The sequence below is a fragment of the Clostridium intestinale DSM 6191 genome (genome assembly GCF_900130055.1).
Taxonomy (GTDB): domain Bacteria; phylum Bacillota; class Clostridia; order Clostridiales; family Clostridiaceae; genus Clostridium_T; species Clostridium_T intestinale.
The window spans coordinates 262,641-320,311 of record NZ_FQXU01000003.1; the positions used below are offsets into that span (position 1 = coordinate 262,641).

53 protein-coding genes (2 of these 53 cut by a window edge) are annotated in these 57,671 nt (G+C 29.9%); 36 read left to right on the plus strand and 17 right to left on the minus strand.

What is annotated here, in order from left to right:
- The 28 genes from BUA92_RS01475 to BUA92_RS01610 form a co-directional block, all read left to right on the plus strand.
- Nucleotides 1-1,119, plus strand: the 3' portion of a protein-coding gene (locus BUA92_RS01475) for a 1-deoxy-D-xylulose-5-phosphate reductoisomerase (protein ID WP_073015979.1). The gene continues 36 nt to the left of window position 1, outside the view; only the last 1,119 of its 1,155 coding nucleotides appear in the window; the start codon falls outside the window, past its left edge; it ends in the stop codon at nucleotides 1,117-1,119.
- Nucleotides 1,120-1,132: 13 nt separating this feature from the next.
- Complete coding sequence (gene rseP / locus BUA92_RS01480) at nucleotides 1,133-2,143, plus strand: RIP metalloprotease RseP (RefSeq protein ID WP_073015980.1); 1,011 nt, start codon at nucleotides 1,133-1,135, stop codon at nucleotides 2,141-2,143.
- 11 nt (nucleotides 2,144-2,154) lie between these two features.
- Nucleotides 2,155-3,207: a flavodoxin-dependent (E)-4-hydroxy-3-methylbut-2-enyl-diphosphate synthase gene (gene ispG, locus BUA92_RS01485; RefSeq protein ID WP_073015981.1), complete on the plus strand. Its 1,053-nt coding sequence runs from the start codon at nucleotides 2,155-2,157 to the stop codon at nucleotides 3,205-3,207.
- Between the two features lie 107 nt (nucleotides 3,208-3,314).
- Nucleotides 3,315-7,637, plus strand: coding sequence for a PolC-type DNA polymerase III (locus BUA92_RS01490; RefSeq protein WP_073015982.1), 4,323 nt, complete (start codon nucleotides 3,315-3,317; stop codon nucleotides 7,635-7,637).
- 218 nt (nucleotides 7,638-7,855) lie between these two features.
- Nucleotides 7,856-8,317 carry a ribosome maturation factor RimP gene (gene rimP / locus BUA92_RS01495; RefSeq protein ID WP_073015983.1) on the plus strand — a complete coding sequence of 154 codons (462 nt, stop codon included), beginning with the start codon at nucleotides 7,856-7,858 and terminating at the stop codon, nucleotides 8,315-8,317.
- Nucleotides 8,318-8,335: 18 nt separating this feature from the next.
- Nucleotides 8,336-9,388 carry a transcription termination factor NusA gene (gene nusA / locus BUA92_RS01500; protein WP_073015984.1) on the plus strand — a complete coding sequence of 351 codons (1,053 nt, stop codon included), beginning with the start codon at nucleotides 8,336-8,338 and terminating at the stop codon, nucleotides 9,386-9,388.
- Between the two features lie 13 nt (nucleotides 9,389-9,401).
- Nucleotides 9,402-9,668, plus strand: coding sequence for an RNase P modulator RnpM (rnpM, locus tag BUA92_RS01505; protein ID WP_021802104.1), 267 nt, complete (start codon nucleotides 9,402-9,404; stop codon nucleotides 9,666-9,668).
- Nucleotides 9,664-9,981: a ribosomal L7Ae/L30e/S12e/Gadd45 family protein gene (locus tag BUA92_RS01510; protein WP_034856827.1), complete on the plus strand. Its 318-nt coding sequence runs from the start codon at nucleotides 9,664-9,666 to the stop codon at nucleotides 9,979-9,981. Before rnpM ends, BUA92_RS01510 begins: the two co-directional genes overlap by 5 nt.
- A 20-nt stretch (nucleotides 9,982-10,001) precedes the next feature.
- Complete coding sequence (infB, locus tag BUA92_RS01515; protein WP_073015985.1) at nucleotides 10,002-12,062, plus strand: translation initiation factor IF-2; 2,061 nt, start codon at nucleotides 10,002-10,004, stop codon at nucleotides 12,060-12,062.
- A 12-nt stretch (nucleotides 12,063-12,074) separates the two neighbouring features.
- The gene (gene rbfA, locus BUA92_RS01520) at nucleotides 12,075-12,425 is read left to right on the plus strand and encodes a 30S ribosome-binding factor RbfA (RefSeq protein ID WP_021802101.1); all 351 of its coding nucleotides are present in this window, start codon (nucleotides 12,075-12,077) and stop codon (nucleotides 12,423-12,425) included.
- The gene (locus tag BUA92_RS01525; protein ID WP_139259263.1) at nucleotides 12,422-13,378 is read left to right on the plus strand and encodes a DHH family phosphoesterase; all 957 of its coding nucleotides are present in this window, start codon (nucleotides 12,422-12,424) and stop codon (nucleotides 13,376-13,378) included. Before rbfA ends, BUA92_RS01525 begins: the two co-directional genes overlap by 4 nt.
- The gene (gene truB / locus BUA92_RS01530; RefSeq protein WP_073015988.1) at nucleotides 13,378-14,253 is read left to right on the plus strand and encodes a tRNA pseudouridine(55) synthase TruB; all 876 of its coding nucleotides are present in this window, start codon (nucleotides 13,378-13,380) and stop codon (nucleotides 14,251-14,253) included. Before BUA92_RS01525 ends, truB begins: the two co-directional genes overlap by 1 nt.
- Before the next feature lie 20 nt (nucleotides 14,254-14,273).
- Nucleotides 14,274-15,206: a bifunctional riboflavin kinase/FAD synthetase gene (locus BUA92_RS01535; RefSeq protein ID WP_073015990.1), complete on the plus strand. Its 933-nt coding sequence runs from the start codon at nucleotides 14,274-14,276 to the stop codon at nucleotides 15,204-15,206.
- Nucleotides 15,207-15,325: 119 nt separating this feature from the next.
- Nucleotides 15,326-15,589 (plus strand): 30S ribosomal protein S15, encoded by a 264-nt coding sequence (gene rpsO / locus BUA92_RS01540; RefSeq protein WP_021802097.1) that lies wholly within the window; start codon nucleotides 15,326-15,328, stop codon nucleotides 15,587-15,589.
- 89 nt (nucleotides 15,590-15,678) lie between these two features.
- On the plus strand, nucleotides 15,679-17,784 hold the full coding sequence (locus tag BUA92_RS01545; protein WP_073015992.1) for a polyribonucleotide nucleotidyltransferase: 2,106 nt from the start codon (nucleotides 15,679-15,681) through the stop codon (nucleotides 17,782-17,784).
- A gap of 43 nt (nucleotides 17,785-17,827) precedes the next feature.
- Entirely contained in the window at nucleotides 17,828-19,108 is a 1,281-nt protein-coding gene (locus tag BUA92_RS01550) for a M16 family metallopeptidase (RefSeq protein WP_073015994.1), read from the plus strand.
- Between the two features lie 68 nt (nucleotides 19,109-19,176).
- Nucleotides 19,177-19,455 (plus strand): YlmC/YmxH family sporulation protein, encoded by a 279-nt coding sequence (locus tag BUA92_RS01555; RefSeq protein ID WP_073015996.1) that lies wholly within the window; start codon nucleotides 19,177-19,179, stop codon nucleotides 19,453-19,455.
- Nucleotides 19,456-19,475: 20 nt separating this feature from the next.
- A complete protein-coding gene (gene dapG, locus BUA92_RS01560; RefSeq protein WP_073015998.1) occupies nucleotides 19,476-20,675 on the plus strand; it encodes an aspartate kinase in 1,200 nt (399 codons plus the stop codon).
- A 50-nt stretch (nucleotides 20,676-20,725) separates the two neighbouring features.
- On the plus strand, nucleotides 20,726-21,469 hold the full coding sequence (locus BUA92_RS01565; protein WP_073016000.1) for a ClpP family protease: 744 nt from the start codon (nucleotides 20,726-20,728) through the stop codon (nucleotides 21,467-21,469).
- Between the two features lie 92 nt (nucleotides 21,470-21,561).
- Nucleotides 21,562-23,853 (plus strand): DNA translocase FtsK, encoded by a 2,292-nt coding sequence (locus BUA92_RS01570; RefSeq protein ID WP_073016003.1) that lies wholly within the window; start codon nucleotides 21,562-21,564, stop codon nucleotides 23,851-23,853.
- A gap of 78 nt (nucleotides 23,854-23,931) precedes the next feature.
- On the plus strand, nucleotides 23,932-25,266 hold the full coding sequence (rimO, locus tag BUA92_RS01575) for a 30S ribosomal protein S12 methylthiotransferase RimO (RefSeq protein ID WP_073016005.1): 1,335 nt from the start codon (nucleotides 23,932-23,934) through the stop codon (nucleotides 25,264-25,266).
- The gene (gene pgsA, locus BUA92_RS01580; protein WP_073016007.1) at nucleotides 25,253-25,840 is read left to right on the plus strand and encodes a CDP-diacylglycerol--glycerol-3-phosphate 3-phosphatidyltransferase; all 588 of its coding nucleotides are present in this window, start codon (nucleotides 25,253-25,255) and stop codon (nucleotides 25,838-25,840) included. Before rimO ends, pgsA begins: the two co-directional genes overlap by 14 nt.
- A 141-nt stretch (nucleotides 25,841-25,981) precedes the next feature.
- Nucleotides 25,982-27,046, plus strand: a complete 1,065-nt coding sequence (gene recA / locus BUA92_RS01585; protein WP_073016010.1) for a recombinase RecA — start codon at nucleotides 25,982-25,984, stop codon at nucleotides 27,044-27,046.
- Nucleotides 27,047-27,295: 249 nt separating this feature from the next.
- Nucleotides 27,296-28,831, plus strand: a complete 1,536-nt coding sequence (rny, locus tag BUA92_RS01590; protein WP_175550840.1) for a ribonuclease Y — start codon at nucleotides 27,296-27,298, stop codon at nucleotides 28,829-28,831.
- 169 nt (nucleotides 28,832-29,000) lie between these two features.
- On the plus strand, nucleotides 29,001-29,261 hold the full coding sequence (locus BUA92_RS01595; protein ID WP_073016013.1) for a stage V sporulation protein S: 261 nt from the start codon (nucleotides 29,001-29,003) through the stop codon (nucleotides 29,259-29,261).
- A 118-nt stretch (nucleotides 29,262-29,379) separates the two neighbouring features.
- Nucleotides 29,380-30,222, plus strand: a complete 843-nt coding sequence (locus BUA92_RS01600) for a PHP domain-containing protein (RefSeq protein ID WP_073016015.1) — start codon at nucleotides 29,380-29,382, stop codon at nucleotides 30,220-30,222.
- On the plus strand, nucleotides 30,219-31,412 hold the full coding sequence (locus BUA92_RS01605; protein ID WP_073016018.1) for a pyridoxal phosphate-dependent aminotransferase: 1,194 nt from the start codon (nucleotides 30,219-30,221) through the stop codon (nucleotides 31,410-31,412). Before BUA92_RS01600 ends, BUA92_RS01605 begins: the two co-directional genes overlap by 4 nt.
- 101 nt (nucleotides 31,413-31,513) lie before the next feature.
- Entirely contained in the window at nucleotides 31,514-31,774 is a 261-nt protein-coding gene (locus tag BUA92_RS01610; protein WP_021802084.1) for an HPr family phosphocarrier protein, read from the plus strand.
- Between the two features lie 27 nt (nucleotides 31,775-31,801).
- On the opposite strand, the gene BUA92_RS01615 is transcribed toward BUA92_RS01610, so the two are convergent.
- Nucleotides 31,802-32,023, minus strand: a complete 222-nt coding sequence (locus BUA92_RS01615; RefSeq protein WP_021802083.1) for a DUF378 domain-containing protein — start codon at nucleotides 32,021-32,023, stop codon at nucleotides 31,802-31,804.
- Nucleotides 32,024-32,166: 143 nt separating this feature from the next.
- On the opposite strand from BUA92_RS01615, the gene purB reads away from it, so the two are divergent.
- The gene (gene purB / locus BUA92_RS01620; RefSeq protein WP_073016020.1) at nucleotides 32,167-33,603 is read left to right on the plus strand and encodes an adenylosuccinate lyase; all 1,437 of its coding nucleotides are present in this window, start codon (nucleotides 32,167-32,169) and stop codon (nucleotides 33,601-33,603) included.
- Between the two features lie 27 nt (nucleotides 33,604-33,630).
- On the opposite strand, the gene BUA92_RS01625 is transcribed toward purB, so the two are convergent.
- On the minus strand, nucleotides 33,631-34,524 hold the full coding sequence (locus BUA92_RS01625) for a coiled-coil domain-containing protein (RefSeq protein WP_073016022.1): 894 nt from the start codon (nucleotides 34,522-34,524) through the stop codon (nucleotides 33,631-33,633).
- Between the two features lie 243 nt (nucleotides 34,525-34,767).
- Between BUA92_RS01625 and BUA92_RS01630 the strand changes: the two genes are divergently transcribed.
- The gene (locus tag BUA92_RS01630) at nucleotides 34,768-35,757 is read left to right on the plus strand and encodes a tyrosine recombinase XerC (protein WP_073016025.1); all 990 of its coding nucleotides are present in this window, start codon (nucleotides 34,768-34,770) and stop codon (nucleotides 35,755-35,757) included.
- 181 nt (nucleotides 35,758-35,938) lie between these two features.
- On the opposite strand, the gene BUA92_RS01635 is transcribed toward BUA92_RS01630, so the two are convergent.
- Nucleotides 35,939-36,331, minus strand: a complete 393-nt coding sequence (locus BUA92_RS01635; protein WP_073016028.1) for a hypothetical protein — start codon at nucleotides 36,329-36,331, stop codon at nucleotides 35,939-35,941.
- A gap of 138 nt (nucleotides 36,332-36,469) precedes the next feature.
- Here BUA92_RS01635 and lexA point away from each other — a divergent pair, with 138 nt between their 5' ends.
- Nucleotides 36,470-37,069: a transcriptional repressor LexA gene (lexA, locus tag BUA92_RS01640; protein WP_073016030.1), complete on the plus strand. Its 600-nt coding sequence runs from the start codon at nucleotides 36,470-36,472 to the stop codon at nucleotides 37,067-37,069.
- Between the two features lie 45 nt (nucleotides 37,070-37,114).
- Here the strand turns inward: lexA and BUA92_RS01645 are convergent, their stop codons facing one another.
- The 6 genes from BUA92_RS01645 to miaB form a co-directional block, all read right to left on the minus strand.
- Nucleotides 37,115-38,404, minus strand: a complete 1,290-nt coding sequence (locus BUA92_RS01645) for a methionine gamma-lyase family protein (protein ID WP_073016033.1) — start codon at nucleotides 38,402-38,404, stop codon at nucleotides 37,115-37,117.
- A 68-nt stretch (nucleotides 38,405-38,472) separates the two neighbouring features.
- On the minus strand, nucleotides 38,473-38,706 hold the full coding sequence (hfq, locus tag BUA92_RS01650) for an RNA chaperone Hfq (protein WP_021802076.1): 234 nt from the start codon (nucleotides 38,704-38,706) through the stop codon (nucleotides 38,473-38,475).
- Nucleotides 38,707-38,754: 48 nt separating this feature from the next.
- Complete coding sequence (miaA, locus tag BUA92_RS01655; protein WP_073016035.1) at nucleotides 38,755-39,699, minus strand: tRNA (adenosine(37)-N6)-dimethylallyltransferase MiaA; 945 nt, start codon at nucleotides 39,697-39,699, stop codon at nucleotides 38,755-38,757.
- Nucleotide 39,700: 1 nt separating this feature from the next.
- Nucleotides 39,701-41,569 (minus strand): DNA mismatch repair endonuclease MutL, encoded by a 1,869-nt coding sequence (mutL, locus tag BUA92_RS01660; RefSeq protein WP_073016037.1) that lies wholly within the window; start codon nucleotides 41,567-41,569, stop codon nucleotides 39,701-39,703.
- A 17-nt stretch (nucleotides 41,570-41,586) separates the two neighbouring features.
- Nucleotides 41,587-44,196 carry a DNA mismatch repair protein MutS gene (gene mutS, locus BUA92_RS01665; RefSeq protein WP_073016039.1) on the minus strand — a complete coding sequence of 870 codons (2,610 nt, stop codon included), beginning with the start codon at nucleotides 44,194-44,196 and terminating at the stop codon, nucleotides 41,587-41,589.
- A 45-nt stretch (nucleotides 44,197-44,241) separates the two neighbouring features.
- Nucleotides 44,242-45,621, minus strand: a complete 1,380-nt coding sequence (miaB, locus tag BUA92_RS01670; protein ID WP_073016041.1) for a tRNA (N6-isopentenyl adenosine(37)-C2)-methylthiotransferase MiaB — start codon at nucleotides 45,619-45,621, stop codon at nucleotides 44,242-44,244.
- A gap of 111 nt (nucleotides 45,622-45,732) precedes the next feature.
- Between miaB and BUA92_RS23115 the strand changes: the two genes are divergently transcribed.
- Nucleotides 45,733-45,906, plus strand: a complete 174-nt coding sequence (locus BUA92_RS23115; protein ID WP_175550819.1) for a hypothetical protein — start codon at nucleotides 45,733-45,735, stop codon at nucleotides 45,904-45,906.
- Between the two features lie 33 nt (nucleotides 45,907-45,939).
- Here the strand turns inward: BUA92_RS23115 and BUA92_RS01675 are convergent, their stop codons facing one another.
- The 8 genes from BUA92_RS01675 to BUA92_RS01710 all read right to left on the minus strand — a co-directional run bounded on the left by BUA92_RS01675 (nucleotide 45,940) and on the right by BUA92_RS01710 (nucleotide 54,339).
- Entirely contained in the window at nucleotides 45,940-46,773 is an 834-nt protein-coding gene (locus tag BUA92_RS01675) for a GNAT family N-acetyltransferase (protein WP_073016043.1), read from the minus strand.
- A 242-nt stretch (nucleotides 46,774-47,015) separates the two neighbouring features.
- Complete coding sequence (locus BUA92_RS01680; protein ID WP_073016045.1) at nucleotides 47,016-48,008, minus strand: protein kinase family protein; 993 nt, start codon at nucleotides 48,006-48,008, stop codon at nucleotides 47,016-47,018.
- A gap of 103 nt (nucleotides 48,009-48,111) precedes the next feature.
- On the minus strand, nucleotides 48,112-50,007 hold the full coding sequence (locus BUA92_RS01685) for a bifunctional 4-hydroxy-3-methylbut-2-enyl diphosphate reductase/30S ribosomal protein S1 (protein ID WP_073016048.1): 1,896 nt from the start codon (nucleotides 50,005-50,007) through the stop codon (nucleotides 48,112-48,114).
- A gap of 16 nt (nucleotides 50,008-50,023) precedes the next feature.
- On the minus strand, nucleotides 50,024-50,680 hold the full coding sequence (gene cmk, locus BUA92_RS01690) for a (d)CMP kinase (protein WP_073016050.1): 657 nt from the start codon (nucleotides 50,678-50,680) through the stop codon (nucleotides 50,024-50,026).
- A gap of 73 nt (nucleotides 50,681-50,753) precedes the next feature.
- The gene (locus BUA92_RS01695; RefSeq protein ID WP_139259265.1) at nucleotides 50,754-51,968 is read right to left on the minus strand and encodes a BaiN/RdsA family NAD(P)/FAD-dependent oxidoreductase; all 1,215 of its coding nucleotides are present in this window, start codon (nucleotides 51,966-51,968) and stop codon (nucleotides 50,754-50,756) included.
- Between the two features lie 105 nt (nucleotides 51,969-52,073).
- Nucleotides 52,074-52,976 (minus strand): MurR/RpiR family transcriptional regulator, encoded by a 903-nt coding sequence (locus BUA92_RS01700; RefSeq protein WP_021802066.1) that lies wholly within the window; start codon nucleotides 52,974-52,976, stop codon nucleotides 52,074-52,076.
- Nucleotides 52,977-53,068: 92 nt separating this feature from the next.
- Entirely contained in the window at nucleotides 53,069-53,611 is a 543-nt protein-coding gene (gene mnmM, locus BUA92_RS01705) for a tRNA 5-(aminomethyl)-2-thiouridylate-methyltransferase MnmM (protein ID WP_073016054.1), read from the minus strand.
- A 17-nt stretch (nucleotides 53,612-53,628) separates the two neighbouring features.
- A complete protein-coding gene (locus BUA92_RS01710; protein WP_073016056.1) occupies nucleotides 53,629-54,339 on the minus strand; it encodes a pseudouridine synthase in 711 nt (236 codons plus the stop codon).
- 160 nt (nucleotides 54,340-54,499) lie between these two features.
- Here BUA92_RS01710 and BUA92_RS01715 point away from each other — a divergent pair, with 160 nt between their 5' ends.
- The 4 genes from BUA92_RS01715 to plsY all read left to right on the plus strand — a co-directional run.
- The gene (locus BUA92_RS01715; RefSeq protein ID WP_073016058.1) at nucleotides 54,500-55,315 is read left to right on the plus strand and encodes a TIM barrel protein; all 816 of its coding nucleotides are present in this window, start codon (nucleotides 54,500-54,502) and stop codon (nucleotides 55,313-55,315) included.
- A 418-nt stretch (nucleotides 55,316-55,733) separates the two neighbouring features.
- Nucleotides 55,734-56,117 carry a PadR family transcriptional regulator gene (locus tag BUA92_RS01720; RefSeq protein WP_073016059.1) on the plus strand — a complete coding sequence of 128 codons (384 nt, stop codon included), beginning with the start codon at nucleotides 55,734-55,736 and terminating at the stop codon, nucleotides 56,115-56,117.
- Between the two features lie 101 nt (nucleotides 56,118-56,218).
- Complete coding sequence (locus BUA92_RS01725) at nucleotides 56,219-57,241, plus strand: branched-chain amino acid aminotransferase (RefSeq protein ID WP_073016060.1); 1,023 nt, start codon at nucleotides 56,219-56,221, stop codon at nucleotides 57,239-57,241.
- Nucleotides 57,242-57,374: 133 nt separating this feature from the next.
- Nucleotides 57,375-57,671, plus strand: partial view of a glycerol-3-phosphate 1-O-acyltransferase PlsY gene (gene plsY / locus BUA92_RS01730; RefSeq protein WP_175550842.1) — the beginning only. The gene runs 300 nt beyond the window's last position; only the first 297 of its 597 coding nucleotides appear in the window; its start codon is at nucleotides 57,375-57,377; the stop codon falls past the right edge of the window.

Sequence of the window (57,671 nt, forward strand, 5' to 3'; positions counted from 1 at the left end):
GTAGGAACGCAAGCTTTAGACGTAATTAGATTTCATAGAGAAACTATGGAACTTGTAGCTGCATCTGCATTTAAAAACTTTGAAAAAATGATAGAAATATTAGAGGAATTTAAACCTAAATATATTGTATTAGAAGAAGATGATGCTTACAACAAATTCGAAAATTATATTAAAGATAACAATAAAGAAGTTATACTTTTAAAGGGAATAGATGGACTTAAAAAAATAGCATCTTTAAGTGAAATTGATGTTGTTTTGACATCTGTAGTTGGTATGATAGGTCTTGAACCTACATTAGAAGCTATACGAGCTGGTAAGGATATAGCTTTAGCAAATAAAGAAACTTTAGTTGTAGCCGGAGCTATTGTTATGGAGGAAGCAAAAAAATATGGTGTAAAAATATTGCCTGTAGATTCAGAGCATGGGGCTATATTCCAATGTCTAAATGGAGAAAAGTATGAAGATATTAACAAAATTCTTCTCACCGCATCTGGGGGCCCTTTTAGAGGGAAAGTTTCTAAAGAACTAGAAGATGTAACTTTTAGAGAGGCTTTAAAACACCCTAATTGGAGTATGGGGAGAAAGATATCTATAGATTCTGCTACGTTAATGAATAAGGGGTTAGAGGTTATAGAAGCTCATTGGCTATTTAATGTACCGTTTGAAAAGATACAAGTTGTTGTTCACCCTCAAAGTTTAGTACATTCTATGGTAGAATTTAAAGATGCAAGCGTAATTGCTCAAATAAGTTCTACAGATATGAAATTACCTATACAGTATGCATTAAACTATCCTAATAGGGAAAGTAATATATGTGAAGAGTTAGATTTTTGGAATTTAGCTAATTTAAGCTTTGAAAAACCTGATTTTGATACATTTAAATGCCTTAAACTAGCTTTTGATGCAGGGAAAATTGGTGGTATAATGCCGACAATTTTAAATGGTGCTAATGAGGTTTTAGTTGAATTATTTTTAGAAGAAAAAGTAAAGTTTCTAGAAATTCCAGAAATAATAGAAGAGTGTATGAATAGATTTTATGTAGATGAATATTTAACTATAGAGGGTATTTTATCTACTGACAAATTAGTTAGAAGCTATATTTATGAAAAATATAGTTAGAAGGAGGAAATAGATGTATATAGTAGCAGCTATATTAGCATTTTCTGTGCTAATAATTGTTCATGAATTAGGTCACTTTATAATGGCAAAGGTAAATGGGGTAAAAGTTGAGGAGTTTTCTATAGGTTTTGGACCTAGGGTTATAGGTGTTAAAGTTGGTGAGACGGATTATTGCTTAAGGATTCTCCCTCTAGGTGGAAGAGTTGCTATGCTTGGGGAGGAAGAAGAGGTTAATGATAAAAGAAGCCTTACAAGCAAATCCCCACTAAGAAGGATAAGTATTATAGTAGCTGGTGTTGTTATGAATTATCTTTTAGCAATAGTTATTTTTATTACCATGGGTATGAATTTAGGTTTTAGTACTCCAGAGGTTAAGGATATAGTTGATAATTCCCCAGCGAAAGAGGTTGGTCTTAAAGCTGGAGATAAGTTCACTAAAATAAATGATATGAAAATACTAACAGCTGAAGATGTATCTGTAGCTGTAGCATTAGCTAAAGGAAATCCATTGGATGTTGAGATTAATCGTAATAATGAAACAAGAAAATTTAATATAACACCTAAGTTGACCGAGGAAGGAACCTATCAAATCGGATTCTACTTTGGCAGAGTTGATAATCCTTCATTTACTCAATCAATTAAATATGGTGCTAATCAAACAGTTTCATTAGTTAAGCAGACATTTTTAGGATTTAAGATGTTATTTTCAGGTAAAGCTAATCTGAAAACAGATATTGGCGGACCTGTAACAATAGTAAGAATGAGTGGAGAAGCTGCAAAGGCAGGGATTTGGAGTCTTCTATATTTTACTGCATTTATTTCAGTAAATTTAGCTGTATTTAACTTATTACCTTTCCCAGCATTAGATGGTGGTTGGGCATTCTTTATATTAATTGAATTAATTACAGGCAAAAAAATACCTGATAGAATATTAAATTACGTTAATAGTGTGGCATTAACCCTTTTATTAGGAATAATGATTTTAGTAACAATTAAGGATATACTTTTCCCAGTTCAATTTTAGAGGTGTAGAATATGTTTAGAAAAGAAACAAGAAAGATTAAGATTGGTAATAAAACATTTATAGGTGGAGATAGTAGAATAACAGTCCAATCTATGACCAATACAGATACTAGAGATGTTAAAAGTACAGTAAATCAAATAAGAAACCTAGAAATTGCTGGTTGTGATATTATAAGATGTGCAGTTCCAGATATGGAGGCGGCAAAAGCTATAGGAGAAATTGCTAAACAAATAAGTATTCCTCTAGTTGCAGATATTCATTTTGATTATAAACTAGCTTTAGAATCTATAAAAAATGGTGTTTCAGCCTTAAGGATTAATCCAGGCAATATTGGTTCAATTGAACGAGTAAAAATGGTTGCTGAAGCATGTAATGATAAAAACATACCTATAAGAATAGGTGTTAACTCAGGTTCATTAGAAAAAGAACTTCTAGCTAAGTATGGAAAGCCATGTCCTGAAGCATTAGTTGAAAGTGCTTTAAAAAGTGCAGATATATTAGAAAAGATGAACTTTAGAGATATTGTTATATCTATAAAGTCTTCTGATGTTCAAACTATGATAAATAGTTATAGACTTATGAGTGAAAAATCAGATTATCCTCTTCATTTAGGGGTTACAGAGTCTGGAACTCCTTGGAGAGGAACAATAAAGTCTTCTGTTGGAATAGGAACTTTACTTGCTGAGGGGATTGGAGACACAATAAGAGTATCTTTAACTGGTGATCCTGTTGAGGAAATTAAAGTTGGGAATGAAATTCTAAAAGCTTTAGGAATTAAAAAAGGTGGTATAGAATTTGTTTCTTGTCCAACATGCGGAAGAACTCAGATTGATCTTATAGGAATAGCTAAAGAGATTGAAGATAAACTTTCAAGCTGCAAAAAAGATATAAAGGTAGCTATTATGGGGTGTGTTGTTAACGGCCCAGGAGAAGCTAGGGAAGCTGATATAGGGATTGCAGGAGGAAAAGGTGAAGGTATAATCTTCAAAAAGGGTGAAATATTAAAAAAAGTTAAAGAGGAAGATTTAGTTCAAGAATTAATGAAAGAAATTGATAAACTTTAGATAACAAGTTAAAATAGAAAAAGTATAGTTGAAATTCAGCACGCTGGATTTCTTCTTTTGCTTTTGGTATTCAAAATTATTTTTAATTATGCTAGGAGGAATTTTCCTTGGGTAAGGAATTTATAGAGTCAATAAATAAAGAAATTTATAAACTTGAAGATATTGAGGAAAAAGCTCTTAGAATTTCAGGTTTTCAATATATGAAAAAAAGTAATAAATTAAAGGTTATCTTAAGAAGCAAAGAAGCCTTAAGCAGTAAGGAAGAATTAAGTGTTAGAGAGATAATTACAAAAAAGTTGAATTTGAATGTTGACATAGATATTTTATGTATTATAGATATATCCAATATAAGCTTAAAAGAGATTGTAGATAAACACTGGAACGAATTGATTGAAGAAATAATTAAAAAGCATCCATTAACTAAAAATATTTTATTGTCCGGAGAAAAAGAAGTTATAGATAACTCTTTAATAATTTCTTATGGCTCAGAGATACTAATAAATTTTGCAAAAAAACAGAAGATGCAAGACTTATTAAGAAAATATATTAATTCTATATTTGGATTTAAAGCAGTAGTTAGTTTAAAATTTGATAGTGAAATTGATATAAAGATAAGTGAAGAATATAAAGTTTATAAAAAGCAAGAGACAGAAAAAATAATAAAAGAAATAAAAAGCAATGTCCAGGTTGAAAGACCAAAAATGCCAGTAAAGGCAGCAGAAGTACAGAAGAAAGATTATAGTAATAAAGATGTAAAAATAGATAATGAAAATATAATTATGGGAAGAGCTATTGTAGAAGAATCTATTCCTATAAAGAGTGTAAATGAGGAATTAGGGATAGTAGCTTTAACAGGAGAGATATTTAAAGTTGAAACAAGAGAAACTAAAAGTGGAAAGATACTTCTAACCTTCTTTATTACAGATAATACATCATCTATTGTTGTAAAAGCCTTCTTGAATTCTAAAGTTCAAGAGAGAGTTTTGGAGAATGTTAAAAAAGGATTATACTGCAAGATTAGGGGAGAGGCAAGATACGATAATTACTCAAGAGAAATAACCTTTAGTGTTAGAGATATAGTAAAGATGCAGAAAATTGTAAAACAGGATTTGGCTTCTGAAAAAAGAGTTGAGCTTCATTGTCATACTACAATGAGTACAATGGACGCTGTCACATCACCTTCAAAACTTATAGAAAGGGCGGCTAAGTGGGGTCATCCGGCAATTGCAATAACTGATCATGGTGTAGTTCAGGCCTATCCTGAAGCTATGGATGCTGCTAAAAAACATGGAATAAAAGTTATATATGGACTAGAGGGATATTTAGTTGATAATGGGGTTCCTATAGTTCTAAATTCTAAAAATCAAAGTATTAAAGATACTTACGTAGTTTTTGATATAGAGACAACAGGGTTTTCACCTAAAAATGATAAAATAATAGAAATAGGGGCAGTTAAAGTATGTGATGGTAAAGTAATAGATAGATTTTCAAGTTTTGTTAATCCAGAGAGACCAATTCCCTTTAATATTACTGAACTAACATCAATAGAAGATAGTATGGTAACGGACGCTCCTACTATTGATAAGGTGTTGCCAGAATTTTTAGCTTTTTGTAAAGGTTCAGTTTTGGTTGCTCATAATGCAGGATTTGACTGCTCTTTTATTAAAACCAATTGTAACAATTTATCACTAGAATTTTCTTTTAGTATTTTAGATACTGTTCCTTTAGCGAGATTTTTATATCCAGACTTAAAAAGAGTGAAACTTAATATAATAGCAAAACATTTAGGTATTTCTTTAGAAAATCATCACAGAGCAGTAGATGATGCAAAGGCAACAGCTGAGATTTTATTAAAATGCTTTGAGAAATTAGTAGAAGATTTTAATATAGATAACCTAGATAAGCTAAATGAAGAATTTTTAAATAATGTTGATATTGGTAAGCTACCTATGTACCATGTAATAATACTTGCTAAAAATCAAGTGGGGATTAAAAATTTATATCAACTAGTTAGTAAAGCACATTTAGATAATTTCTATAGAAAACCTAGATTACCCAAAACACTTGTATCTGAGTTTAGAGAGGGGTTAATAATTGGGTCTGCATGTGAGGCTGGTCAAGTATATAGAGCTATTTTAGATGGTAAATCTCAAAATGAAATAGAAGAGATTGCAAGTTTTTATGATTATCTAGAGATACAACCTATAGACAATAATATGTTTTTAATTGAAAAGGGAAATGTAAAAGATAGAGAAGAATTAAAAACAATAAATAGAAATATATATGATCTTGGACAAAAACTAGGAAAAGTAACTGTAGCCACTTGTGATGTGCATTTTATGGATCCAGAAGATGAAGTTTATAGAAAAATAATATTAGCGGGACAAGGTTTTAGCGATGCTGACAGTCAGCCACCATTATATCTAAGAACAACTGATGAGATGTTAAAGGAATTTGATTATTTAGGTGAAGATAAGGCTTATGAGGTTGTTATTAAAAATACTAATTTTATAGCAAATCAAATAGAAGGCTGTAAGCCAATACCAGATGAAACCTATCCACCTAAAATTGATGGGGCAGAGGATGATATTAAAAATATGACTTTAAATAAGGTTCATAGTATTTATGGAGATAATTTACCAGAAGTGGTTCAAAAGAGGTTGGATAAAGAACTTAATTCAATTATATCAAATGGGTATGCAGTGCTTTATTTAATTGCTCAAAAATTAGTTGCCAAATCAATTTCTGATGGATATTTAGTTGGTTCAAGAGGATCTGTTGGTTCTTCATTTGTAGCAACTATGTCTGATATTACAGAAGTTAATGGGCTACCACCCCATTATGTATGTCCAAATTGCAAAAAATCGCAATTCTTTTTAGATGGATCTATAAGTTCTGGAGCTGATTTACCTGACAAAAATTGTCCTGATTGCGGAACCTTATATAAAAAAGATGGTCATGACATTCCATTTGAAACCTTCTTAGGTTTTGAGGGAGATAAAGAACCAGATATAGATTTAAACTTTTCTGGAGATAACCAAGGTGTAATTCACAAATATACTGAGGTTTTATTCGGAAAGGGGTTTGTATTTAAAGCAGGAACTATTGGAACTGTAGCAGAAAAAACTGCATATGGATATGTTAGAAAATATTTAGATGAAAGAAATATAATAGCATCATCGGCGGAAATAGAGAGATTGACACTAGGATGTACAGGTATAAAACGAACTACAGGCCAGCATCCAGGCGGTATAATGGTTGTACCTAGAGATAATGATATTCATAATTTTTGTCCAATACAACATCCAGCAGATGATCGTGATTCTGATGTAGTTACAACGCACTTTGATTATCATTCAATAAGTGGTAGACTATTAAAATTAGATATATTAGGTCACGACGATCCAACAGTTTTAAGAATGCTTCAAGACTTAACAGGTATAGATCCCAAAACAATTCCTCTTCATGATGAAAAAGTATTAAGTTTATTTACAAGTCCTGATGCACTTGGGATAACAAAAGAAGAGCTTGAATGTGAGGTGGGAACCTATGGACTTCCTGAGTTTGGAACTAAATTTGTTCGACAAATGCTTTTGGATACTAAGCCAAAAACTTTTGCAGATTTAGTTAGAATATCGGGACTATCACATGGTACTGATGTATGGCTTAATAATGCTCAGTATTACATTAAAGAAGGATATACTACATTAAGTGAATGTATTTCTACAAGAGATGATATTATGGTTTACTTAATTTACAAAGGGGTTCCTCCTAAGACGGCATTTAATATAATGGAAAAAGTGAGAAAAGGAAAAGGTGTATCCGAGGAGTATGAACAGATAATGAAGGAGAATAGTGTTCCAGAATGGTACATAGAATCCTGTAAAAAGATAAAATACATGTTCCCAAAAGGGCATGCTGTTGCTTATGTTATGATGGCAGTAAGAATAGCATATTTTAAGGTTTATTATCCATTAGCTTACTATGCAACTTACTTTACAGTTAGAGCAGATGATTTTGATGCTGAACTTATATGTAAAGGGGAGGGTGCTATTAAAAATAAGCTACAAGAGATATATCAGATGGGTAATAATGTAACCCAAAAAGATAAAGGATTAATGACTATATTAGAAATAGCTTTTGAAATGATTAAGAGGGGATTTAAGTTCTTAAAAGTTGATCTCTACGAATCAGATTCTGTAAAATTTAAAATAGAAAATGGTATGATAAGACCGCCTATTAATTCTCTTCAAGGTGTTGGAGATAATGCAGCAAAAAGTATAGTAGAGGTAAGAAAAGATGGAGAATTTATATCAAAAGAAGATTTAAGAATAAGAGCTAAAATATCAAAAACAGTTATAGAAACTTTAACGATTCATGGATGTCTAGAGGGTCTTGGTGAAACAAACCAAATTTCGTTATTTGGATAGAAAAAGATAATTTCAAATAAAGGTTGTAATCCAATTATTACTATGTTATTATAAAAATAGAAAGTTTATTTAAATAGAAGCGTAGAAGGGAGTGGACAATTTGTCCGCTCTTTCTATTTGTAAAACGCAACTATAAATGTTGCGTTTTTATATAGCTTATATTAATAAGCTAACTATTGGCTATACTAAACGGTAAGGCTAGTAAAGGAGGTTAAAAGATGAAAAAGATTGAATTGGAAGATAAGCTTAAAGAACTTATAAAACCTTTGGTAGATGAACAAGGATATGAGTTCTATCATGTTGAATATGTAAAAGAAAATAATGAGTATTATTTAAGGGTATATATTGATTCAGATAATGGTATATCCTTAAGTGATTGTGAAAAAATCAGTAGATTAGTAAGCAATTTAATGGATGAATCAGATCCTATAGAAGGTCAATATTATCTAGAAGTATCTTCACCAGGCATTGATAGACAGCTATTTACTAATGAACATATGATTAAAAGTATAGGTTCTAAAGTAGTTGCAAGACTTTTAAAGGCTGTTAATGGTGAAAAAGTTATTAAAGGGACGTTATCCGAAATAAAAGAGGATGAAATTGTTATTTTAAGGGATAATAATAGTATTATAATTCCAAAAGATAAAATCAAGTCCATAAATATTGAAGGGGAGATATAGATTAAGGAGGGTATATCAATGAATGAGGAATTCATTAGTGCATTAAAAGAAATCATTAGAGATAAGGGAATAAGTGAAGAGTTACTATTTGCAACTATAGAAGATGCTTTGATTAACGCTTATAAAAAGAACTATTCTTTTGGAAGTGACAGAGGGGCTCAAAATGTTAGAGTAAGTATAAATACAGAAACTGGAGAGCTACATGTTTACTCACAAAGAGAAGTTGTTGAAGACGTTTATGATGCTTTAACTGAAATAGAGCTGCCAGATGCAAAAGAAATAGATCCAAGATATGAACTTGGTGATATTGTTGAAATAGAAGTAACTCCAAGAAATTTTGGAAGAATAGCTGCTATGCAAGCAAAACAAGTTGTGCTTCAAAGAATAAAAGAAGCTGAAAGAAAAATTGTTTATAATGAGTTTAAAGAAAAAGAATTTGATATTATTACAGGAACTGTAATAAGGAAAGACAGAGGCAATGTCTTTGTTGATTTAGGCAAATTAGAAGCAATTTTAGGTCCAAATGAACAAATGCCAGGAGAAGAGTATAATTTTAATGAAATGCTAAAATTATATATAGTTGAAGTTAAAAATGGATCTAAGGGTCCTCAAGTTTTGGTTTCAAGAACTCACCCTGGTTTAGTAAGAAGATTATTTGAATTAGAAGTTCCAGAAATATATACTGGAATAGTAGAGATTAAATCAATATCAAGAGAAGCTAGTTCAAGAACTAAAATAGCAGTTCATTCAAATGAAGATGATGTTGATCCTATGGGTGCATGTGTTGGTCCAAAAGGTCAAAGAGTACAAAACATTGTAAATGAACTTAAAAATGAGAAAATTGATATAATTAAATGGAGTAAGCTTCCAGAAGAATTTATTGCAAATGCATTAAGTCCAGCAAAAGTACTTGATGTAACAATAGATGAAGAAGTTAAATCAGCAAAAGTAGTTGTTGACGATTCTCAGCTTTCTTTAGCTATAGGTAAAGAAGGTCAAAATGTTAGATTAGCAGCAAAGTTAACTAACTGGAAAATAGACATTAAAAGCAAATCTCAGATAAAAGAATAGAGAGGTGTTATTAATGAAAGTCAAAAAGATTCCAATGAGAATGTGTAATGGATGTATGGAGATGAAACCTAAAAAAGAGTTAATAAGAATAGTAAAATCTCCTACAGGAGAGATATCTGTTGATTTAACTGGCAAGAAGTCAGGAAGAGGCGCATATATTTGCAAAAATGTTGAATGTTTAGAGAAGTCATATAAAGCAAAGCGCTTAAATAAGAACTTAGAAAGTGAAATAAATGCTGAAATCTATGAAAAATTGAAAGAAGTGATTTCAAATGATTAATAAATTTTTTCAATTTTTAGGATTGGTGAAAAGAGCCGGTAAAGTTATTGAAGGATATAATAAATGTGAAGATTCCTTAGGGAAAAAGAAAATACATCTATTTATATTTTCAAATGATTTATCAGAAAGATCCTACAAATTATTTTCTACTTATTGCATAAAAGAAAACATACCATTTATCGATGAATTTTCAAAAGAAGATTTAGGAATGGCAATAGGAAGAGTTGAGATAAATGTAATTGGAATTACTGATAAAAATATGGCTGATAAATTATTGATTAACTATAAAGAAAATAAAAATAATAAAATTTAATAATATTCGGGGGTGAATACATGTCTAAAATTAGAGTGTATGAATTAGCGAAAGAGCTAGGTATTTCAAGTAAAGATTTGATAACCTTACTAGCCGAAGAATTCGCTGTTGAAGTAAAAAATCATATGAGTGTAATTGAAGATGAAGATGCTGCATTAATTAAGGAACTTTTAGCAGGGTCAACTACTGTAGTAAGTGATGAAGAGAAAAAAACTATAGTAGATGAATATGAAGAAAGAATTGCTGAAGAAGTTAATAATCAAGCTAAGAAAAAGAAAAAGAACAGAAACAAGAAAAGTGATGAAGAACTAAATGATGGGTCAATAGAAGAAGTTATAGAAATTGGCGACAGCATCACAGTTAAGGATTTAGCTGATAAATTTAAGAAACCAAGCACAGAAGTAATTAGAACATTAATGTTTGAAGGTGTTATGGCTGGATTAAATCAAGAGATAGATTTTGAAACAGCTCAAAAGGTTGCAGAGAAATTTGAAATAATTTTAGAGAGAAAAGCTGATGATTTAACTTTAGAGAAAATAGAAGAAGATATTGATAAGGAAGAAAATCTTTCTAAGAGACCACCAATCATAACAGTAATGGGTCATGTTGACCACGGTAAGACTTCTCTTTTAGATGCTATAAGAAAATCTAGTGTTACAGAAAAAGAAGCTGGTGGAATAACTCAACATATTGGAGCTTATACTGTAAGGGTAAATGATGAAAAAATTACTTTTCTAGATACTCCAGGACATGAAGCATTTACTGCTATGCGTGCAAGAGGTGCTCAAATTACAGATATAGTTATATTGGTTGTTGCAGCTGATGATGGAATAATGCCTCAAACTAGAGAAGCTATAAATCACTGTAAGGCAGCAGAAGTTCCAATGATTGTAGCAATTAATAAAATAGATAGACCTGGTGCTAACATAGAGAGAGTAAAACAAGAATTAACAGAATATGGATTAGTATCTGAAGACTGGGGTGGAGATACTATATGTGTACCTGTATCTGCTAAAACACAAGAAAATTTAGATTCTCTTCTAGAAATGGTTCTTCTTACAGCTGAAATACAAGAATTAAAAGCAAATTCTGACAGAAGAGCTAAAGGAACTGTAATTGAAGCTAAATTAGATAAAGGAAGAGGAGCTGTTGCAAGTCTTCTTGTTCAAAATGGTACTTTACACGTAGGTGATTCTATAATAGTAGGGTCAACTTATGGTAGAATTAGAGCAATGTTTGATGATAAGGGTAAAAAGATAAAATCAGCAGGACCATCTATACCAGTAGAGATATTAGGTCTTTCAGAAGTTCCATCAGCAGGAGATAGATTTAACGTAGTTAAAGATGAAAAAACTGCTAGAACAATGGCTGAATCAAGAAAAGATAAAGATAGAACTGATCAACTTAATTCAAGTCACAGAGTATCTTTAGAAGATTTATACTCTCAAATCAAAGAAGGCAAAATTAAAGAGTTATCTGTTGTTGTTAAAGCTGACGTTCAAGGTTCTGTTGAAGCAATAAGATCTTCATTAGAAAAATTATCAACAGATGATGTAAAAGTTAGAGTTATACATGGAGGAGCTGGAGCTATTACTGAAAGTGATGTTATTTTAGCAGCTGCATCAAATGCATTACTTATAGGATTTAATGTTAGACCAGATTCTAATGCAACTATTACAGCAGAAAAAGAAAATGTTGATATGAAGACATATAGAATTATATATGATGCCATTGAAGATATAAAATCTGCTATGATAGGAATGCTTGATCCAGAATATAAAGAAGTTATACTTGGAAAAGCGGAAATTAGGCAAACTTATAAAATTTCTAACGTTGGAACTATTGCAGGATCTTATGTTTTAGATGGAAAGCTTGTTAGAAATTCAGATGTAAGAGTAATAAGAGAAGGCATTGTTATTTTCGAATCAACATTAGGCTCATTAAAGAGATTTAAAGATGATGTAAAAGAAGTTAATGCTGGATACGAATGTGGAATAACAATTGAAAGATTTAATGATATAAAAGAAGGCGATATAGTAGAAGCTTATACTATGGAAGCTATAAAGAGAAAAGAACTGTAAAGAGGTGATTTTATGGCTAATTATAGAGGTGGCAGAATTAATGAAGAAGTAAAGAAGGTAGTTTCTTCTCTGATTCAATATGAAATAAAGGATCCTAGACTTTCAGCAATGGTATCTGTTACTGATGTAAATGTAACTAAAGATTTAAGATATGCTAAGATTTTCGTTTCAATTTTTACAAATAATGAAGAAGAAAAAGCAGCAACATTAGACGCTTTAAAAAGTGCTAGTGGTTTTGTAAGAAGAGAATTAGGTCATAGAATAAACTTAAGATATACTCCAGAAATCATATTCGAAGAGGATAAATCAATTTCTAGAGGAATGTATATAGATTCTCTAATTGAAAAGACTAAGGAGAAATAATCATGGAAGATATAATAAAGAAAATTAATGAATCTTCTATAATAGGGATTACTTACCATGTATCTCCTGATGGTGATGCGGTAGGAAGTGCACTTGCTTTACTACAAGGTATTAGGAAGCTAGGTAAAATTTCTTATATACTTTCAAAAGATGTTATTTCAGAGGACTTGGGTTTTCTCCCTTGTTCCTCCGAAATAGATAACGAAGTCTATGAACCTAAAGATGATACAGATTTAGTGATTATTTTAGATTGTGGCAATCTTGAAAGAGTATCAGCAGAGCTAGGTAATTATAAAGGAACCACAGTAAATATAGACCATCACTTATCAAATGATAAATATGCACAAATTAATTATGTTGATACTAACGCTTCAGCTACAGCAGAGATAGTTTATTCACTTCTTAAGGCTATGAATGTTATCGTTAATAAGGACATGGCTACATGCCTCTATACGTCTATTGTTACTGATACAGGATCATTTAGGCATTCGAATGTAACTAAGAGAACTCATGAGATAGCTGGGGAATTAATATCCTTAGGTATAAATAATTCAGTAGTACATTCAGAACTTTTTGATAATAAGCCTATAGAGAGTTTGATTCTATTAGGCGAGGTTATAAAAAACATAAGAACATATTTTAATGGTAAAGTATCGGTTTTAGAAATAACAAATCGTATATGTGATGCTATAGGTATACCTCCTGAAGAGGTAGCAGATGTCGTTAATTTTGGGCTACAAGTTAAAGGCGTAGAAGTTGCTATATTACTTAAGGAAGCTTCTAACGGGATTAAAGTAAGTTTAAGAAGTAAAAATAATTTTGATGTTAGAAATATTGCAGGACTTTTTGGAGGAGGAGGGCATTCTAAGGCCTCAGGTGTATTTTTCAAGGAGAAATCAATAGATGAAGCTAAAGAATTACTTCTTAGCGCAATAGAAAAAGAGTTGATATAATGAATGGTGTAATTATTGTGAATAAACCCAAAGGAATAACATCTTTTCAAGTTGTTTCTAGGGTAAGAAAGATTGTTGGAGTAAAAAAGGTTGGTCATACTGGTACTTTAGATCCTTTGGCGACAGGTGTTTTGCCTATTTGTATTGGAAAAGCTACCAAAATAATTGATTATATAATGGAAGGTAAAAAAGGTTATAGTGTATCTTTTGAGCTTGGAAAAATTACTGATACTTACGACAGTGAAGGTAAAGTAATTGATGAAAAACCAGTTATTGGAATTGACGAACATAGAGTACTTGAAGTTATAGAATCTTTTAAAGGACCTATAATGCAAGAACCTCCAATGTATTCAGCGCTAAAACAAAATGGTAAAAGATTATATGAGTTAGCAAGAAAAGGAATAGAGGTCGAAAGAAAAAAAAGACCAGTTACTATTTACAGTATAGAAAATATACAAATATCACTTCCTAAAATATCGATGGATGTCGTGTGCTCCAAAGGAACTTATATTAGAAGCTTGTGTTATGATATAGGTAAAGAACTTGAAGTTGGGGCTTTCATGACTGAATTAAAAAGGACTTTATCTAGTCCGTTTTCAATAGATGATGCTATAAATTACGATGATTTGGAAAAAGTTATTGTAGAAGATAACTTAATGACTATGGATAAAACATTAGATTTCTATGATAAAATTATTATAGAAAATGGATATGAAAAGTTACTTTTAAACGGGGTTAAAGTTTCAGATAAAAGATTTTGTAAAGCAAGAGTTGAAGAGGATAAGCTTTTTAGAGTATATACCAGTGAAGAAACGTTTATAGGTATAGGTAAAATGGATTCTTATGGTTTTAAACTGGAAAAAAATCTAATGTAATAAAATCAAGAGGTATATGAATGGTTGTAATAGATGAGAAGTACGAAGGAATTATTTCTGAAGACACATATATAGCACTTGGAAGCTTTGATGGTCTACATATTGGACATTTAACATTAATAAATAAAGCTATTGAGCTAGCTGATAAGTTTAATGGAAAAAGTATGGTTTTTTCTTTTAAAAATCATCCTTTAAGTTTTATAAGGCCAGAATCTGCCCCTAAATTACTAATGAATAAAGATGAAAAATTATCAGTATTAGAAAAGTTAGGGATAGATATCTGTTGTCTAATAGATTTTAATGAGAATGTTATGAAAATGCAGCCAGAAGATTTCGTAGAGCTTTTGAGTAAAAAGTATAAAGCTAAAGGAATAATCGTTGGATTTAATCATAAATTTGGATATAAAAATAAAGGTGATATTAACCTTTTAAAAAGTCTTGAAGCTGTTTATGGCTATAAAGTTTATGTGTTGGATGCTTATTCTTATGGGGAAGAAGTAGTTAGTTCTTCAAGAATAAGAGAAGAAATATCCAATGGAGATTTAGAGGAAGCTAATAAGATGCTATCAAGGGAATATTTTTTAGAAGGCAAAGTTATACATGGTAAGAAGTTAGGGAGACAGCTAGGATTCCCTACAGCAAATTTAGAGTATAATAGTAATTATGTATTACCTAAAACAGGTGTATATTATACAAATGTTTTGGTTAATAATGAAATATATAAGGGTATAACTTCAGTTGGATATAATCCAACGGTAAGTGGAGATAAAAAACTTACTGTTGAAACGTATATATTGGATTTTAGTGAAGAAATATATGATTTACAAATGAAAGTATATTTCATTAAAAGAATTAGAGATGAAGAAAAATTTAATTCTATGGAAGAGTTAATAAATCAACTAAAAGACGATAGAAATTTTGCGTTAAATGAGGAAATAAAAATATCTTTTTAAAAATACATTTACAAAAAAAGATGATTTTGCTATAATACCCTTTAGGAACCTACTTCTAAGTGTTAAGAGTAGCCGACTTTTTTCTTGGTAGTAGGGGATAAATTACGGAGGTGTTTTACATGGATAAAATTAAAAAGGCAGAAATTATAGGAAAGTATGCAAGACATGAAGGAGATACTGGATCTCCAGAAGTGCAAATAGCTTTATTAACAGAAAGAATAAACTCTTTAACAGATCATTTAAGAACTCATAAAAAGGATCACCATTCAAGAAGAGGACTTCTAATGATGGTTGGTCAAAGAAGAGGACTATTAAACTATCTATCTGGAATAGATATTGAAAGATATAGAGCTATAATAGAGAACTTAGGTTTAAGAAGATAATTTAGAGCGGTTTATCCGCTCTATTATTTTAATGAGGCAAAATTTGTAAAAATATGTAGAATTTATATTAACCAAAAGGAGGTTAGTTTATGAATAATTTTCATCAAACTACTGTAGCTGGAAGAAATATGAAGGTTGAGTCTGGTAAAGTTGGAATGTTATCAGATTGCGCTATATTTATGAGCTATGGAGATACAGTTATATTAACAAATGTTAATGCATCTGAAAAACCAAGAGAAGGGATTGATTTTTTCCCACTAAGTGTAGAGTATGAAGAAAGATTATATGCAGTAGGGAAAATACCAGGTGGATTTATAAAAAGAGAGGGAAGACCTTCAGAAAATGCTATTTTAAATGGTAGAGCTGTTGATAGACCATTAAGACCATTATTCCCTAAAGGATATAGAAATGATGTTCAAGTAGTTTGTACAGTAGTTTCTGTGGAAAATGACAATCTTCCAGAAATCCTAGCTATAAATGCAGCATCTACAGCTTTATGTTTATCAAGCATTCCATTTGATACACCTGTTGCAGCTGTACAAATAGGATTGATAGATAATAACTTTATAGTAAATCCAACTTCAAAGGAAAGAGAAATTTCTGATATGGAGCTAACTATATGTGCTACTAAGGAAAGAGTAATGATGATTGAAGCTGGTGGAAATGAAATTCCAGAAGAAACAATGATTAACGCTATATCATTTGGATTTGAAGAGTGTAAGAAAATAGTTGCTTTCCAAGAAGAAGCTATGAAAATGTTTGGAAAAGAAAAAAAAGTTCCAAATTTATATCATGTAGATGAAGAGATAGAAAAGAATGTAAGAGATTTTTCATTTGACATAATTAATGAAGCTATGCATATTATTGATAAAGATGAGAGAAACTTATCAATGAATGATGTTAAAGCAAAAATTTCAGAAGAGTTTAAAGAAATATATCCAGACAACATGAGTGATGTTAACGATGTAGTGTATAGAATTCAAAAAGAAGTAGTTAGAGAAATGCTACTTAAAGAAAAGAAAAGACCAGATGGAAGAGCATTTGACCAATTAAGAAAGATATCTTGTGAAGTTGATATTTTACCTAGAACTCATGGAACTGGTCTATTTACAAGAGGACTTACTCAAGTAATGACTGTAGCAACTTTAGGAGCTATAGGAGATGTTCAAATATTAGATGGAATCGGAGAATCTGTTTCTAAAACATATATGCATCATTATAACTTTCCATCTTACAGCGTAGGAGAAGTTAGACCATTAAGAGGACCAGGAAGAAGAGAAATAGGACATGGAGCATTAGCAGAAAGAGCTTTAGAACCATTAATACCTTCTCAAGAAGATTTTCCTTATACTATTAGATTAGTATCAGAAGTATTAAGTTCAAATGGATCTACATCTCAAGCTTCAGTATGTGCATCTACTTTAGCATTACTTGATGCAGGGGTTCCACTAAAGAGACCTGCTGCAGGAATAGCTATGGGATTAATAACTTCAGAAGATTTAACTGAAGAAGGTGTAATCACAGATATTCAAGGTATAGAAGATTTCTTTGGAGACATGGACTTTAAAGTTGCAGGAACTGAAGTTGGAATAACTTCAATTCAAGTAGATACAAAAATTGCAGGTCTTTCTGATTATGTAATAAGAACAGCTATAACAAATGCAAGAAAAGCAAGAATGGAAATTTTAGATAAGATAAAAGAATGTATACCAGAGCATAGAGAAGAGGTTTCATTATACGCTCCTAAAACTTCAACTATGTCTATAGATCCAGAAAAGATAAGAGATGTTATCGGAGCTGGCGGAAAAGTTATTAATAAAATAATAGCTGATACTGGTGTTAAGATAGATATAAAGGAAGATGGAAAGATATTTATTTCTTCATCTGATTCAACAGGAGTAAAAGAGGCTTTAAAAATAATAGAGGGATTAACTAAAGAAGTTAAAGCTGGAGAAGTTTATTTAGGTAAAGTTACTAAAATAGCTAATTTTGGAGCATTCGTAGAAATACTTCCAAGTAAAGAAGGTTTAGTTCATATATCAAAATTAGATGTGAATAGAGTTAACAAGGTTGAAGATATAGTATCGGTAGGAGATGAAATTCTTGTTAAAGTAACAGAAATAGACGCTCAAGGAAGAATAAATCTTTCAAGAAAAGATGCAATAGTGAATACAGAGAAAAAAGATGAAGAATAGAAGGGCATAAATTGCCTTTTTATTTTTTAATATGGAGGTTATTATGTACAATTTATATACACTAGAGAATGGTCTAAGGATTGTAACTGAACAAATAGAACATGTAAACTCCATAAGCGTTGGGGTTATAGTTAAAAATGGTTCTAGAAATGAGACGGAAGATTTAAATGGGATTTCTCATTTCATAGAGCATATGTTGTTCAAGGGAACAGACAAAAGATCAGCTAAAAGTATTGTAGAAGAAATAGAAAATGTAGGTGGTCAAATTAATGCATATACTAGCAAGGAATCGACATGTTACTATATTAAGGCATTAAATACGCACTTAGAGTTATCTATAGATGTACTTTCAGATATGATATTGAATTCTAAATTTGATGATGAGGAAATAAAAAAAGAGCAAAGTGTTGTAGTTGAGGAAATTTATATGAGTGAAGATTCTCCAGAAGATGTCTTAGGAGATCTTCATGCTGTATCAGCCTTTTATAAGGACTCTTTAGCTTATCCTATTTTAGGAACCCCAGACACTGTAAGAAGTTTTGATTCAAGCAAGATAAAAAGTTATATTGAAGAAATGTATACTCCAAGTAATACTGTTATATCAATATGTGGAAATTTTGATGAAATTAAATTGAAACAACTTATAGAAAAATATTTTGGTGATTGGAGTGCATCTAATAAAGAAGCATTTGAATACAATACTCCAGAGATTAAGAGAAGTTTTCTGTATGCTGAAAAGAATATAGAACAACTACATATAAATTTTGGACTTACAGGAATTAAGCAGGGAGATGAAAGAGGATATAGCCTTTTATTACTAAATAATATATTAGGTGGTGGGGCATCTTCTATACTTTTCCAAAAGGTTAGGGAAGAGTTAGGATTATGTTACTCAATATATTCGTATCTTCTTACATATCAAAATACAGGTACTTTAAATATATATACTGGATTAAGTCCATCATATGCTGAAAAAGCTATTAATGTAATAAAAGAAGAACTACATGATTTTAGAGATAGAGAATTTACCCAAGTGGAAATAGACATAAATAAAGAAAAAATAAAAGCAAGTTATATTCTTGGTCTAGAGAGTACTTCTTCTAGAATGTTCAACAATGGTAAATCTGTTTTGTATAAAAATAAGATAGTTACGCCTGATGATTTGATAAAGAAAATAGATGCTATAAACAAAAACTCTATTAAAGAAGTTCAAGAAATTTGTTTTAATGATGGCATTATAAATGGGGCATTTGTAGGTAGAAATGTTTCACTTGAAACTCTTAGCAGTTTATGTCAAAATAATGTTGTATCTTTTAATAAATAAAAATCCTCTTAATATTTTAGTTATAAAATCCCTTCTTAATGAATATTAATTTTTGAGGAGGGATTAACATGAATGATAATACAATCAAAACATTAAGTGAAATTGAAAACTTTGAGATAATTAACGTAAATGATGGAGAGAAGTATAACTATCTTTCTAATAATGACATAATAGTGGATGGCGAAGGAAGACTAAAGTTTCTAATTGTCAATCTAAGTAACTCTAAATTCACTTTTTTTGGTGGAAATGAATATTTAGAAATACCATGGGATTATGTAAAAAAAATTGGGGCAAAAACTATTATACTAGATGTAGAAGAGGAAAACATTAAAAGAGCAAGGCTTTAAATAACAGGGGGAGTGGTATTTTGAAAATTATAGTACAAAAGTTTGGAGGAACGTCAGTTTCGACTCCAGAGAGAAGAAAGTCTGTAGTTGATAAAGTTAAAAATGCAATAAGCGAAGGATATAGTCCTGTAGTAGTAGTTTCTGCTATGGGAAGAAAAGGGGAAGCTTATGCAACTGATACACTATTATCACTTTTAAGCAGTGATTTTAAGGATGAAAACAAACAAGCAGCTGATTTATTAATGTGTTGTGGGGAAATAATTAGTTCTGTTGTAATGAGTAATGTTTTTTACGAAAATAATATAGCTGCAGTTCCTTTAACGGGAGGACAAGCAGGCATACTAACTGATGATAACTTCTCTGATGCAAAATCTTTAAATGTAAGTACTAAAATCCTAATGGATATATTATCTCAAGGAAAGGTTCCAATTGTTACTGGATTCCAAGGAGTGACTCAGGATGGATTTTTAACTACATTAGGAAGAGGGGGAAGTGATACCTCTGCTGCATTAATAGGTGCAGCACTAAAGGCTGAAGCTATTGAAATATATACAGATGTTGATGGTATAATGACAGCTGACCCAAGAATAGTAGAAGAGGCTGCATTAATAGATATTATAAGCTATAATGAAGTTTTCCAACTTGCTGAACAAGGGGCTAAGGTTATACATCCAAAAGCTGTTGAAGCTGCAATGAGAGGCAATATTCCTCTTATAATTAAAAATACTATGAGTGACTGTAAGGGAACATTAATTAACAATGTTGGAGATATACAAAACACAAGAATTATAACAGGTATAACTCATCTAAGTGGAAGAACTCAAGTATCTATAAAGAGTGAGGATAATCAAGGAAATAATCATTATAAAGAACTTTTAGATATATTAGCAAATAATAACATAAGTTTAGATTTAATCAATATCTTCCCAAAGGAAAAAATATTTACAATTGATGATTCAATGAAAAATAGATTAGAGAAGATATTTAAAGATATTAATATAAAATATACTATTATAGAAAACTGTAGTAACTTAGCTATTGTAGGTTCTAGAATGACTGGTATTCCTGGAGTAATGGCTAAAATAATCAAAGCTTTAAGTGATAGTAACATAGAAGTTTTACAAACTGCAGATTCTCACATGACAATATGGTGTTTAATTCACACTGACAATGTTCAGAAGGCAATTAATACATTACATAGAACTTTTGAATTAAGTTAGTATAAAATATATCCTCCTGTACAAAATATAAAAGTACAGGAGGTATGTTTATGTGGAATAATTTTTATGAAATAGATAATAAAAAGTTAAAAGATGATGATAAAATTATAGATAAAAATCACGGTGATGATAAAAAAGAAACTAAAGAAGAAAATGATGATATTGCGTCTATAAAAGAATTTGGAAATACTTCCGTTTCTAAACCAGACGAAAGAATTCAGATTGTATCTATAATAGGTCAAATAGAAGGGCACATGGTTTCACCTCCTAATACTAAAACGACTAAATATGAACATGTAATTCCTCAGCTTATTTCTATGGAACAAAATCCAGAAGTTAAGGGAATACTGATTATTTTAAATACAGTAGGAGGAGATGTAGAGGCAGGTCTTGCCATTGCTGAAATGATAAACAGTCTCTCAAAACCTACAGTTTCTTTAGTTATTGGAGGAGGCCATTCTATAGGAGTACCTCTTGCAACATCTGCGAGCGTATCTTTTATATCTCCATCAGCAACTATGATAATTCATCCTATAAGAATGAATGGGCTTGTAATAGGAGTACCTCAGACATTTAAGTATTTTAATAAGATGCAGGATAGAATAAATGATTTTATAGTGAGGACATCAAAGGTTAATAAAGAAAAGCTTAAAAAACTTATGATGGAAACTGATGAACTTTTAAATGATATGGGAACTATACTTATTGGTAAAGAAGCTGTTGATATAGGACTTATAGATGAGGTTGGGGGCATAAAAGCCGCTTTAGATAAGTTGGAATCTATGATAGAATAAATATATAAATAAACCATAGGGTTTCCTGTGGTTTATTTATATTAAAGAGGATATTTGACTAAAATGTAGAATACAAATTTAGGGGTGATAAAATGGCGAGGAAATCTAGTAAAAAAACAACAAATAAAAATAAAAGCAATTCAGATATAAAAGGACTACTTTGGATAGCTGCTGGATTTATTTTAATGATAGGAGTTTATACAGATTTAGCAGGACTTTTTTCAAATATATCTAAGAATATTTTATTTGTTTTAATTGGAATAGGATCATATGTTATTCCGTTATACATAATGTATTATGGAGTATTAACAATAAAATCTAAAGGAAATCTAAGCATTAATAAAAACTTATATCCGGTAACATTTTTTATGATTAACACAATTTTAATGGTATCTTCTTTAAGTATTGATAGTGTAGAAGATAAAAATATTTCTTTAATGGAATTTATATTTAAAGTTTTTGATAATCCTTCGTGGAACAATGGAGGTTTACTTGGAATAATAATTAGTTATCCTTTGTACAAGCTCCTAGGAATAATAGGATCAATTATTATATATATGCTTATATATGCTATATGTCTAATACTGATATTTGACTTATCAATTTTCGATATAGGATTAAATTTAAAAACAAAAAGTAAAGATATAAAAGATAAGGTTAGTACAAAAAATAATCTTAAAGAAAAAAAGAAAGAAAATATCCAATTAGAGCCTTATGTTGAGCAGGATGGTTATATAGAAGGGATAAATAAAAAGATTAAGATACTAGACTTTATGAAAAATTCATCTATTCACTCAGATGAGGGAGAGAAGCCTAGAGAGATAGCTGTGTTTCAAATGGGGGATACCAAAAGTGAGTCAAAGAGTGAAAGTAAAAAACTAGACAATAACTTAAAAGAAGTAGTTAATAGAGAGATAACAGAGAAAATAACAGAAAGTAAAGCAGATGTAAAATACAATATACCTAAATTAGAATACCTAAATACAAACAATAATTTAAATATAAATAAAGAAGATAAAAAGGAACTTATTGCATCTGCAACTAAGTTAGAAGAAACATTAAGTTCATTTGGAGTTGAAGCGAAGGTTCTTCAAGTTACTAAAGGACCTGCAGTAACAAGATATGAATTGCAGCCAAGTGCTGGCGTTAAAGTATCAAAAATAGTTAATCTCTCAGATGATATAGCACTTAGTTTAGCTGCCTCAGGGGTAAGAATTGAAGCGCCTATACCTGGAAAGTCCGCGGTAGGAATTGAGGTTCCAAATAAAGTTATAACTGCTGTATTTCTAAGAGAGGTTTTAGATGAGGAAAAGTTTAAGTCAAGTAGTAGCAGTGTAGCCTTTGCAATAGGAAAAGATATTGCAGGACAATGTGTTGTGGCAGATTTGAGTAAGATGCCTCATTTACTTATAGCAGGGGCAACAGGTTCAGGTAAATCGGTGTGTATAAATACACTGATCATGAGTATATTGTATAAATACTCACCATCAGAAGTATCTCTTTTAATGATTGACCCTAAGGTTGTAGAATTAAGCGTTTATAATGGGATACCTCACTTATTAATCCCTGTAGTTACAGATCCTAAAAAAGCTGCCGGAGCTCTTAATTGGGCTGTAAATGAAATGACTAGAAGATATAAATTGTTTGCTGAAACTGGAGTAAGAAATATTCAATCATATAATACTCTAATGGAAAAAGGTGAAACAGAAGAAAAGTTACCTTATATAGTTATAATAGTAGATGAATTAGCTGACTTAATGATGGTATGTCCAAATGACGTTGAAGAATATATTGCAAGATTAGCTCAAATGGCTAGAGCTGCTGGGATGCATTTAGTATTAGCAACCCAAAGACCATCTGTAGATGTAATAACAGGGGTAATAAAGGCAAACATTCCATCTAGAATTTCTTTTGCTGTATCATCGCAAATTGACTCAAGGACAATACTTGATTCATCTGGAGCTGAAAAACTTCTTGGAAAAGGTGATATGTTATTTTATCCAGTTGGGGAATCTAAACCTCAAAGAATACAAGGGGCTTTTATAAGTGAAGAAGAGGTGGAAAAAGTAGTATCTTCAATTAAATCTGAAATGGAAGAGGCTAATTATGATGAACAAATAATTGAACATATAAATAGTGAAAGCTCTTCTAATGGTAATTCGTCAAATGATGAAGATGCAGATGAGCTACTAGATGAAGCAATAAAGGTTGTAGTAGAGAGTGGTCAAGCGTCAGCTTCATATATACAAAGAAGACTTAGAATTGGATTTAATAGAGCGGCAAGAATAATAGAGCAACTTGAAGAAAGAGAGATTATTACTAAAAAAGATGGCTCAAAACCGAGACAAGTATTAATAACTAGAGAAGAAATAGAAGATTTTTAGATAAAATACTTGTTTTAAGTTAAAAAGAGATTTAAAATTAAATTTGTAATTTATTACTTAAGCACAGGAGGAGTTGTTTTGACAAAATATAAAGTAGGCTTAGTTAGCTTAGGTTGTGACAAAAATAGGGTTGATTCTGAAATTATATTGGGACAAATGAAAACAAATTATGATTTCACTAATGATCCAAAAGAAGCTCATATAATAATTGTAAATACTTGTGGATTTATAGAAAAAGCAAAACAAGAATCTATTGATACAATTTTAGAAATGGCTAAATATAAAAATAAATATAATTGTAAGTTGTTAATTGCAACAGGATGTTTAACTCAGAGGTATTCAAAAGAATTAAGTGAACTTATGCCAGAGATAGATATAATGCTAGGAGTTAATGACTACAAAAAAATTAATGAACATATTTCTAACTACATTGAAAGTGAGCAAAAAATATTATCCGTGGATTACTCAGATAACAATATAAATGAAGGAGAAAGAGTAATAACTACAGATAAAAGCACTGCATACTTAAGGATTGCAGAAGGTTGTGATAATTTCTGTACTTACTGTATTATACCTAAAATAAGAGGCAAATTTAGAAGTAGATCAATAGAAAGTATCGTAGCAGAAGCAGAAAAATTAGTTAAAAATGGCGTTAAAGAAATTATATTAGTAGCCCAAGATACAACTAGATATGGGGTTGATATATATAATGGAGAAAAGAAATTACCTACCCTTTTAAAAAACTTATGCACAATTGAAGGCCTTAAATGGATAAGGATAATGTACTGTTACCCAGAAGAAATAACAGAAGAACTTATAGAGGTAATGGCAACTGAAGAAAAGATATGTAAGTATATAGATCTTCCTATTCAACATATTTCTAATAAAATATTAAAGCTAATGGGAAGAAAGACAACAAAAGAAACTATAACAAATAAGATAGATTCACTTAGAAAAGCTATGCCAAGCATTACATTAAGAACTTCTTTGATAGTTGGATTCCCAGGGGAATCTGATGAAGATTTTGAAGAACTAAAGAGTTTCTTAAAAGAGTATAAACTTGAAAAAGTAGGTGTATTTAAATACTCACAAGAAGAAGATACTCCAGCTGCTAATATGAAGGAGCAGATTTCTGAAGAGGTAAAAGATTTAAGAGAAAAAGAACTCATGATTTTACAACAGGAAATTTCAACTGAAATAAACAAATTGAAAGTTGGAAGAATTTATGATATTCTTGTAGAAGGATATGATGGAGAATTTTATTCGGCTAGAAGTGAAGAATTAGCACCAGATATCGATGGAAATATACTTATAAAAGGAAAAGACATGGAGATAGGACAATACTTAAAAGCTAAGATAACTGAAGCTTTGGAATATGATTTACTAGGGGTTGTTTGTGATGAATCTTGCTAATAGATTAACTATTATTAGAATTTTTTTAGTTCCTGTATTTTTAATTTTTATTGCACTTAAAATTGATTATGGAACATTTATAGCAACATTTATATTTATTTTGGCATCTTTAACAGATAAGCTAGATGGATATATAGCTAGAAGTAGAAATCAAATAACTACATTTGGGAAATTTATGGATCCTTTAGCAGATAAACTTTTAGTAACATCTGCATTAATCTCACTTGTTGAGTTACAAGTAATGCCGGGTTGGGCAGCTGTTATAATAATTGCAAGAGAATTTGCTATTTCTGGATTAAGAACCCTTGCCGCTAGTGATGGTGTTGTTATTGCAGCATCTTGGTGGGGAAAAATTAAAACCGTAATTCAGATTATAGCAATCATAGCTTTACTACTAAAAGTAAATATAAATAATTCACAGATATTATTAGAAAAATTTACTTCTAATAATGTATTACATGGGTTATATGTTTATTTACCTGAAGTTTTGTTATATATTGCAGTTGTAATAACAATATTATCTGGAATTGATTATTTTAATAAAAATAAACATACCATTAATACGAATAAGTAGAATAAAATAAATAAATATGGTCTATAATTCTAATAAAAGTTCCAACTAATAATTGGAACTTTTATGTTATATATGTTGACATTAAATAATATGTATTTTATAATATAAATAGAACAAATGTTCGTGAAAGGATGAGATTTAATGGCTAATTTAGATACGGAAAAACTTAAGGCTATAGAAGCCGCTATGGGACAAATAGAGAAACAATTTGGAAAAGGTTCAATTATGAAATTAGGAGAAAATCATGGAATGAGTGTTGATTCTATTTCAACAGGTTGCTTAGACCTAGATATTGCTTTAGGCATAGGCGGTGTTCCAAGAGGAAGAATTATTGAAATATACGGACCTGAGAGTTCAGGTAAAACAACGGTTGCATTACATATTGTAGCTGAAGCTCAAAAGTTAGGTGGAGCTGTAGGATTTATAGATGCTGAACATGCTTTGGATCCTAGCTATGCTAAGAATTTAGGTGTTGATACAGAAAACTTAATAGTATCTCAACCTGATACTGGTGAACAAGCACTAGAAATAGCAGAAGCTCTAGTTCGTTCAGGGGCTATTGATGTAATAGTAGTAGACTCTGTAGCAGCTTTAGTACCAAGAGCGGAAATAGAAGGAGAAATGGGAGATGCCCACGTTGGATTGCAAGCTAGATTAATGTCTCAAGCATTAAGAAAATTAGCGGGAAGTATTAGCAAATCTAAGTGTGTAGCTATATTTATAAACCAACTAAGAGAAAAAGTTGGTATAATGTTTGGAAATCCTGAAACAACACCAGGAGGAAGAGCACTTAAATTTTATGCATCAGTAAGAATGGACGTTAGAAGAATTGATTCAATAAAGCAAGGTGAAAATGTTGTTGGAAACAGAACAAGAGTTAAGGTTATTAAAAACAAAGTAGCGCCACCGTTTAGAAATGCAGAATTTGATATAATGTATAATGAAGGTATATCTAGAGAGGGTAACTTAATAGATGTAGGAGTAAAAGAAGGTATAATTCAAAAAAGTGGTGCATGGTTTTCTTATGGCGAAGCAAGACTTGGTCAAGGACGAGAAAATGCTAAACAATCATTAAAAGAAAACCCAGATTTAGCATTAGAAATAGATAATAAAATTAGAGAAAAATATGGTCTTCCTTTAACTGAAGTTAAAAAGGTTAAAAAGCCTGAAACTGAAAAAATAGAAAAAAAAGTTGAAAATAAATAAATCGCAATGCGATTTATTTATTTTTTTGCTTATTTTTATTTAAAAATAGGTAATAATAAAGATGTAGTAACTTTTATAGTAAAGGATACTGCTTGACATAAGAAAAAAATTGCTATACAATAATAACAAATACTGGTTTATCATATTACTGAACAACAGTTAGAATTTAATATGACATCTTTTTACGCTATCTTATTTTTATTTAATATATTATATTTTGAAGATTGCGAAGGAGGTGTTTGTATGGAAATGAAACTTTTTATTTTAATAGATATAGTGGTTCTAGCTTGTTTAGCTGGATTGCAATATATAATAATCAATAAAGTTTCAAGAAATAAAATTGATAATTTAGAAAAAGAAGCAAATGATCTTTTGGAGAATTCCAAAAAAGAAGTAGATTCCTTAAGAAAAGAAGCTATTTTAGAGGCTAAAGAAGAGGTTCATAGATTAAGAACTGACTTCGAAAAGGAATCAAGAGAAAGAAGAAATGAAGTACAAAGATTAGAGAGAAGATTAATCCAAAGAGAGGAAGCTCTTGATAAAAAGGGTGAAATCTTAGAAAAGAAAGAAGAAACAATTAATAAAAGATTACAAGACATTGATTTAATGGAAGTAAATGCTCAAGAAATTTTAGTTAAAAGAAGACATGAATTAGAAAAGGTTTCTGGATTATCATCTGAAGAAGCGAAACAAATTCTTCTTGATGAAATTAGTAGAGAAATCAAACATGAAAGTGCAATGATGATAAAAGATGTAGAAATGAAAGCTAAAGAAGAGGCTGATAAAAAGGCTAGAGAAATAATTACTACAGCTATTCAAAGATGTGCAGCAGATCATGTTTCTGAAACAACAGTACATGTAGTGGCGCTTCCAAATGATGAAATGAAAGGTAGAATAATAGGAAGAGAAGGTAGAAATATAAGAACCTTAGAAACCTTAACTGGAGTAGATTTAATAATTGATGACACTCCTGAGGCGGTAATACTTTCTAGTTTCGACCCGATAAGAAGAGAAGTTGCAAGAATAGCATTAGAAAAATTGATAGTAGATGGAAGAATTCATCCTGCTAGAATTGAAGAAATGGTAGAAAGAGCTACTAAAGATGTCGAAAACGATATAAAGGAAGAGGGAGAACAAGCTACCTTTGAAACAGGGGTACATGGTTTACATCCTGAGATTATTAAATTGTTAGGTAGATTAAAATACAGAACAAGTTATGGTCAAAATGTTTTAAAACATTCCATAGAAGTTGCTTATTTAGCAGGTTTAATGGCTTCGGAATTAGGCTTAGATGTAAATATAGCAAGAAGAGCTGGATTATTACATGATATAGGTAAAGCAGTGGATCAAGAATATGAAGGACCACATGCTTTAATAGGTGGAGACCTAGCTAAGAAGTATCATGAATCCCCAGTGATAGTAAACGCTATTGCTGCTCATCATGGAGATGTGGAAATGATATCTCTAGAGGCAATACTAGTTCAGGCTGCAGATGCTATATCGGCAGCGAGACCTGGTGCTAGAAGAGAAACTTTAGAAGCTTATATAAAGAGATTAGAAAAATTAGAAGAGATTGCAAACTCATATGAAGGTGTAGAAAAGTCATATGCCATTCAAGCTGGAAGAGAGATTAGAATTATGGTTAAACCAGATCAAGTCGATGATGCTGTGGCTATTGAAATGGCACGTAATATCGTAAAAAACATAGAAGAACAGCTAGAATATCCTGGCCAAATTAAAATAAATGTAATTAGAGAGACACGTGCTGTGGAATACGCAAAATAATCGATAGAAAATACATTTTGTTAAAACAAAATGTATTTTTTTTAAAATTATTTATAATAAAAGAAGGAATTTTAAAATACATATAGAATATATATTAAGGGAAAGAAATAATAGTTAACTTCTAATGTAAACGTATGCGGGTACATTATTAATCTAGGAGGTCAAAATAATGGAAGTATTAAAAGTTTCAACAAAATCTAATCCAAATTCAGTAGCGGGGGCTTTAGCGGCAATAATAAAGGAGAAAAATATCGTAGAAATTCAAGCAGTAGGTGCAGGTGCTATAAATCAAGCTGTTAAAGCTATAGCTATTGCTAGAGGATTTGTTGCGCCAAGTGGAAAAGATATAGTATGTGTTCCGGCATTCACAGATATAATAATAGATGGTGAAGAAAGAACAGCCATAAAATTAATTGTTCAACCAAGATAACAAAGAGACAACCCCTTTATGGGGTTTTTTTAGTTTTATTAATAATTATGGAATATTTACATCCATCTAATAAAATGATATATTTTTATTATAAAGATATAGAAAATAGGTGAAGATTATGAAGTATGCTGACTTGCATATTCACTCTACATATTCCGATGGTAATTTAACGCCAGAAGAAATTATAAATATAGCAATTGAAAGAAATGTAAAATACATTTCTATAACAGACCATGACACATTGTCTTCACAATATATTACTAAATACCACTATTCAGACATAAATATAATTCCAGGTATAGAATTTTCCACTGAGTATGAAGATGATATAGAGATACATATATTGGGTTATTGTATAGATGTAGATAACCCTACTCTTAAAAATGTTGTAGAAAAGCTTAAGGCTTCAAGAGTAAAAAGAGTAGAAAGTATTATAACAAAATTAAAAGATATAGGGATAAATATAGATATAAATGATTTATGTGTAAATAGCATATCTACACTTGGAAGATCTCATATAGCTCAGTTATTAGTTAAAAAAGGATATAGTGAGAATTTTAAATTAGCTTTTAAGAATTATTTGATTGAAGGAAAGGCTGGATTTGTTAAAAGAGAAAAAATATACTATAAGGAAGTTTTGGATATCATAAAAAAATCAGGAGGTATAGCGGTTTTGGCTCATCCTGGCGATATACCAAGACAAATGGAATTAGATAATCTATTTAAGAGATTGAAATGTCATGGTTTAAGTGGTGTAGAAATATATCATCCAAGTCATAATAATGAGAAGATAAATACTTTTTATAATCTAGCAAAAAAACACAAGCTTATAATAACTGGTGGGAGTGACTGTCATTCAATAAGCAATAAAAATTCAAGTCTTATAGGTCAATATGGGGTAAATGAAATACATTTAAATAAATTATTACATTTAGACAAAAGATATGGAGGTAAAATATGAAATTATCGCAAAAAGGGGAGCAATTATCGCCATCAATAACTTTGGCTATAACTGCTAAGGCTAAAGAAATGAAAAGTCGTGGGGTTGATGTAGTAAGTTTTGGTGTTGGAGAGCCGGATTTTAATACACCTTCTAATATTATTAAGGCAGCTATAAAGGCTATGGAAGAAGGCAAAACGAAATATACGCCAGCAGCTGGTATATCTGAACTAAAAAAAGCTATAATTACGAAATTTAAAGAAGATAATGACTTAATTTATAATGAATCACAGGTAATCATATCTACAGGAGCAAAGCAATGTTTAGCTAATTTGTTTTTATCAATTTTAAATCCAGGTGATGAAGTTTTATTACCTGTTCCTTATTGGGTTAGTTATCCGGAGCTTGTAAAACTTGCAGATGGTAATCCTGTGTTTGTTGAGTGTTTACAAGAAGATGGATATAAGTTTAATATAAATATCTTAGAAAAATATGTTACAGAGAAAACAAAAGCCATTCTTATAAATTCACCTAATAATCCTACAGGAACTATATATACTAAAGAAGAATTAATAGAGCTTAGTGAATTTGCAAAAAAACATGATTTGTTTATAATAGCGGACGAAATATATGAAAAATTAATCTACGGAGATTACAAACATATTAGTATTGGAAGTTTAAGCGAGGATGCTTACAATAGAACTATTGTTATAAATGGAATGTCTAAGTCTTATGCAATGACAGGGTGGAGAGTTGGATATGCAGCAGGGCCAAAAGAGGTTATTAAGATCATGAGTAGCATACAAAGTCATATGACATCAAATGTGTCTACTATAGGCCAATATGCTGCATTAGAAGCTCTTGAAGGTCCACAAGATGAATTACATGACATGATAAAAGTTTTTCATAGTAGAAGAGATTTAATGGTTAGATTATTAGATGATATAAATGATCTAGATTATATATATCCTCAAGGAGCTTTTTATGTAATGGTGGATATTAAAAAATTAATAGGTAAGTCTATTGATTCCGTTGTTATAAAAGATTCTTTGACTTTTTCAGATATGCTCTTAGAAAAAGAGAAGGTAGCAGTAGTTCCAGGAATAGGTTTTGGACTAGAAAACTACATTAGATTATCTTATGCTACTTCAAACGATGCCATAATGGAAGGAATAAAAAGAATAAAATCATTTACATTGGCTTTAAATTAAGCAATATTTTAATTTATAGTGTTGAAATTAACTACAAAACAATATATAATGAAATAAGTTATTGATAAACATAACGAAATAAATGCAAAGAGGTGAATTAGATGGTAGTTAAAGAAGTTTTAGTAAAAAACGCTACTGGATTACATGCAAGACCAGCTACTTTATTAGTAAAGAAGGCTTCATCTTTTAAGTCTGATGTTCAAATCGAGTATAATGGAAAAAAAGCAAACGTTAAAAGTTTAATTGGAGTATTATCTTTAGGAGTTACTAAAGATGCTTTAGTAAAAGTTATAGCTTCAGGCGATGACGAAACTTTAGCAGTAGAAGAAGTAGTTAAATTAATAGAAACTTTAGAAGAATAATAAAAAAGGTTCGTATAGAACCTTTTTTTATTGCTCTCTTTTTAATATCATTTTACTTCTAAAAACTAGTGCGACTAAATTTAATCCTGAAACAAATACTATAATATATATTATGCGTTCTAATAGTGGGGCGAATCCAAATAGATAATGAACTAGGTTGAAGTTACATAGACCATATAAACCCCAATTGATAGAGCCTATGATAACAAATAAAAAAGAAAGTTTGTCTAATAGATTAACTTTATACATATAACCATCTCCCATAATATAATATATGTTTAATTTATATTCATGAAAATTAGTAATATAACTGATATTTTTTATAAAATATGATATAATAAAATGCGAACTAAAATTAATAAAATAACAAATATATTCGTATGGAGGTTTTTATGACTAGAACTGATTTATACAGTACGCCATTAAATTCAAGATATGCATCTAAGGAGATGAGTTTTTTATTCTCAGATGATATGAAGTTTACTACATGGAGAAAGCTTTGGGTTGCATTAGCTGAATGTGAAAAGGAATTAGGCCTTAATATAACTGAAGAACAAGTTAATGAATTAAAGGCTAATATATATAATATAAACTATGAAGAAGCTATAAAAAGAGAAAAGGAAGTAAGACATGATGTTATGAGTCATGTATATGCATATGGGCTGCAATGTCCTTATGCTAAAGGAATAATACATTTAGGGGCTACGTCATGTTATGTAGGAGATAACACTGATGTTATAATAATGAAGGAAGCTTTATTATTAATAAAGAAAAAGATTGTAAGTGTTTTAGCGCTGCTTAAAGAATTTTCTTTAAAATATAAAAATATGCCTACACTAGGATTTACACATTTTCAACCTGCTCAGTTAACTACAGTAGGGAAAAGAGCTACTTTATGGATGCAGGATTTGGTTATGGATGTTGAAAATATAGATCATGTATTAAGCACATTGAAGCTTAGAGGAGTTAAGGGTACAACTGGAACTCAAGCTAGCTTTATGACTCTATTTGAAGGTGATGAAAGTAAAGTTAAAGCTTTAGATGTTATGGTGGCTAAAAGAATGGGTTTTGAGAAAAGTTATGGAGTAACAGGTCAAACTTACCCAAGAAAATTAGACTCTATAGTTTTAAATACATTATCAGAAGTTGCGCAAAGTGCATATAAATTCTCTAATGATTTAAGACTTTTACAAAGCATGAAGGAAGTAGAGGAGCCTTTTGAAAAAAATCAAATAGGATCATCAGCTATGGCTTACAAAAGAAATCCTATGAGATCGGAAAGAATAGGAGCTTTAGCAAGGTATGTAATAGTAGATTCATTAAATCCAGCAGTTACTGCAGCAACTCAATGGTTTGAAAGAACATTAGATGACTCTGCAAATAAAAGAATAGCAGTAGCAGAAGCATTTTTAGCTTTAGATGGAGTGTTAAATCTATATATGAATATATCTGAAGGTATGGTGGTTTATGACAAGGTAATAGCGGCTCATGTAAATAATGAATTACCTTTTATGGCGACTGAAAACATAATGATGGAAGCTGTTAAAAAAGGTGGAGATAGACAGGAATTGCATGAAAAGATAAGAGGTTATTCTATGGAAGCTTCTCAAAGAGTAAAAGGAGAAGGGTTAAATAATGATTTAATAGATAGAATAATAGCTGATGGTGGCTTTGGGTTAACTGAAAATGAAATTAGAGATATAATAGATCCTAATAAGTTTATTGGAAGATCTCCAAGTCAAGTAGAAGAGTTTATAGAAGAGTACATAAATCCTATATTAGAAAACAATTCTGAAGCACTTAATTTAAAAGCTGAAATAAATGTTTAGATGAAGATGGAGTAGAGGAGAAGGCTGTTAATTAGTCTTCTCCTTATTTTTTTCTTTTAAGATTTTAATTTCTGATTTTAATTTCTCAATTTCATTATCTTTTTCGCTTAAAGAGAACTTTAATTCGGTGGAAATCTTTAAATCATAATACTTTTCTAAGCTTTCTTTAAGTTCATCAGCTGTAAGTTTTTTTTCTCTTTGAAATTCATCTTTCATTTTAGAAATTTCTTCTTTGTTAGTGGCCTTTATAGTAGTAATTTCGTCTTTGGATTGGGTTAAAGAGGATTGTAAAAACTCTAATTTGCTTTCTATAGAGTTTATATATAGATTCTTTTCTATGATAGTATTGTTTGATGAATTTATTTTTTCTTGAAGATCTTTACTTAAAATTTCATATTCTTTTGCTTTGATATTTTCTTTTTCTAGCTCTTTTATTTTAAAAGATAAAGATTCGTTATCTTTTGTTATTTTATTTATCAGAAATTTATTCTGAGCTTGCATTTCATCATAAACTTTTAATGAAGTCTCTTTTTTATTTAATGATTCTTTAAGTTCTGAAATTTGTTCTTGTAATTTTTCATTTTTATCTTTAAGATTTTTTATCTCTTTATTTAATGAAATTATTATATTGCTTTTTTCTTCAAGATCTTTATTAAACTCGGTTTTGAATCGTTCTTCTTCAGTTAAATTGATTTCTAAAGAAGTTAAATACAAATTTTGTATTCTAGAAATGTATTCTTCGAAAATTTCAATTTCTTTTTTTCTATCCTTAAAGATTTCCTTTGCTTCCTTTAGTTCAAATACATGTAATAAGTTTGCTAAACATTGTTCTTGTGTCATTCCATGTGTTTCAGCTATTTCTCTAAATGATTTTATAGTTTCTTCTGATAACCTAAATGTTGTCGCCTTTATTTCTCCCATAATACGCCTCCTGTAATACATATGAATACATTGTAATATATATGTATTACAAAAATCAAGTTTAATTAAAGAAATTGATTTGAAAATTCGATTAAACGTAAAAAATCACTATGATTTTAAGCTGAAAATATATTTCTATAAAGATAATGTCGCTAAATGCTTATTTAGCGACATATTTTAGTTGAAAAAAGAGCAAAAAAGGTATAAAATACTAATTATTAAGGTGACAAAGGAGAAAATTTAATGAAATATGATATAAATATAGCTTATGATGAGAATATTCCTGAATTACTAGCTGATTTTCTAAATTATCTAAGTACAATCAGAGGGAAATCCCCTAATACTATTGATGGCTACAGAATTGACATTATGATGTTTTTTAGGTTTATAGCAATATATAAAGGTAAAGCTCATAAGAATACTGAATTTAATGAGATTGATTTAAGTTTTATAGATGAGGCTTTTATAAATAGTATAAAACTTTCGGATTTGTATGCATTTGTTTCATTTGCAGAAAAACAACGAGAAAACGGAACTTATGCTAGGGCTAGGAAAGTGGCTGCTTTAAAGTCTTTTTTTAATTTTTTATCAGGAAAACAAGGAATAGTTAGAAATAATCCAGCTAAAGAGTTAGAATCTCCAAAACTTAATAAGCGCCACCCTGTTTATTTAACTTTGGATGAGTCTATTAAACTTTTAAACTCTATGGATAGAAGTTATAAATTTTATGCTAGAGATTATTGCATGATAACTATATTTTTAAATTGTGGAGTGCGTGTTTCAGAGCTTTGTGGTATAAATATATCTAAAATTAAGGGAGATATATTAACTATTATAGGAAAAGGTAATAAGGAGAGAACAGTTTATTTAAACGAAGCTTGCATTAAAGCTTTAGATTCTTATATGATAGAAAGAAAAAAAATAAAAAATATATCCGAAAACGACAATGATGCTCTCTTTATAAGTTCTAAGGGAACGAGAATAAATAAAAGAAGCGTCGAAAGAATAGTAAAGAAATATACGATAGAAGCCGGATTAACTGAGCAAAAATACACTCCTCATAAATTACGCCACACTGCTGCTACTCTCATGTATAAGCATGGAAATGTAGATATAAGAAGCCTTCAAAGCATTTTAGGTCATGATAGCATATCTACAACACAGATATATACTCATGTTGATGATGAGGTCTTAAGAGAAGCTGTAAAACAAAATCCTTTATCAAAGTTATAAACATCTGATTTGTAGAAGTTTTTTCTTTTTATAAACTATTAGTCTCAGTATTAATAAGAAACTTGTTTAAATGATTTATAAGCAGTTAACCAGTTAACCATTTAACCAGAAAACTGCTTAACTTCTTAAACAGTTTTCTGGTTAAATGAAAAATCAAATAAAAAAGGATAAAGAGACTTTTTTAAAATCTCTTTATCCTAATTAATCCTGGGTAAATCTCCTCTGAGTTTTCTTCTAATGCAATATCATCATCTAAAATATTTTGAACATCATCTATATATTCGATGTGATCCCATGCATCTTCGTACTCTTCTTCCTCAAAAAAGTTGGATTCATCAAAAACTTCTACACTATCTTCTTGATCATCTATTTCTTCTTCAAGGGTAAGGGATTCACTTGCTTTTATTGAAGTTTCTTCAGATACTTTAGCAATGTCTTCGATTTTAATTGCCCTGATGTCTACTCCCTCAGCTTCTAAACATTTTCCGCAATTATCACAAATTTTATTTGAATCATATATACAATTATCGTCATCTACAAATTTGGAATTATTAAAAACATTGGTCTTATCCATTATAAATCTCCTTTTATTTTATTACAAACAAGATTATATCAAATTAGCATAAACTAATCAAATTAACTTATGGGAACATAGGTTTGAATATTTGAAATACGTATGTTATAATAGGAATCAGTTAGAGAGGTGTTAATAATGACAAGGGATAAACAATCAGAAATATATAAATTTCTTAAAACTTATACTGAAAACAAAGGATACCCACCGTCTGTAAGAGAAATATGTGAGGCTGTAGATTTAAAGTCAACCTCAACTGTTCATGGTCATCTTAAGAGACTTGAGAAAAAGGGTTTTATTAAAAGGGATCCTACTAAGCCAAGAGCTTTAGAAATAGTTGAATTAAATGCAGCGAAAAGAGAAATGCTTAACATACCTATAGTTGGTAAGGTTACTGCGGGAACTCCTATATTAGCTACACAAAATATAGAGGATTCATTTCCTATACCTATTGAATATATAAAACATGATAGAGAATTATTTATGCTTAAGGTTTCTGGTGAAAGTATGATTGATGCTGGAATTAATGATGGTGATTTAGCTATTATTGAACAATGCACTACTGCTTTAAACGGAGAGATAATAGTTGCTTTAATAGAAAATGAAGCTACTATTAAGAGATTTTTTAAGGAAAAAGATCATATAAGACTTCAACCAGAAAATAAAACTATGGAGCCTATTATAGTTGATGACTGTGCTATATTAGGAAAACTTGTAGGATTATTTAGAGCATATTAAAAAACTGGCGTTAAGCCAGTTTTTTATATTATGCAAACTTATAGATTACTGTATATTTAATACCTTTGATAAAGCTATAAGTATACCTATTTTAGCGTGATCAAAGGTTAAACCACCTTGAAGGTATGCTATGTATGGTTCTCTAATTGGTGCATCAGCAGATAATTCTATACTTGATCCTTGAATAAAGGCACCAGCTGCCATTATAACTTGATCATTATATCCTGGCATATCCCATGGCTCACACTCTAAAAATGAATCTATAGGAGAGCCTTTTTGTATTCCCTTACAGAAAGCAATAAGCTTTTCTTTGTTTCCAAACTTTATAGCTTGAATTATATCACTTCTTTTGTCGTTAAACTTAGGAAGTACTTCAAATCCAGCAAGTTCGAATATTCTTGAACAGAAAATAGCTCCTTTTAGTGCTTCAATTGCTATATGTGGGGCTAAAAACAATCCTTGGTATAAGCTTCTCATTACGCCAAAAGTTGAACCACACTCCCCTCCTATTCCAGGAACAGTTAGTCTGTAGGCAGCTTGAGTAACATACTCTTCTCTACCTGCTATATACCCTCCTGTTGGAGCAATTCCACCACCTATATTTTTGATTAATGAACCTGCTATTAAATCTGCACCTACTTCTGTAGGCTCTTTAGTATCTATAAATTCTCCATAGCAGTTATCAACAAAAACAATTACTTCATTTTTTATGCTTTTAATAAAGTGTATAGCTTTTTCTAAGGCGTCTAAACTAAAAGAATTTCTCCAACCATAACCTGTACTTCTTTGTAAGTGTACTAATTTTATAGAAGAATCTTCTTTTAATATTTTTTCTATCTCATCGTAATTAAAATCCCCTGATTCAGTTAAATCAATTTGTTTATAATTTACTCCATATTCTTTTAAAGAACCTATCTTTTTGCCTTCATCAAGACCTATTATATTATGTAGTGTATCATATGGTGTTCCTGTTACGGCAAGCATAGTGTCATTTGGACGAAGATTACCGAACAAGGCTGTACCTATTGCATGAGTTCCATTTACAAAGTGTGGTCTTACTAGAGCACTTTCTGCCTTAAATATATGTGCATATACCTTATCTAGAGCATCTCTACCAATGTCTCCATAACCATAACCAGAAGAATTGGTAAAATGAGAGTCGCTTATTCTTTCTTCTTGAAGAGCTTTTAAGACTTTGATTTGGTTATACTCTCTTATCTCATCATAGATTTTAAATTGATCTTGAATATCCACTATTGTTTTATTATATAGATTTATAGTTTCTTCACCTATATTATATTGACTCTTTATATATTCTATTGTTAAATCTAACATTTATATCCTCCGTTTTTTAAATACTTCATCAAATAAAAGCTCTCTATGCACTGCATAGAGAGTATATATTATACATTCTCGTTATTAAATAAAATTATTTTTGCAGGGTTTATAGTTGAAATGGCATGCTTATATATCATCATCTGCTTTCCATCACAATCTAAAATTACAGTAAATGCATCAAAACCTTTAACGTATCCTTTTAATTGAAAGCCATTTGTAAGGTATACAATTACAGCTATTTTATTTTTTCTTGCGCCATTTAAGAAGATATCTTGCAAGTTATTATTTTGCTTATTCATATAAACTCATCCTCCATATTTCCATAAGAAATTAATTCTATTATACTCTTAAGATTGTATTATGTCACCAGTTATTTTGTTAACAATATCTATATCACCATCAAAAGTATCCTTGTCTATAAATATAGATCTAGGATCTTTTCTAAACCAAGTAAGCTGTCTTTTAGCATAGTTTCTACTTCCTTGCTTAATTGATTCTATAGCAAATTCAAAAGAGGTTTTGTCATTAAGGTAATCTAGAAGCTCTTTATATCCGATACCTTTCATTGACTGCATATCACTTGTTAATCCCATGTTTTTTAAAGTTTTAACTTCATCAAGAAGACCTTTTGAAATCATAAGATCTACTCTATAATTTATTCTTTCATAAAGATTAGCTCTATCCATATTCAAAACATAATAATGTAAATCATAATCACAGTTATATATACTTTCTCCTAGATTGTAAGATGAAAATGGTTTTCCTGTTAAATGATATACTTCTAAAGCGCGGATTACCCTCTTTACATTATTATAGTGAATCTGCTCGGAGGATACTTGATCTACTTCTTTAAGCATATTATGTATAAATTCATTTCCATGCTCTTCTGATAGCTTAAGTAGCTGTGCTCTATACTCATCATCTTTTTCACTTTCGGTAAAAGTCATATCACAAATTATAGAATTTATATATAATCCAGTACCACCAACTATTATAGGTAACTTTCCTCTAGAATAGATGTCTTCCATAATCTTTAGACACATATCTTTAAAATCCGAAACTGAAAATTCTTCTCTAGGATCAAGAAAGTCTATTAAATAGTGAGGAATATCATCCATTTCTTCTCTTGAAATTTTAGCTGAACCTATATCCATATGTTTATAGATTTGCATGGAATCAGCTGAAATTATCTCTCCATTTAATTCCTTTGCAAGTTTAACAGCTATATCACTTTTGCCAACTGCTGTAGGACCACCTATAACTACTAATTTTTTTTTGTTATTTTCATTCATTTTAGGTAACTCTCCTAAATCTTTTTTCTAGTTCATAGTTAGATATTTTAATTATTGTAGGTCTTCCATGAGGACAATGATAAGGATCTTTCATATATCTCATAAGATTTATAAGTTCTTTCATTTCTTCTAAGGTTAACTCATTATTAGCCTTTACAGCAGACTTACAAGATAAGGTTGCTATTTTATTATATTTTACTTCTAAGGTAGTGCCGCTTCCTAAGGCTTTAAGGTTATCTAGAATACTTAAAAATAGACCCTTAGGATCTAGTTTACCTAAAAAGTATGGGACCTCTTTTATAGCAATGGTATTTACACCAAAGGGTTCACAGGTAAATCCAGCATCCTCAAAAACTTTTAAATTATCTTCATAATAAACATAATCATCTAAAGTAAGCTGAATTACAGATGGAATTAATAGAGGTTGAATCTCTACTTCCTTATTCTTGATAGAATCATAATACTTTTCAAAGAGATACTTCTCATGAGCTGCATGTTGATCTACAATGTATAGATTTTCATTATATTCACATAGTATATAGGTTTTGTTATATTGACCTATAACCCTATACGGTGGCAGCTTAGGTTCAGGTATTGTACTGTCATAGTTGTTAGATTCTGTAGAGATAGGTGCAGAGTGAGTACTAATTTCATAGGATTCATTAATCTCTTTTATTTCTGGTTTTGCACTTTTAAGATCTACAGGTAATTCAACTGATTTTTGCTCTGAATAAGTTTCAGCAGAGTATTCAGGATATACGTGCTTAGTAACCTCTGGAACTATTTTAGGGGGAGTTTCACTGAAAGAAGAGGTATCTTCAAAATGTACATTTTCATATATTTCTTCTTTTGAAACTTCATCATCCATAAAAGAAGCTTTTACATTTTCTTTTAAAGCATTATGAACTGCATCAAAAACCACCTTGTATAAAATTCTCTCATCTTTAAATTTAATCTCTGCTTTGGTTGGATGTATATTTACGTCAATAAATTCAGGATAAGTTTCTATGTATACTACGAAAAATGGGAATTTATTAACTGTAGCAAAAGACTTAAAAGCATTTTCTATTGAGGCTGTGATGGTTTTATTTTTTATATATCTTCCATTAATAAAAATACTTTGATTATTCCTACTTCCTCTTGCAATCTCTTCTTTTCCAACGAAACCATGAACAGTTATTATATCTGTAGAGGCTTCAAAGGAAACTAAGTTTTCTAAGATGTTTTTGCCATAAATAGTTCTAAGAACATCTTCTTCTTTTTCACTTCCGAAAGTTTGAAAAGCCTTTTTCCCGTTCATAATCAAAGTAAAGGCTATGCTAGGATTAGCTATAGCAATCCTAGTTAATATATCATTAATTAAAGCACTTTCTCTTGATTGAGATTTCATAAATTTTTTTCTAGCGGGTACATTAAAGAATAAATCTCTAACCTCTATATAGGTTCCTTTATTTACTCCACGCTCTACAATATGATCTATACTTCCCCCAGTTAAAGATATTTCAACTCCAATATCCTCTGAGGAAGTTTTAGATTTTAGTATGGTTTTAGATATAGAGGCAATAGATGCTAATGCCTCTCCTCTAAAGCCCAAGGTCATTATATTGTATATATCCTCTACTTCTTTAATTTTAGAGGTTGCGTGAGGTAAGAAGGCTTTTGATATGTCTTCTTTGTGAATACCATCACCATCATCTATAACTTTTATAAGAGTTTCTCCGCCATTTTCTATTTCAACTATAATATTTTTGCTAGAAGCATCTATAGAGTTTTCTACTAATTCCTTAACTACAGAAAAAGGTCTTTCTACTACTTCACCAGCAGCTATTTTATTTGAAGTTTGTGAATCTAATATATTTATTCTTTTCAAAGGGAGAAACACCTCCTTTATTTTAGAAGCTCTTTAGCTTCTTTAATAATATTGTGTAGATTATTCATAGCATCCATTGGTGTCATATTTAATATATCAAGGGTAGCTAATTTGTTTAGCATCCCATCTTTAGCCAAGGACCCAAAATCCATCTGCATGGAAGTATCTACATTATTTTTAGTTTTAGCTTTAGGTTTTTCTTTAGTTTCTATTTTAGATTTTGATGTTTGATTTTTTTCTAAACCTTCAAGTATATCTTTAGCTCTTTCTATAACTTCAGTAGGCAACCCGGCTAATTTTGCAACCTCTATTCCATAAGATTGATCTGCTCCACCTGGAACTATTTTTCTAAGGAAGATAATAGTATCGTTTATTTCTTTAACAGAAACAGAGAAATTTTTAACCCCACTAATCTCAGCTTCTAGTTGAGTTAATTCATGATAGTGAGTTGCAAATAATGTTCTAGGTTTTAGTTTACCTTTACTTAAATATTCTATAACAGACCAGGCTATACTTAAACCATCATAAGTTGAGGTTCCACGTCCAACCTCATCTAAAAGGACTAGAGAGTTCGACGTTGCATTTTTTAATATATTTGAAACTTCCCACATTTCAACCATAAATGTTGATTTACCGCCAGCTAAATCATCTGAAGCACCTATTCTTGTAAATATTTTATCACATATTCCTATATCACCAGATGTTGCAGGGATGAAACACCCTATTTGAGCCATTAAAGTTATAAGAGCAACTTGCCTCATATATGTAGATTTACCAGCCATATTAGGACCTGTGATTATTAATAATTGATTATCTTTAATGTCAAGTTTGGTATCATTAGATACAAACTCTCCTCTATCAATTACCTTTTCAACTACAGGATGCCTACCTTCTGTAATAGTAGTTTTTCCTAAATTATTTAGCTTAGGTCTAACATAGTTATTTTCCATAGCTAGTTTTGAGAAGGTTGAAATTACATCTAGTTCAGATATAATTTTTGCTGTAAGTTTTAATCTATCCACGGCAGCTTCAACTTCATCACGAATTTCGCAGAAGACATTGTATTCTAAAGCGATAAGTTTTTCTTCTGCACCTAATATATCGTCTTCAATTTTCTTTAACTCATCTGTTATGAATCTTTCTGCATTTGCAAGGGTTTGCTTTCTTATATATCTACCTTCAGGTATATTTGAATAATTAGCCTTACTTATTTCAATATAATATCCAAAAACCTTATTATATCCAACCTTTAAGGATTTAATCCCTGTAAACTCTCTTTCTTGGTTTTCTAAAGCGGCAATCCACTCTTTACCTTTAAATTTAGCTTCTCTAAGCTTATCAATAGTTTCATTATAAGAGTCTTTTATTATGTTTCCTTCTTTTATAGATAAAGAAGGATCATCTAAAATAGAATTTTCTAGTAGATCTCTAATATCTGCTAATTCATCTAAGTCATTGTAATATGTACTAAATAAAGAACTATTGAACTTAGAGATTATATTTTTAATAGTTGGCACCTTAAATAAAGAGAGTTTTAAGCTAATTAAATCTTTAGCTGATACATTTTTATTAGATACCTTACCTATTATTCTCTCTATATCATATATGGCCTTTAGAGCTTCTCTAAGCTCTTCTAAATCTATTAAGGTATTACGAAGCTCATCTACAGCGTCTAGCCTACTATTAATCTTTTCTAAGGAAATTAGGGGTTCGTCTATCCATCTTCTTAAGGTTCTTGATCCCATAGAAGTTTTAGTTTTATCTAATACCCAAAGTAGAGAATCCTTTTTATTTTTATCTTTAATATTTTCAGTTAACTCTAGGTTTCTTCTTGAAGAGGCATCTATAGTCATAAAGTCTTCTATATTATAGAAGTTTATAGTATTAATATTAGACAAAGACATTTTTTGAGTATCTATAATATATTTTATTAATGAATTAATTGAAGATTTTTTTTCATCCTGAACTAAGTTAAACTCTATATCTTTGAATTGATCATAAAGATAGCTATAGTCATTCTCAAAATACATATTGTCTCTAAAAGAGATAAGTCCATTATATATTAAAGCAAATTGAGCAGTATGATCTCTAAAATCATCATTTAATATCACTTCAGATGGTTTATATTTAGATATTTCATCTCCAATTAAAGAAATATCATATGTAAAACTAGTACAGTAGAAGTCCCCAGTTGAAATATCTGTTGAAGATATAGCGCATAAGTTTTCTTTAGATTTATATATAGACATAATAAAGTTATTTTTACTATCATCAATAAAAGCTGTATCTGTAAATGTTCCTGGGGTTATTACCTTTATTACATCTCTTTTGACTATTCCTTTAGCTAATGCTGGATCTTCTACCTGCTCCCCTATAGCTACCTTGTAGCCTTTAGAAATAAGTCTTCCAATATAAGAGTTAGCAGCATGGTAAGGTATACCACACATAGGTGCCCTATTCTCTAAACCGCAGTCTCTTCCTGTTAGAACAAGTTCTAATTCTTTTGAAGCTACTTCAGCATCTTCAAAAAACATTTCATAAAAATCGCCTAATCTAAAAAATAAGATACAATCTTTATACTTTTCTTTTATTTCAAAGTATTGTTGCATCATTGGAGTTAAAGCCATAATTACCCTCCTAAATTAGTTTAAAAGCTCTTGAAATAAGAGCTTTTATTTACATTCCTCGCCAGTTAATGAGAATGAACCAGCTTTAGTTATATTTACATTAATTAATTTTCCTATAGAATCTTTTGAACCTTCAAAGTTAACAAGTCTACCGTTTCTAGTTCTTCCAGTAAGTCTTGATTCTTGGTTTTTACTTGTTCCTTCTACAAAAACTTCAACAGTTTTATTTTCGTATGTTTTATTTTTTCTCTCTACTATTTCATTTAAGGTCTTAACTAATCTATTAAATCTTTCATGCTTGATTTCCTCTGGAATTTGATTTTCCATTCTATCAGCAGGAGTATGATTTCTTCTTGAATATATAAATGTAAAGGCAGAATCGTATTCTACTTCTTTAACTAACTCTAGAGTATCTTCAAAGTCTTCATCAGTTTCACCAGGGAATCCAACTATGATATCTGTAGTTATAGAAACTTCCGGAATTTCTGCTTTTATCTTTTTAGCTAACTCGATGTATTGTTCTCTAGTGTAATGTCTGTTCATAGATTTCAGTATTGCTGATGATCCACTTTGAACTGGTAGATGTACTTGTTCACATACCTTATCACATTCTTTTATAGCTAAAATAACATCATCAGTTAAATCCTTAGGATGAGAACTCATAAATCTTATTCTTTCAAGTCCTTTAACTTCATTTAAAGTTCTAAGTAGTTTTGCGAAAGACATTCCATCATTTAAATCCTTACCATAAGAATTAACATTTTGGCCTAGTACAGTTATCTCTTTATATCCTTGAGAGATTAATTCTTCTACTTCTTTTACTATATCTTCTGGTTTTCTACTTCTTTCACGCCCTCTTACATAAGGAACTACACAATAAGTACAGAAGTTATTACAACCATACATTATAGTAACAAATGCTTTAAGATCACTTTTTCTATCTATAGGGAGACCCTCTACTATTCCATCCTCTTTATTTATAATTTCCTTTACTTGAACGCCATCTTTTTGAACTCTATCTAGGTATTCAGGGAACTTATAAGAGTTGTGTGTACCAAAAATTATGTCTACAAAAGGGAAAGTTTTAAGAACTTTATCAGCCATTCCTTTTTGCTGCATCATACATCCACAAATAGCTATAATTAGATTTGGTCTTTCTTCTTTTAGTTTCTTTAATTGACCTAAATTTCCGAAAACCTTATTTTCTGCATTTTCTCTAACACAACATGTGTTGAATATAATGATATCGGCATCTTCTTTAACTTCAGTATTTGAATAACCTATTCTTTTAAGCATTCCTGATATTTTTTCTGAATCTTCTTCATTCATTTGACATCCATAAGTGGAAATATGAAAGGTTTGAGTTAAATTAGTTGATAAATTTTCTTCACCTTGTATCTTATCAATATATATTGAATTAGTCATGTATTGTTTCCTCCAATAGTATTTTATCAAATATAAATTATAACATAAAAATAAAAAATTTAGTAATAAAAATTATAAATTTGAGAAAACTAAAAAAAAGGAGGGATTTAAATGTATGATTTAAAATCACTAGACAATAATGATGAATACATGAATCCTAATAACGGACATCTACGTAATAAAGATATGAACTTCATTGCAGATAGAAGTTACTACAATGATAAACTTACCCCTTCATTGATGTATACAAAAAGTTCTTATGTACCAACAGAAGGATTATTTTAAAACCTAGAGATTTCTCTAGGTTTTAAAATAATCCTATTTGTTCCAAGTCAATATATGTTCTTTAAAATAAAAACCTACAGAGTTATAAAGGTTCATGGCCTTTACATTATTAGGAGAAACACGTATAGAAAGTTCTTTAATGTTTTTTCTTTTAGCAAGAGATATAATGTAATTAAGAAAATGTCTGCCTAAGCCCTGTCCTCTATACTCAGGCAAGATGCCAAAGTTTACAACAGTATAAGTATTATTTTTTATTATTTGTCCATAGCCGATAGCCTTATCTTTAAAATACATGATAATAGCTAAATCGTTAATATAATATTCTTGCTTCATATCAAATAGTATATCTGTAGTCTCTAAAGGAACTCTACTATCTTCATCAAAGATAATGTTTTGCAATGTAACTCTAGCATTTATATCATCTTTAGTTTTAACATATCTAAAACTAATATCTTCGATATCATTAAAAGAAAAGTCTTCAATAGTTTTTTCAAGAATATAGCTCTCAGAATAAATGTTAAAATCCAATGATTTAAGTAAAGAAATACTATCCTCATTAGCAATACTTTCATAACTATAAGAATGATTTTTAGTGAAAAATGATATAGGAAGTTCAGAAAAACTAGGCGGAAAATATAAGCTTTTTATATTAAATACATTATTGCTTAAATGTTCATACCATATATATCCTACTGAATCATTTAAAATATATATATCAAAAGAAGACTTTAATAAAAATTTCATCACAAAAGATTTAGAATCATATTCAGATAAAAAATCTTCATTTAAAGGATTAACTTTAATAGCTTCTTTAATAGCCTTTTCAACTAATGGTCTATTATTCTTATTTAGTCTTTCAGTCTTCATCTTAAATCACCACCTATATTGTGTACACATATAATCTGTAGGAGCGTTTCTAAGCTCCATTAGATTCATTATTAACTATCACCGCTAACCTGTAGAAGCTCGAAGAGCTTCATCAAATCCTTTTAACCCTAACCTGTAGGAGCTTCTTCCCAAGCCCCATCATTAATTTTACTCTATATTAATAAACATATAAATAGCTCTTTAGAATAATTTAACATTTACATATGGAAATCCACTTTAATCTATATATCGGTAGCTTCTACATAAAATTTAAACCATGTATTTACATTTTCACTCTGTGATAATATATTATTTAGCGCTAACTTATATTCTGAAATATTTTTATGAGAGTGTTTTTTATAAATATCCCTGCAAATATCATAAAACTTATAGGGGAATGCAGTAAAGCCTAAAATCAAATAAATATCCTCAAGAGAAAAATTATAATTTTTCTTATAAATCTCTATTAAGTCATTAAAAGTTTGGTAATCCCAGTTTACTGATGGTTGATTTAAAATGCTGTTTAAAAGAGATCCTATATCCATATGATAATAACTATATTTAATCCTATTTATGTTCTTTAATTTAATTTTATTATCTGATTTAGTAAAATCATCTATTGTGATTCCACTTGCAGAAAACTTATATCGATGAGGAGTTTTATTTTTAATGGTAGATAGGTTACTAAAAATCTTTTTGCAGTTAGTAAGTACTTCATCGTAATTTACTAGAATATCTAAAACCTGATTATCAAAGTAAGATTTAATTATGTTATTAGATATAGTATTTTTTAAATTAAGCATGTAGTCTATTCTTTTCAAATACCTTTTTATATATTTAGTATATTCCCTTTTAAAATTATATTTCTCAGGATGTAATTCTATGGTACATCTATGGAATTTATTTAGTAACAATATTGAATTTTTAAAAAAATCTATGTTATAAACGAAATCAGTATCTTCTCTAAAATATGATGTAAGAAAATATGAAGTATCTCTAGCTTTAATATACTTGTTCCCGTTATTAGTTTTAATGATTTTACCTATTTTTCTAAAACCATTGTTATATAAATCTTCGTAAAATTGTAGAAAGTCTTTTAACTGTGTTTTTTTGCTTCTATATGTATGAAGCATAAACATTTCGCTTTTGCAGTCAACTATATAGTCATTATCTTTAAAGCTTATACTATATCCTTCTATATTATAATTAGACAATATTTTTGAATAATCTTCCACTAATATTACCTCCTATTGCTTCCCTTATTTAAGTATATTCTATTAGTTTGAAGATAATAACAAAGAGTTCTTTCTAAAAACTTAGAAAGAACTCTTTTAAGACTTACTCTAAAACTTTTGAACTTAATCCAATTTTCCTTTTCTCTTTATCAACATTGATTATTTTTGCTTTTACTACATCCCCAACTTTAAGTACTTCTGATGGGTGATTTATTTTCTTTCTAGATATTTGAGAGATGTGTAATAATCCATCTACCCCTTTTTCTAATTCTACAAAAGCACCAAAATCGGATAGTCTCACTACTTTACCTATTACTATGGTATCTTCTGGATATTTTTCTTCTATATTAGTCCATGGATCTTCAATTAAATCTTTTATGCTTAAAGTTAACTTATTTTCATCTCTATTTGATGCAACTATTTTTGCTTCTATCTCTTGACCTATTTTTAAAACCTCTGAAGCTTTTGATATTTTTCCATAGCTCATTAATGAAAGTGGTATAAGTCCATCTACACCATGTACATTAACAAAAGCACCAAAGTCTGCAAATCTTAAAACCTTAACTTTAACAACATCTCCATCAGTAATAGCACTCCAAGCTGCATCCTCAACTACCTTCTTTTCAGCTTCTTCGATAACTCTACTAGAAGCTATTACATTTCCCTCTTCAATATTAAGAATTTTAACTTTTAAAGTTTTATTTAAATATGATTCTAAATTCTTAACAAAAGCCACTGATATTTGTGATTGAGGTATAAAGATTCTTATTCCTTTATAGTATGAAACTAATCCACCTTTTGCAGAATTCGATACTGTTATATCAAGAGTAGCTTCATCTTCTTTAGCTTTTGCTAATTCTTCTAATGCTATTTCTCTTTGAAGCTCCTTACTAGATAGTAATACATAACCTTCAAAATTATAACTTAAAACCTTAGCTTTTATGCTTTGACCAACAACTACCAATTCACTAAAGTTATCAACCTTGTCAAAAGAAAATTCTGATTTAGGGATTTTTCCATCTAATTTATAACCAGGAATTGCTACATAAGCAGCGTCGTGATCTACTTTTAAAACCTCTACCTCAATAACCTCACCTATAGTAAGTTTTCTATCCATAGAATTCATTAGATCTAATTGATTTTCTTGTACTAAATTTTCATTTTCCATAATTTCAACTACCTCCTTAATTACCCAATCAGGAGTTGAGGCTCCTGCAGTAATTCCTATTAAATTTATACTTTTATTATTTATTAATTCAAATGGAATATCTGAAGCGTTCTCAATATGATAGGTCTTGGAACAGTTAGATTTACATATTTCAAATAATTTTGTGGTATTTGAACTATTTTTACCTCCAATAACTATCATCACTTGAACTTCTTTTGATATTTCCATTGCACTTTTTTGTCTAACTTCTGTAGCAGAACATATAGTATTGAAAGCTAAAACATCTTTAGAATGTTCTGAAACATAGGATAGTGTTTTTTCCCAAGTTTCTTGTTTTTCTGTGGTTTGAGATAATAAACACACTTTATCAGGTAAAGGTTCTATGATATTACCATCTTTAGTAACTAAGGCATTATCATCAGCCCATCCATTTATTCCTATAACTTCAGGATGATTTTTGTCACCCATTATAATGACCTTATAACCCTCTTTATTATATTTATCAGCTTTTTTTTGTATGTTAGTTACGTAAGGACAAGTTGCATTAACAGTAGTAACTCCATGAGTTTCAAGTTCTTCAATTACTTTCTTAGAAACTCCGTGAGATCTTATTAATACAACATCATCGGAAGTTAAATTTTTAATATCATCCATACTGATTGCATAGATATTATTATCTTCTAACATCGATACCACGTCATTATTATGTATTAAAGGTCCTAGGGTATAAATTTTTTTATTATATTTTTCTTTGTTTTTAATAGCTTCATCAACAGCTCTTTTAACTCCAAAGCAGAATCCTGCATTTTGAGCTAGTAATATTCTTCTCATTTTATCACCTTTATATTTATTTTACACTACCATTAATATAATTAGAAATTTTATTAACAACGCCATCTATATCTAATCCAGTAGTGTCAATTTCTATAGCATCATGGGCTTTAATTAGAGGATCAACTTCTCTATTAGAATCTATGTAATCTCTTTTTATTATATCACTTAAAATATCATCATACTTAACATCTAAACCATTATTTTTTAATTCCTCATAACGTCTATTAGCTCTTTCTTCAGGAGAAGCAGTTAAAAAGAATTTGAATTTTGCATCTTTTAAAACCACAGTGCCTATGTCTCTACCATCCATTATAACGTTATACTGTTTACCCATTTCTCTTTGAAGTTTAACTAGATTTCTTCTAACTTCAGGAATCTGAGCATAATTTGAAACATTATTACTTATAACAGGTGTAGTTAATAGTGATTGAATATTTTCACCGTTTAGGATTAAATTATCGTTTTCAAAATGCATTTCCATACTTTCCATTAAGGACATGAGTTTAGATATGTTATCAACAGATATATCTTGATTCATAGCTACAAGGGTTACAGCTCTATACATTGCTCCAGTATTTATATACATTAAATTATATCTTTTAGCTATGATTTTGGCTATGGTACTTTTTCCTGCTCCTGCTGGACCATCAATTGCAACTGAAATATTCAAAGTAATTCTCCTTTTCAATATTAGTATTCTAAGATATTATATCATAATAATGACAAAAATAAATTAATTTATTCTATATGGAATTTCCAGCTAAATAGCCTGTTGATAATGCAATTTGAACGTTATAACCTCCGGTAAAAGCATCTACGTCTACAACTTCTCCAGCAAAGGATAGGTTTTGAATTAATTTAGATTTCATTGTAGAGGGGTCTATTTCTTTAGTATCAACTCCACCAGCAGTAACTATTGCTTCTTCAATAGGTCGTAGTCCTTTTACCTTCATTTTTAAACTCTGTAGTAAAGAAACTAAGGTTTTTCTTTCCTCTTTAGTTATAGAATTAACCTTTTTATCTTCATCGATTTTGGATAACTTTATAATTACTGGAATTAACTTTTTAGGTAATAGGTCATCTAGAGAATTTTTAAAATCTTTATTAAGATATTTTTGAAAATCTTTTTGTAGTCTCTTATCTAGCTCCACTTCTGTTAAAGCTGGTTTAAGATTAATTGAGACCTCCATAGATTTTGACATATCTACATAACGAGATGCACTTAAAACTAATGGTCCAGATATTCCAAAGTGGGTAAATAGCATTTCGCCTTGATCCTTAAATACAGTTTTATTATCTTTTAGAACTTTTAATTCTACATTTTTTAAGCTTAATCCCATTAATTCTTTAACCCAAGCATCTATAGTTTCGATAGGAACAAGGGAAGGTTTGGGTTCTATAATGTTGTGCCCTAATTTTCTAGATAAAGAAAGACCTTTTCCAGTTGAACCTGTTAAAGGATAAGAAAGTCCCCCAGTACAGAAAATGAAATGATCTCCGGATATTTTTTGATTATTATCTAAAATAATAGAATCAATCATATTGTTAGAAAAGTTTATATCCTTAACCTTACTAGATAATAAAATATTAACATTTGCTTCTCTTAGAGCCGACTCTAATCCTTTAATAATATCAGAACTTTTATCTGATAGTGGAAACACTCTATCCCCTCTCTCAGTTTTTAATTTGATATTTTTGCTTTCAAAGAAATTAATGACATCTTCATTTGTATAACCATATAAAGCACTATAAAGAAAGTATGGATTTCCAGGTATGTAATTAAAAAATTCTGAAATATCCTTTTTATTTGTAACATTACATCTTCCTTTACCTGTTATAAAAAGCTTTTTGCCTAATCTATCATTTCCTTCAACTAATGTAACCTTGTGATGCTTTCCTGCAGAAATAGCTGCCATCATACCAGCTGGACCAGCACCGATTACTACTACATTTTTCAAAATAATCACCTCTATAAATAAAATCATGTTAATAATAAATGTTAAAATGTTATATTGTCAATAAATAATAAAATCAGCTTCACATAAATAAAGCTGATTTAAGTGCTACTCTTCTAAAATCTTTCCTCTATTGTAGGAATACACATTGTAGTCTTTCCATATTTCTTCTAAATCGTTAAAAGTATTTGTGATTTTATCTTTTTCTCTCATACCTACAGCTATAATAAGTGCATTTATAACAGATAAAGGCGCTACTAATGAATCTACGAAACTAGCCATATTACTTTGAGAAATTAAAGTTAAATCTGATTGCGTAGCTAAAGGAGATAGCAGTGAGTCTGTAATAGCTACAACCTTAGCTTTTCTTGAGTGAGCAAAAGATAAAGCGTCTATAGTTTTAGCTGCATATCTTGGGAATCCAATTCCTATAACTAAATCACCCTCACCAACATTAATCATCTGTTCAAATATATCTGAAATTCCATAACCTACAACTTTAACATTGTCTAAAATTACATTTAAGTAGAATCCTAAAAATTCAGCTAAGGCAGTTGAACTTCTTAAACCTATTATGTAAATTCTTTTTGCCATAAAAATAGATCTAACAACATCTTCAAAGGTTTTGTGATTTATTTTTTCTAAGGTAGCTCTTATGTTTTCTATGTCTGCCTTTAGAACACCTTTTAAAGCGTTTTCTTCAGAAATATAGTCATTTGATAGCTCTAATCTCTGAACTGTAGTTAATTTATTTTTAATTAGTTCTTGTAATTCTTTTTGAAGCTTTGGGTATCCTGAAAATCCAAGTTCGTTTGCAAATCTAACCACTGTAGATTCGGAAACACCAACAGAAGTTCCAAGTCTTGCTGCTGTCATAAAGGCTGCTTTATCATAATATTTTAGAATATATTCAGCAATTAACTTTTGTCCTTTGCTCATTCTAGAAAATTTTATTTGAATGATTCTCATCAAATCTTGATTTTCTTCATTAGGTTTTTGAAAATAATCCATATTGTTTTACTCCCATCATTTTTGCAATTGTTAATTAATATAAATTCATTTTATCATTTATTTACAATTCCTACAACAAAGAAATAACAATTTTATTTCTTTTCTATAATTAACAATAACGGTGGGTTATTATCTCTATTAACATACTCTAACTTCATAATACCGTATTTATTTTTAGGCAGGGTTTCTAAATAGTTTAAAATGCAAGTTTTTTCTAGAAGCCCTTCATAATGTCCATAATAAACGGCAATTGTCATTATTCCACCTGATTTTAGCAAATTAAGTCCTTGTTTAATTGAGTTTAAAGTTGTCTCAGAAACTGTAGTTATGTTTTTATCTCCTCCAGGCAAATAACCTAAATTATAAATAATACAGTCAACATTTTCATTAACATAAAAATCTAATTTATCGTGAGAATCTAATATTAACTCAACATTTTCATATCCTTTAGATTTGTAGTTCTCTATAGAAATTTCTTGTATATCAAAAGCGACTACTCTTTTGAAAATATTTTTCAAAAAATCACAATCATGACCATTTCCCAAAGTACAGTCAATAGCTATTCCCTTATTTTGTGTGTATTTAAATATAATATCATGAGATATAGAACTTATGTCTTTAACTAAATTAAACATACTTCCTCCTTTTTAATTTAAAGAGTCTTTATATAATCTACTTCTTGAGTAGATAACTCTCTCCATTTACCTACTTCAAGTTTATCAAGTTTTATGTTTCCAATTGAGATTCTTTTTAATTCTATAACCTCATGATTAAAAGCTGAACACATCTTTCTAATCTGTCTATTTTTACCTTCCATTATGCTTATCTTTACTTTGCTATACTTATTATCAGAAGATATAACTGAAATTTTACAAGGGGCTGTTATATAACCTCCTATATCAACGCCAGATTTAAACTTTTCTAATTCTGAATTAGTAAAAGAGCCTACAACTTTTGCTATATAAGTTTTATAGAGGTTTTTTCTTGGATGTATGATGTTATTATATAAGTCACCATCATTTGTTAGTAAAAGTAACCCTGATGAATCAAAATCTAGTCTTCCTATTGGATAAATTCTCTCTTTAACGTCGATTAAATCTATAACAGTTTTTCTATTCTTTTCATCTTTTACAGAAGTTATTATTCCAGTAGGTTTATTTAACATTATATATCTTTTAATTTCCTCAAGTTTAATTAAGTTACCGTTATAATAAACCTTATCTGTATTTATATCTATTTTTGTACCTAATTCAAGTATCGTTACTCCATTTACGCTCACCTTGCCGGCTAAAATAAATTCTTCACATTTTCGTCTTGATGCAACGCCGCACCTAGCCATATATTTTTGTAATCTTTCTTCCATATTCATCACCTAACTTTGTATTCTCTTAATAAATTATATTAAGTAAAAATAAATAAAGCAAATTTATTGTTTATTGGAATTTCCTGGGAAATTATTCTTGAAGCGATATATTGTTTTTTGATATACTATGGAATAAATATAAATTATAGGTGGTAAAACTATGGATAAATTATTATTTGGAATATCTGGAATACCTTTAGGTAATGGAGAGAAGTTTAATTATGCAAGTGGAATAGAATATCTTAATAGTATTGGATTAGATGCAATGGAATTTCCCTTTGTAAGATCCGTTAATGTTACTAATAAAAATAGAGAAAACATAATTAAAATGAAAGAAAAATATAATTTCTATCTGTCTGCTCATGGTTCCTACTACGTTAATTTAAATGCAGATGAAGAGGAAAAAATCTATAAATCTAAGGAGAGAATAATAAAAGGTGCAGAAGCTTTAGCTTCAGTTGGAGGTAGAAGCTTAGTTTTCCATGCTGGTTATTATCTTAAAGCTTCTAAAGAAGACACATTAGATAAGATAAAAAATGAACTTAAAACATTGCCTAAAGATTTAGTTACATATAGGTTAGAGACTACAGGAAAGGCATCACAGTTTGGGGATATAAAAGAGCTTGTAGACATAGCAAAAGCTGTTTCTAGCTGCAATATATGTATTGATTTTTCACATATTCATGCTAGAGGTGTTGGCTTGTTAAAGGAATATAAAGATTTTGCAGAAATCCTTGAATATGTAGGTGAAGAATTAGGAAGAGATGCTTTAGAAGATTTACATATTCATTTATCAGGAATAAATTATACCGATAAGGGCGAAAGAAATCATCTTCCATTAGCTGAAAGTGATTTTAATATAAAAGCTTGCCTAAAGGCATTCATTGATTATAATGTAAAAGGCTGCATAATATGTGAAAGTCCTATATTAGAAAAGGATGCTTTATATATGAAAAACTTATATAACTCATTATAATATTAAAAACTCCCTGCATTAAAGCAAGGAGTTTTTAGTATTAAAAGTTGAAAAAACGACCTCTTCCAAGCACTAATAACCAAATAAGCATTGGATTATTGAAGAAACAGTTGGTACCAAAAATTGAGTTATAAGGGTAACCGCATCCAAATCCTTGTGAACACCCAGAATTGTATGCACATGGCGGATTACATATACCCTGATTTCTTGTGGTACAACAGTCTCTAGTGGTGGTAGAACAACAGCCACATCTTCTTCTTGACATGTTAATCACTCCAATCTCTTTTGTATAATATATGTTATTCACTTATACCATAAAATGTTAATAAGAATAAAACTTTGTCTACTTAGTGAAGAATAAGAGTAAATTTGCCACAGTATATTTTTGGAGTATAATATAGTTTGGAGGTGATAATTTATGCAGAGAAATAGACTTGTAGCTCCTAGAAATGTAGTTAATACAAAACAATTATATATTTTTTACATATTAAAAAAATTATCTAAAGGAGAAGAGGTTTTTGGGAATAAGATTTTAGAGGATTTTAGAAACAAATTTGAAAATGCATCACTCCCCTATCCTGTTTCCTCATCAACTGTATACGATACTCTTTATGATTTAGAAGAACGTGGGTATGTTAATTCGAAGTGGCTTGGCGATGAGTTTTTAAACAAAAGAAGTAAAAAAATATACACTATAACTGATTCAGGGATTGATTACTATAAAAACAACATAAGTGATTATGTTGATAACTTAAAGAAGACCAAAGGTATTTTAGATATAATGATAGGTATGCTTTTATAAATATTTAAACAAGTTTTTTAAATTTTCATATAAAAATATGGAATTTTGGTGTAGAATAAAATTATTTAAAAAACTAACAAATCCTAAAGGGGGTAATTTATATGACAAAAGTTGATATTGATTGGAGTAACTTGGGGTTCTCATATTTAAAAACAGATTTTCGTTTTATTTCTAATTGGAAAGATGGGAAATGGGATGAGGGTAATCTTGTAGAAGATAATATGCTAAAAGTAAGCGAAGCTTCTACGGCACTTCACTATGGACAGCAATGTTTTGAAGGATTAAAAGCCTATAGGACTAAAGATGGAGAAATTCAATTGTTTAGACCAGATCAAAATGCTTTAAGATTAAATAGAAGTTGTAGAAGGCTATTAATGCCTGAAGTACCTGTAGAAACGTTTATAGACGCTTGTATGCAGGTTGTTAAAGCTAATGAGGCATACGTTCCTCCTTATGGAACTGGAGCAACTTTGTATTTAAGACCTTTTGTAATAGGTGTTGGAGATAATATAGGAGTTAAAGCAGCTCCAGAATACATATTCTGTGTATTTTGTTTACCTGTTGGTCCATATTTTAAAGGTGGTATGACACCAGTTAATTTTATGGTTTCGGATTATGATAGAGCTGCTCCTTATGGAACTGGTGGTGCAAAAGTTGGTGGTAACTATGCGTCAAGCCTATATCCACATGAAGTTGCAGCAAAAAAAGGTTATGCAGATTGTATATATTTAGATCCTGCAACTCATACAAAAATTGAAGAAGTTGGATCAGCAAACTTTTTTGGAATAACTAAAGATGATAAATTTGTTACTCCAGTTTCACCGTCTATTCTGCCAAGTATAACTAAATATTCATTATTACATGTAGCTAAAGAATATTTAGGACTTGAAACTGAGGAGAGAGATGTATTAATAGATAATTTGGATGAGTTTAAAGAGGCTGGTGCATGTGGAACAGCTGCTGTAATTACTCCTATAGGAGGAATAGATTATAATGATAAACTTCATGTTTTTTATAGTGAAACTGAAGTGGGACCTGTTACTAAAAAGTTATATGAGACTTTATGCGGTATACAGGTAGGAGATATTGATGCACCAGAAGGATGGATATATAAAGTTAAATAGATGACTTTAAGATTGTCACAAATTTGATTAATACTTTAATTAAATTTGTGACAATTATTTTTATTATGTTATATTTAAGTAATGTGTGCTATAATAAGTTCTCGAGAAGATGAAAATTATTTATTTGAGGTGCATAATGATTATTATTGTAAGTTTTTTAGTTGCATTTTTGTGTGGTTCTATACCAACAGGATATCTTATTATTAAAAGAATTTATGGGATAGATATAAGGACAAAAGGCAGTGGAAATATAGGATCAACAAATGTTAAAAGAATTGCAGGAACTAAGATATCACTAATAACTCAAGTTATAGATATACTAAAAGGACTTCTTCCAGTTCTAATTAGTATTTTAATATGGACAAAATTTAATTTATCTATAAATAAAGAAGTATATATTTCAGTGGTAGCTTTAGCAAGTATATTAGGT

Excerpts from the sequence above, each read along its gene's own strand:
- rseP (WP_073015980.1), top strand. The coding sequence starts at position 1,133 with ATGTATATAGTAGCAGCTATATTAGCATTTTCTGTGCTAATAATTGTT.
- ispG (WP_073015981.1), top strand. The coding sequence starts at position 2,155 with ATGTTTAGAAAAGAAACAAGAAAGATTAAGATTGGTAATAAAACATTT.
- rimP (WP_073015983.1), top strand. The coding sequence starts at position 7,856 with ATGAAAAAGATTGAATTGGAAGATAAGCTTAAAGAACTTATAAAACCT.
- nusA (WP_073015984.1), top strand. The coding sequence starts at position 8,336 with ATGAATGAGGAATTCATTAGTGCATTAAAAGAAATCATTAGAGATAAG.
- rnpM (WP_021802104.1), top strand. The coding sequence starts at position 9,402 with ATGAAAGTCAAAAAGATTCCAATGAGAATGTGTAATGGATGTATGGAG.
- infB (WP_073015985.1), top strand. The coding sequence starts at position 10,002 with ATGTCTAAAATTAGAGTGTATGAATTAGCGAAAGAGCTAGGTATTTCA.
- rbfA (WP_021802101.1), top strand. The coding sequence starts at position 12,075 with ATGGCTAATTATAGAGGTGGCAGAATTAATGAAGAAGTAAAGAAGGTA.
- truB (WP_073015988.1), top strand. The coding sequence starts at position 13,378 with ATGAATGGTGTAATTATTGTGAATAAACCCAAAGGAATAACATCTTTT.
- BUA92_RS01535 (WP_073015990.1), top strand. The coding sequence starts at position 14,274 with ATGGTTGTAATAGATGAGAAGTACGAAGGAATTATTTCTGAAGACACA.
- rpsO (WP_021802097.1), top strand. The coding sequence starts at position 15,326 with ATGGATAAAATTAAAAAGGCAGAAATTATAGGAAAGTATGCAAGACAT.
- BUA92_RS01545 (WP_073015992.1), top strand. The coding sequence starts at position 15,679 with ATGAATAATTTTCATCAAACTACTGTAGCTGGAAGAAATATGAAGGTT.
- BUA92_RS01550 (WP_073015994.1), top strand. The coding sequence starts at position 17,828 with ATGTACAATTTATATACACTAGAGAATGGTCTAAGGATTGTAACTGAA.
- BUA92_RS01555 (WP_073015996.1), top strand. The coding sequence starts at position 19,177 with ATGAATGATAATACAATCAAAACATTAAGTGAAATTGAAAACTTTGAG.
- BUA92_RS01565 (WP_073016000.1), top strand. The coding sequence starts at position 20,726 with ATGTGGAATAATTTTTATGAAATAGATAATAAAAAGTTAAAAGATGAT.
- BUA92_RS01570 (WP_073016003.1), top strand. The coding sequence starts at position 21,562 with ATGGCGAGGAAATCTAGTAAAAAAACAACAAATAAAAATAAAAGCAAT.
- pgsA (WP_073016007.1), top strand. The coding sequence starts at position 25,253 with ATGAATCTTGCTAATAGATTAACTATTATTAGAATTTTTTTAGTTCCT.
- recA (WP_073016010.1), top strand. The coding sequence starts at position 25,982 with ATGGCTAATTTAGATACGGAAAAACTTAAGGCTATAGAAGCCGCTATG.
- rny (WP_175550840.1), top strand. The coding sequence starts at position 27,296 with ATGAAACTTTTTATTTTAATAGATATAGTGGTTCTAGCTTGTTTAGCT.
- BUA92_RS01595 (WP_073016013.1), top strand. The coding sequence starts at position 29,001 with ATGGAAGTATTAAAAGTTTCAACAAAATCTAATCCAAATTCAGTAGCG.
- BUA92_RS01600 (WP_073016015.1), top strand. The coding sequence starts at position 29,380 with ATGAAGTATGCTGACTTGCATATTCACTCTACATATTCCGATGGTAAT.
- BUA92_RS01605 (WP_073016018.1), top strand. The coding sequence starts at position 30,219 with ATGAAATTATCGCAAAAAGGGGAGCAATTATCGCCATCAATAACTTTG.
- BUA92_RS01610 (WP_021802084.1), top strand. The coding sequence starts at position 31,514 with ATGGTAGTTAAAGAAGTTTTAGTAAAAAACGCTACTGGATTACATGCA.
- BUA92_RS01615 (WP_021802083.1), bottom strand. The coding sequence starts at position 32,023 with ATGTATAAAGTTAATCTATTAGACAAACTTTCTTTTTTATTTGTTATC.
- purB (WP_073016020.1), top strand. The coding sequence starts at position 32,167 with ATGACTAGAACTGATTTATACAGTACGCCATTAAATTCAAGATATGCA.
- BUA92_RS01625 (WP_073016022.1), bottom strand. The coding sequence starts at position 34,524 with ATGGGAGAAATAAAGGCGACAACATTTAGGTTATCAGAAGAAACTATA.
- BUA92_RS01630 (WP_073016025.1), top strand. The coding sequence starts at position 34,768 with ATGAAATATGATATAAATATAGCTTATGATGAGAATATTCCTGAATTA.
- BUA92_RS01635 (WP_073016028.1), bottom strand. The coding sequence starts at position 36,331 with ATGGATAAGACCAATGTTTTTAATAATTCCAAATTTGTAGATGACGAT.
- lexA (WP_073016030.1), top strand. The coding sequence starts at position 36,470 with ATGACAAGGGATAAACAATCAGAAATATATAAATTTCTTAAAACTTAT.
- BUA92_RS01645 (WP_073016033.1), bottom strand. The coding sequence starts at position 38,404 with ATGTTAGATTTAACAATAGAATATATAAAGAGTCAATATAATATAGGT.
- hfq (WP_021802076.1), bottom strand. The coding sequence starts at position 38,706 with ATGAATAAGCAAAATAATAACTTGCAAGATATCTTCTTAAATGGCGCA.
- miaA (WP_073016035.1), bottom strand. The coding sequence starts at position 39,699 with ATGAATGAAAATAACAAAAAAAAATTAGTAGTTATAGGTGGTCCTACA.
- mutS (WP_073016039.1), bottom strand. The coding sequence starts at position 44,196 with ATGGCTTTAACTCCAATGATGCAACAATACTTTGAAATAAAAGAAAAG.
- miaB (WP_073016041.1), bottom strand. The coding sequence starts at position 45,621 with ATGACTAATTCAATATATATTGATAAGATACAAGGTGAAGAAAATTTA.
- BUA92_RS23115 (WP_175550819.1), top strand. The coding sequence starts at position 45,733 with ATGTATGATTTAAAATCACTAGACAATAATGATGAATACATGAATCCT.
- BUA92_RS01675 (WP_073016043.1), bottom strand. The coding sequence starts at position 46,773 with ATGAAGACTGAAAGACTAAATAAGAATAATAGACCATTAGTTGAAAAG.
- BUA92_RS01685 (WP_073016048.1), bottom strand. The coding sequence starts at position 50,007 with ATGAGAAGAATATTACTAGCTCAAAATGCAGGATTCTGCTTTGGAGTT.
- BUA92_RS01700 (WP_021802066.1), bottom strand. The coding sequence starts at position 52,976 with ATGGATTATTTTCAAAAACCTAATGAAGAAAATCAAGATTTGATGAGA.
- mnmM (WP_073016054.1), bottom strand. The coding sequence starts at position 53,611 with ATGTTTAATTTAGTTAAAGACATAAGTTCTATATCTCATGATATTATA.
- BUA92_RS01710 (WP_073016056.1), bottom strand. The coding sequence starts at position 54,339 with ATGGAAGAAAGATTACAAAAATATATGGCTAGGTGCGGCGTTGCATCA.
- BUA92_RS01715 (WP_073016058.1), top strand. The coding sequence starts at position 54,500 with ATGGATAAATTATTATTTGGAATATCTGGAATACCTTTAGGTAATGGA.
- BUA92_RS01720 (WP_073016059.1), top strand. The coding sequence starts at position 55,734 with ATGCAGAGAAATAGACTTGTAGCTCCTAGAAATGTAGTTAATACAAAA.
- BUA92_RS01725 (WP_073016060.1), top strand. The coding sequence starts at position 56,219 with ATGACAAAAGTTGATATTGATTGGAGTAACTTGGGGTTCTCATATTTA.